At 63.1% G+C, this 57,671-nt stretch carries 44 protein-coding genes and 1 pseudogene (1 of these 45 running past the window's edge); 19 read left to right on the top strand and 26 right to left on the bottom strand.

The window, feature by feature from the left end:
- The 5 genes from ACY65G_RS25175 to ACY65G_RS25155 form a co-directional block, all read right to left on the bottom strand.
- Positions 1-569, bottom strand: partial view of a site-2 protease family protein gene (locus ACY65G_RS25175; protein ID WP_465000026.1) — the 5' portion only. The gene continues 106 nt to the left of window position 1, outside the view; 569 of the gene's 675 nt are visible here — the first part of the coding sequence; the start codon lies at positions 567-569; the stop codon falls past the left edge of the window.
- Between the two features lie 117 nt (positions 570-686).
- Positions 687-1,310: an L-threonylcarbamoyladenylate synthase gene (locus ACY65G_RS25170; RefSeq protein ID WP_131144438.1), complete on the bottom strand. Its 624-nt coding sequence runs from the start codon at positions 1,308-1,310 to the stop codon at positions 687-689.
- An 18-nt stretch (positions 1,311-1,328) separates the two neighbouring features.
- Entirely contained in the window at positions 1,329-2,198 is an 870-nt protein-coding gene (htpX, locus tag ACY65G_RS25165) for a protease HtpX (RefSeq protein WP_465000025.1), read from the bottom strand.
- Positions 2,199-2,310: 112 nt separating this feature from the next.
- Positions 2,311-3,144, bottom strand: a complete 834-nt coding sequence (locus ACY65G_RS25160; protein WP_465000024.1) for a 3',5'-nucleoside bisphosphate phosphatase — start codon at positions 3,142-3,144, stop codon at positions 2,311-2,313.
- A 168-nt stretch (positions 3,145-3,312) separates the two neighbouring features.
- Entirely contained in the window at positions 3,313-4,188 is an 876-nt protein-coding gene (locus ACY65G_RS25155; protein ID WP_465000023.1) for an alpha/beta fold hydrolase, read from the bottom strand.
- A gap of 181 nt (positions 4,189-4,369) precedes the next feature.
- Between ACY65G_RS25155 and ACY65G_RS25150 the strand changes: the two genes are divergently transcribed.
- From ACY65G_RS25150 to ACY65G_RS25120, 7 genes are all read left to right on the top strand, one after another.
- Complete coding sequence (locus ACY65G_RS25150) at positions 4,370-4,894, top strand: gamma carbonic anhydrase family protein (protein ID WP_465000022.1); 525 nt, start codon at positions 4,370-4,372, stop codon at positions 4,892-4,894.
- A 3-nt stretch (positions 4,895-4,897) separates the two neighbouring features.
- A complete protein-coding gene (hslO, locus tag ACY65G_RS25145; RefSeq protein ID WP_465000021.1) occupies positions 4,898-5,839 on the top strand; it encodes an Hsp33 family molecular chaperone HslO in 942 nt (313 codons plus the stop codon).
- 222 nt (positions 5,840-6,061) lie between these two features.
- Positions 6,062-8,458, top strand: a complete 2,397-nt coding sequence (locus ACY65G_RS25140) for a TonB-dependent receptor (RefSeq protein ID WP_465000020.1) — start codon at positions 6,062-6,064, stop codon at positions 8,456-8,458.
- The gene (locus ACY65G_RS25135; RefSeq protein WP_465000019.1) at positions 8,455-9,585 is read left to right on the top strand and encodes a glycerophosphodiester phosphodiesterase; all 1,131 of its coding nucleotides are present in this window, start codon (positions 8,455-8,457) and stop codon (positions 9,583-9,585) included. The genes ACY65G_RS25140 and ACY65G_RS25135 overlap by 4 nt, the downstream gene beginning before the upstream one ends.
- A gap of 101 nt (positions 9,586-9,686) precedes the next feature.
- Positions 9,687-10,751, top strand: coding sequence for an SDR family oxidoreductase (locus ACY65G_RS25130; RefSeq protein WP_465000018.1), 1,065 nt, complete (start codon positions 9,687-9,689; stop codon positions 10,749-10,751).
- Positions 10,752-11,213: 462 nt separating this feature from the next.
- Positions 11,214-13,409, top strand: coding sequence for a patatin-like phospholipase family protein (locus tag ACY65G_RS25125; RefSeq protein ID WP_465000017.1), 2,196 nt, complete (start codon positions 11,214-11,216; stop codon positions 13,407-13,409).
- Positions 13,410-13,694: 285 nt separating this feature from the next.
- Entirely contained in the window at positions 13,695-15,560 is a 1,866-nt protein-coding gene (locus ACY65G_RS25120) for an ATP-binding response regulator (protein ID WP_465000016.1), read from the top strand.
- Here the strand turns inward: ACY65G_RS25120 and ACY65G_RS25115 are convergent.
- On the bottom strand, positions 15,553-16,248 hold the full coding sequence (locus ACY65G_RS25115; protein ID WP_465000015.1) for a response regulator: 696 nt from the start codon (positions 16,246-16,248) through the stop codon (positions 15,553-15,555). The genes ACY65G_RS25120 and ACY65G_RS25115 overlap by 8 nt on opposite strands.
- A gap of 172 nt (positions 16,249-16,420) precedes the next feature.
- Between ACY65G_RS25115 and ACY65G_RS25110 the strand changes: the two genes are divergently transcribed.
- The 4 genes from ACY65G_RS25110 to ACY65G_RS25095 all read left to right on the top strand — a co-directional run bounded on the left by ACY65G_RS25110 (position 16,421) and on the right by ACY65G_RS25095 (position 20,457).
- The gene (locus ACY65G_RS25110) at positions 16,421-17,014 is read left to right on the top strand and encodes a hypothetical protein (protein WP_465000014.1); all 594 of its coding nucleotides are present in this window, start codon (positions 16,421-16,423) and stop codon (positions 17,012-17,014) included.
- Between the two features lie 148 nt (positions 17,015-17,162).
- The gene (locus ACY65G_RS25105) at positions 17,163-17,900 is read left to right on the top strand and encodes a hypothetical protein (protein ID WP_465000013.1); all 738 of its coding nucleotides are present in this window, start codon (positions 17,163-17,165) and stop codon (positions 17,898-17,900) included.
- A gap of 9 nt (positions 17,901-17,909) precedes the next feature.
- Positions 17,910-18,128 carry a hypothetical protein gene (locus ACY65G_RS25100; RefSeq protein ID WP_465000012.1) on the top strand — a complete coding sequence of 73 codons (219 nt, stop codon included), beginning with the start codon at positions 17,910-17,912 and terminating at the stop codon, positions 18,126-18,128.
- 280 nt (positions 18,129-18,408) lie between these two features.
- A complete protein-coding gene (locus ACY65G_RS25095) occupies positions 18,409-20,457 on the top strand; it encodes a S8 family serine peptidase (RefSeq protein ID WP_465000011.1) in 2,049 nt (682 codons plus the stop codon).
- A 362-nt stretch (positions 20,458-20,819) separates the two neighbouring features.
- On the opposite strand, the gene ACY65G_RS25090 is transcribed toward ACY65G_RS25095, so the two are convergent.
- From ACY65G_RS25090 to ACY65G_RS25060, 7 genes are all read right to left on the bottom strand, one after another.
- Positions 20,820-21,986: a hemin-degrading factor gene (locus tag ACY65G_RS25090; protein WP_465000010.1), complete on the bottom strand. Its 1,167-nt coding sequence runs from the start codon at positions 21,984-21,986 to the stop codon at positions 20,820-20,822.
- Positions 21,987-21,997: 11 nt separating this feature from the next.
- Complete coding sequence (locus tag ACY65G_RS25085; protein WP_465000009.1) at positions 21,998-24,304, bottom strand: TonB-dependent receptor domain-containing protein; 2,307 nt, start codon at positions 24,302-24,304, stop codon at positions 21,998-22,000.
- A 191-nt stretch (positions 24,305-24,495) separates the two neighbouring features.
- On the bottom strand, positions 24,496-25,701 hold the full coding sequence (locus ACY65G_RS25080) for an ammonium transporter (RefSeq protein WP_465000008.1): 1,206 nt from the start codon (positions 25,699-25,701) through the stop codon (positions 24,496-24,498).
- Positions 25,702-25,999: 298 nt separating this feature from the next.
- On the bottom strand, positions 26,000-26,341 hold the full coding sequence (ftsB, locus tag ACY65G_RS25075; protein ID WP_465000007.1) for a cell division protein FtsB: 342 nt from the start codon (positions 26,339-26,341) through the stop codon (positions 26,000-26,002).
- 103 nt (positions 26,342-26,444) lie between these two features.
- Complete coding sequence (eno, locus tag ACY65G_RS25070) at positions 26,445-27,728, bottom strand: phosphopyruvate hydratase (RefSeq protein ID WP_465000006.1); 1,284 nt, start codon at positions 27,726-27,728, stop codon at positions 26,445-26,447.
- Between the two features lie 214 nt (positions 27,729-27,942).
- The gene (gene kdsA / locus ACY65G_RS25065) at positions 27,943-28,797 is read right to left on the bottom strand and encodes a 3-deoxy-8-phosphooctulonate synthase (protein ID WP_130188065.1); all 855 of its coding nucleotides are present in this window, start codon (positions 28,795-28,797) and stop codon (positions 27,943-27,945) included.
- A complete protein-coding gene (locus tag ACY65G_RS25060; protein ID WP_465000005.1) occupies positions 28,794-30,452 on the bottom strand; it encodes a CTP synthase in 1,659 nt (552 codons plus the stop codon). Before ACY65G_RS25060 ends, kdsA begins: the two co-directional genes overlap by 4 nt.
- Positions 30,453-30,642: 190 nt before the next feature.
- On the opposite strand from ACY65G_RS25060, the gene ACY65G_RS25055 reads away from it, so the two are divergent.
- A complete protein-coding gene (locus ACY65G_RS25055) occupies positions 30,643-31,095 on the top strand; it encodes a PRC-barrel domain-containing protein (protein ID WP_465000004.1) in 453 nt (150 codons plus the stop codon).
- A gap of 120 nt (positions 31,096-31,215) precedes the next feature.
- Here the strand turns inward: ACY65G_RS25055 and ACY65G_RS25050 are convergent, their stop codons facing one another.
- The 4 genes from ACY65G_RS25050 to ACY65G_RS25035 all read right to left on the bottom strand — a co-directional run bounded on the left by ACY65G_RS25050 (position 31,216) and on the right by ACY65G_RS25035 (position 36,712).
- Positions 31,216-31,695, bottom strand: a complete 480-nt coding sequence (locus ACY65G_RS25050; RefSeq protein WP_465000003.1) for a GNAT family N-acetyltransferase — start codon at positions 31,693-31,695, stop codon at positions 31,216-31,218.
- 43 nt (positions 31,696-31,738) lie between these two features.
- Positions 31,739-32,899, bottom strand: a complete 1,161-nt coding sequence (locus tag ACY65G_RS25045) for a hypothetical protein (protein WP_465000002.1) — start codon at positions 32,897-32,899, stop codon at positions 31,739-31,741.
- 125 nt (positions 32,900-33,024) lie between these two features.
- A complete protein-coding gene (locus ACY65G_RS25040) occupies positions 33,025-33,468 on the bottom strand; it encodes a hypothetical protein (protein WP_465000001.1) in 444 nt (147 codons plus the stop codon).
- A gap of 55 nt (positions 33,469-33,523) precedes the next feature.
- Positions 33,524-36,712, bottom strand: a complete 3,189-nt coding sequence (locus tag ACY65G_RS25035) for an error-prone DNA polymerase (RefSeq protein ID WP_465000000.1) — start codon at positions 36,710-36,712, stop codon at positions 33,524-33,526.
- A gap of 264 nt (positions 36,713-36,976) precedes the next feature.
- Between ACY65G_RS25035 and ACY65G_RS25030 the strand changes: the two genes are divergently transcribed.
- Both ACY65G_RS25030 and ACY65G_RS25025 read left to right on the top strand, forming a co-directional pair.
- On the top strand, positions 36,977-39,382 hold the full coding sequence (locus ACY65G_RS25030) for a TonB-dependent receptor plug domain-containing protein (RefSeq protein ID WP_464999999.1): 2,406 nt from the start codon (positions 36,977-36,979) through the stop codon (positions 39,380-39,382).
- 149 nt (positions 39,383-39,531) lie between these two features.
- The gene (locus ACY65G_RS25025; RefSeq protein ID WP_464999998.1) at positions 39,532-40,233 is read left to right on the top strand and encodes a tetratricopeptide repeat protein; all 702 of its coding nucleotides are present in this window, start codon (positions 39,532-39,534) and stop codon (positions 40,231-40,233) included.
- A gap of 107 nt (positions 40,234-40,340) precedes the next feature.
- Here the strand turns inward: ACY65G_RS25025 and ACY65G_RS25020 are convergent, their stop codons facing one another.
- Positions 40,341-41,117, bottom strand: coding sequence for a class I SAM-dependent methyltransferase (locus tag ACY65G_RS25020; RefSeq protein WP_464999997.1), 777 nt, complete (start codon positions 41,115-41,117; stop codon positions 40,341-40,343).
- A gap of 91 nt (positions 41,118-41,208) precedes the next feature.
- On the opposite strand from ACY65G_RS25020, the gene ACY65G_RS25015 reads away from it, so the two are divergent.
- On the top strand, positions 41,209-41,976 hold the full coding sequence (locus ACY65G_RS25015; RefSeq protein ID WP_464999996.1) for a helix-turn-helix domain-containing protein: 768 nt from the start codon (positions 41,209-41,211) through the stop codon (positions 41,974-41,976).
- Between the two features lie 78 nt (positions 41,977-42,054).
- Here the strand turns inward: ACY65G_RS25015 and coaD are convergent, their stop codons facing one another.
- The 6 genes from coaD to ACY65G_RS24985 form a co-directional block, all read right to left on the bottom strand.
- A complete protein-coding gene (gene coaD, locus ACY65G_RS25010) occupies positions 42,055-43,176 on the bottom strand; it encodes a pantetheine-phosphate adenylyltransferase (protein WP_464999995.1) in 1,122 nt (373 codons plus the stop codon).
- Between the two features lie 49 nt (positions 43,177-43,225).
- Entirely contained in the window at positions 43,226-44,617 is a 1,392-nt protein-coding gene (locus tag ACY65G_RS25005) for an ATP-binding protein (RefSeq protein WP_464999994.1), read from the bottom strand.
- Positions 44,614-45,273, bottom strand: a complete 660-nt coding sequence (locus ACY65G_RS25000; RefSeq protein WP_464999993.1) for a response regulator — start codon at positions 45,271-45,273, stop codon at positions 44,614-44,616. Before ACY65G_RS25000 ends, ACY65G_RS25005 begins: the two co-directional genes overlap by 4 nt.
- 33 nt (positions 45,274-45,306) lie before the next feature.
- Entirely contained in the window at positions 45,307-46,782 is a 1,476-nt protein-coding gene (locus ACY65G_RS24995; RefSeq protein ID WP_464999992.1) for a Do family serine endopeptidase, read from the bottom strand.
- A gap of 540 nt (positions 46,783-47,322) precedes the next feature.
- Positions 47,323-47,775 (bottom strand): Hsp20 family protein, encoded by a 453-nt coding sequence (locus ACY65G_RS24990; RefSeq protein ID WP_464999991.1) that lies wholly within the window; start codon positions 47,773-47,775, stop codon positions 47,323-47,325.
- 143 nt (positions 47,776-47,918) lie between these two features.
- Entirely contained in the window at positions 47,919-48,374 is a 456-nt protein-coding gene (locus ACY65G_RS24985; RefSeq protein ID WP_464999990.1) for an Hsp20 family protein, read from the bottom strand.
- 215 nt (positions 48,375-48,589) lie between these two features.
- Between ACY65G_RS24985 and ACY65G_RS24980 the strand changes: the two genes are divergently transcribed.
- Positions 48,590-50,497, top strand: coding sequence for a M61 family metallopeptidase (locus tag ACY65G_RS24980; protein WP_464999989.1), 1,908 nt, complete (start codon positions 48,590-48,592; stop codon positions 50,495-50,497).
- Between the two features lie 94 nt (positions 50,498-50,591).
- Positions 50,592-51,233, top strand: coding sequence for a glutathione S-transferase family protein (locus ACY65G_RS24975; protein ID WP_464999988.1), 642 nt, complete (start codon positions 50,592-50,594; stop codon positions 51,231-51,233).
- A gap of 4 nt (positions 51,234-51,237) precedes the next feature.
- On the opposite strand, the gene ACY65G_RS24970 is transcribed toward ACY65G_RS24975, so the two are convergent.
- Together ACY65G_RS24970 and ACY65G_RS24965 are read right to left on the bottom strand one after the other, a co-directional pair.
- On the bottom strand, positions 51,238-51,999 hold the full coding sequence (locus tag ACY65G_RS24970) for an alpha/beta hydrolase family protein (RefSeq protein ID WP_464999987.1): 762 nt from the start codon (positions 51,997-51,999) through the stop codon (positions 51,238-51,240).
- A gap of 133 nt (positions 52,000-52,132) precedes the next feature.
- Positions 52,133-54,454: a TonB-dependent receptor domain-containing protein gene (locus tag ACY65G_RS24965; RefSeq protein ID WP_464999986.1), complete on the bottom strand. Its 2,322-nt coding sequence runs from the start codon at positions 54,452-54,454 to the stop codon at positions 52,133-52,135.
- Between the two features lie 317 nt (positions 54,455-54,771).
- Between ACY65G_RS24965 and ACY65G_RS24960 the strand changes: the two genes are divergently transcribed.
- Together ACY65G_RS24960 and ACY65G_RS24955 are read left to right on the top strand one after the other, a co-directional pair.
- Positions 54,772-55,506: a PEP-CTERM sorting domain-containing protein gene (locus ACY65G_RS24960; protein WP_464999985.1), complete on the top strand. Its 735-nt coding sequence runs from the start codon at positions 54,772-54,774 to the stop codon at positions 55,504-55,506.
- Between the two features lie 979 nt (positions 55,507-56,485).
- Positions 56,486-57,663, top strand: a pseudogene (locus tag ACY65G_RS24955) (IS3 family transposase).
- Positions 57,664-57,671 lie beyond the last annotated feature (8 nt).

The raw sequence follows: 57,671 nt of genomic DNA, 5'->3' as shown, positions 1-57,671 counted from the left end.
AGCGCCATCAGGCCGATGAAGATATACGGCGTGTACTGCTCGATGCGCGCATAACGGCGGGCCAGCCCGTTGGGCAGCAGCGCCGTCATGATGCGTCCGCCATCGAGCGGCGGCACGGGCAGCAGGTTGAACACGCACATGATCGCATTCACATTGACGCCGGCAACGGCCATCTTGACCAGGAACGGCTCGGAAACCTCCATGCCGCGCAGGATCACGAGCCAGACCATCCAGCCCAGGCCCATGGCGAAGTTCGCCATCGGCCCGGCCGCGGCCACGAAGCCCATCTGCTTCTTGGGATTGCGCAGCTGGCTGTAGTCGACCGGCACGGGTTTGGCGTAGCCGAACGGCATGTGGATCGTCAGGTACAGGATCAACGGCAGCAGCACGGTGCCGAACGGATCGATGTGACGGGTGGGATTCAGCGACAGCCGGCCCAGCTGGGCAGCGGTCGGGTCGCCGAAGTAACGCGCCACGTAGCCATGGGCCGCCTCGTGCAGCGAAATCGCGAACAGGACGGGGATCGCGTACACCGCAACGGTCTGGATGGCTTGACTGAATTCACTCATGGGTAAAATTTTACCAGACCGCAATCATGCGCCCGGCGGGTAGAAGGAGGATGGGAAGTAAAGAAGGGCAAAGACGCCGGCTGGGATTGGCCGGCGAAAGAGGTCACAGGCCGGCTTTCACAGGCCGACCATGGCTGGATCGCCGCGCCCGAGGCGCACCAGCTCCGGCTCGGAGCCGGTCAGGTCGACCACGGTGGTCATTTCCATGCTGCATGCGCCGCCATCGATGACGAGGTCGAGCTGCTTGCCGATGCGGGCATTGATTTCCTCGGGATCGTTGAGCGGCTCGGTTTCGTCCGGCAGGATCAGGGTCGAGGAAATCAGCGGCTGCCCCAGTTCGGCCATCAGCGCTTCGACGATCGGGGTTTCCGGCACGCGCAGGCCGATCGTCTTGCGCGACGGGTGCGACAGCCGGCGCGGCACCTCGCGCGTGGCTTCCAGGATGAACGTGAACGGCCCCGGCGTGGCTGCCTTCAGCAGGCGGAACTGCTTGTTGTCCACGCGCGCATAGACGCCAATCTCGGACAGGTCGCGGCACAGCAGCGCCAGGTGATGCTTTTCGTCGATGCCGCGGATGCGGCGCAGGCGCTCGACGGCCGCCTTGTCGTCCAGGTGGCAGACGAGCGCATAGCATGAGTCGGTGGGCACGGCCACCACGCCGCCGCCGTGGATGATCTGGGCGGCCTGCTTGATCAGGCGGCCCTGCGGGTTGACGGGATGGATTTCAAAGAATTGGCTCATGCTGTTGTGTTGGCAAGTTTATCGAAGCGCCTGCAAGGCCGCGATGCGTTCCTCGAACGGCGGGTGGGTGGAGAACAGCGCCGACCAGCCGCCACCGCCCGAGATACCGGAGGCGGCCATGTTCTGCGGCAGGCCGCCCGGCTCCATGCCGCCCAGGCGGGCCAGCGCATTCTGCATCGGCGCGGTGCTGCCCAGCAGGCGCGCCGAGCCGGCGTCGGCGCGGAATTCGCGCTTGCGCGAGAACCAGGCCACGATGATCGACGCCAGCAGGCCGAACACGATCTCGCAGGCGAACACGGTGATCATATAGCCGGGACCGCGGCCGTTCTCGTTGCGCAACAGGACCTTGTCGACGAAGAAGCCGACGATGCGGGCAAAGAACACGACGAAAGTGTTCACCACGCCCTGGATCAGCGTCAGCGTCACCATGTCGCCATTGGCGATGTGCGCCACCTCGTGGCCCAGCACCGCTTCCACTTCCTCGCGGTTCATCGATTGCAGCAGGCCAGTGGACACGGCCACCAGTGCCGAGTTCTTGAAGGCGCCCGTGGCGAACGCGTTCGGTTCGCCGTCATACACGGCCACTTCGGGCATGCCGATGCCGGCGCGCTGCGCCAGGCCCTGCACGGTGGACAGCAGCCACTGCTCGGTGGAATTCTGCGGCGCGTCGATCACGCGCGCGCCGGTCGTCCACTTCGCCATGGGCTTGGAAATGAGCAGCGAGATGATCGAGCCGGTGAAGCCGACCACCAGCGAAAACGCCAGCAGTCCGCCCATCTCCAGTTGCCCGCCCGCTCCAGGACGGCCGATGCCGAGCAGCGAGAGCACGATGGACAACACCAGCATCACGGCGAGGTTGGTGGCGATAAACAGTACGATGCGTTTCATGATCTATAGGTTTTCTGGATATGATCCGTGGGGTCATATAAGGTTACAACCATAGAATTACAAGGCGATTAAGCCGGGCGCGCGGCCACGTTGCAGCACCGCCGCACCGGCGTCAGAACCAGTCGTGCCAGACCGGTGTCACGCTGGCCGGCAGCGGCGGCAGCGCGGCGAAGTCGACGCGCGCCTCGCCCGGCGCATGGAAATCGGTGCCGCGCGAAGCGAGGAAGCCATAGGCATTGGCCAGCTGGGCATACACGGGGTACTGGTCGGGCGTGTGGCTGCCGGTCACCACCTCGATCGCGCTGCCGCCCAGCTCCTTGAATTCGTCGAACAGCACGCCCTGCTGCAACTGGTTGAAACGGTAGCGGCCCGGGTGGGCGATGACGGCCGTGCCGCCCGCGCCTCGGATCCAGCCAACGGCTTCTTCCAGGCTCGCCCAGCGATGCGGCACGTAGCCCGGCTTGCCTTCGGAAAGGTATTTGCGGAACACTTCCGGCGTGTTGGCGCAATAGCCCTGCTGCACCAGGAAGCGGGCAAAGTGCGTACGCGACATCAGCGCCGGGTTGTCGACGAATTCCAGCGCGCCTTCGTAGGCCCCCGGAATGCCCGCCTTGGCCAGCTGCTCGCCGATCTCGCGGCCGCGCGCATCGCGGCCCTCGCGCGTGGCGGCCAGGCCGCGCAAGAGCGCCGGGTCGTTCTCGTCGATGTTCAGCCCCACGATGTGCACCGTTTCGCCGCTCCACGTGATCGAGATTTCCACGCCGGCCACGAAGCGCATGCCCAGCTCGGCCGCCGCCACGCGCGCCGCCGCGATGCCGCCCACTTCATCGTGGTCGGTCAGCGCCCACGCGTCCACGCCGGCCTGGCGCGCATATTTCGCCACGGCGGCAGGCGCCAGGACGCCGTCGGAGACGTTGGAATGGCAGTGCAGGTCGACTTTCAGCATGGCGCGATTCGGTTCGGTGATGGATAAGCTTCAATGAGCGCGGCTTCAATGAACGCAGCTTCGATGAACGCAGCTTCGATGAACAAGGCTTCAATGAACGAGCATTGTACCGCCGCCTGCCGCACGGCGTGCCGGCGCTTCATTTATGCGAGGAATCACACGACGGGATCAGCCGAGAAAGCGCGCGATCATTCCCGCCAGCAGCGCTGGCTGGTCATGGTGCAGCATGTGGCCGGCGTCCGGCACCATTTCCGGCGTGACGTCGGCAATATGGGCCATGCGGCGGTCCACTTCGCGGCGCCCCTCCTCCGGGCCGCCCATCCACAGCCACATATTCGTGTCCGCCGCTTCCACCCACAGTACCGGCGCCGTGATGCGGCGCCAGCACGCCATGATGTCCTCGGCATGGTAAGGCAGCGGGCTGGCCTGCTTGTGCACCGGGTCGCCGAGGATTTCCCACTCGCCGGCGGCATTCTGCGCGGACCAGTGCTGCGCCAGGAACGCCGCCCGCTCGTCCGTCAGGCGCGGGTTGGTCTTCTGCAGGCGCGCCGCCACAGCGGCCTGCGTGGGATAACCCTTCATCACCGGCGGGTCGAGCAGCTCGTCGAGCCATTTCGCGTAGCGCTTCGGGGCGTCTTCCGGTTTGGCACCCGTCAGGCCGAACCCTTCCAGGTTGACGAAGCGGCGGATCCGTTCCGGCCGCACGCCCGCGTAGATGCCGGCGATATTGCCGCCCATGCTGTGGCCCACCAGGTTCACCTGCCCTGCCGGCTGGTAATGGCGCAGGATCGCGTCCAGGTCGGCGAGGTAGTCGGGGAACCAGTAGGTATCGGTGCCCGCACGCTCCGTCAGGCCGAAGCCGCGCCAGTCGGGCGCGATCACGTGCCAGTCGCCGCCCAGGTGGTCGACGACGAACTGGAACGACGCGCCCACGTCCATCCAGCCATGCAGCATGAAGATCTTCGGCGCGCCTTCGCGGCCCCAGTGGCGAACGTGGGTGCGCAGGCCGCGCACGGCGAGAAAGTCGGAACGGGAAGGTGTCATCGGTGTGGGCTTGAATTGAATGGAGTCGTCGCTATATGCGGACCTTCCTTTTGGGAAAGCCGCATGGAAGCCCATACTTTAGCACGATCGTGCTTATTAGGGACGTGAGGCGTATCCATGGTGAGTGCCGGAGCGCAAGGGCGTAAAATGGCGCCAATATTTCCCCTCGATAAAGCCAACGATGACGATTTACCAGCTGGGCGATGATGCCCCCGAGATCGACGCTACCGCCTTCGTGGCCGACAGCGCCACGGTGATCGGCAAGGTGACGCTGCAGGCGAACAGCTCCGTTTGGTACGGCGCCTCGCTGCGCGGCGACAACGAGCGGATCACCATCGGTGAAAACAGCAACGTGCAGGAAGGCACGGTGATGCATACCGACATGGGCTATCCGCTGACGATCGGCCGCGACGTGACGATCGGCCACCAGGCCATGCTGCATGGCTGCACGATCGGCGACGGTGCGCTGGTCGGCATCCAGGCCGTGATCCTGAATGGCGCGAAGATCGGCAAGGGGTGCCTGGTAGGTGCCGGGGCGCTCGTTACCGAAGGCAAGGAATTTCCCGACAACGTGCTGATCATCGGCTCCCCGGCCAAGGCCGTGCGCGAACTGACGGCGGACGACGTGGCGCGGCTGAAAGGCAGCGCCGACAGCTATGTGCAGCGCGCGCAGCTGTTCAAGACAAATTTGAAAAAGATTGGATAACGCATGACCCAGGATACGCTGCAAAAATTCATTTTCGAGAACGCCGCCGTGCGTGGCGAGCTGGTCGACATCTCGTCCACGTGGCGCGAGATCCAGGCCCGCCACCAGTACCCGGTGGCCGTGAAGCGGCTGCTGGGGCAAATGGTATCGGCCGCCGCGTTGCTGTCGGCCAACCTGAAATTCAACGGTTCGATCGTGATGCAGATCCATGGCGACGGCCCGGTGCGCCTGCTGGTCGTCGAATGCGATTCGCAGCTGCGCATGCGCGCCACCGCGAAGCTGAACGAAGACGCTGCGATCACCGACGATGCCAACCTGACGGCACTGCTGAACCAGACTGGCCGGGGCCGCTTTGTGATCACGCTCGACCCGGCCGAAAAGGTGCCGGGCCAGCAGCCGTACCAGGGCGTCGTGCCGCTGGACGGCGACGACGTGGCGACCGTCATCGAACATTACATGCTGCGCTCCGAGCAACTGGACACGCAACTGTGGCTGGCCGCCGACGACAACGTGGCACGCGGCCTGCTGCTGCAAAAGCTGCCGCTGCATGGCGGCAAGGCCGAAGCGAATCCCGTCTCGCCGGAAGAAGCGCTGGAAACGTGGAACCGCGCCGTAATGCTGGGCCGCACGCTGAAGGAAGAAGAGCTGCTGTCCACCGAAATCGACGTGCTGCAAAAACGCCTGTTCTGGGAAGAAACGATCCGCGTATTCGACCCCGTGCACCCGTCGTTCCACTGCAGTTGCACCCGCGACAAGGTCGGCAACATGCTCAAGATGCTGGGCCAGGCCGAAGTCGAGGATGCGCTGGCCGAACAGGGCAAGCTGGGCATCAATTGCGACTTCTGCGGCAAGCACTATGAATACGACGCCGTCGACTGCGCCCAGCTCTTCGCCAGCGACGCCCCTGCCGAAGCGCTGATCCACCCCACCGAAGCCAAGCACTAAGCCGCTTCGCGCTCCCCAAAGCCCGCCCTCCCCGGCGGGCTTTTTTTTGCCCAGAACCGGGGTCAGACCCCGATTTCCGGAAATATTTCTCGAAACCGGGGTCTGACCCCGGTTCTCGGAAACATTGTTTCACGGTAGTCATCACCTCGTCACATCGGCTGGCTACGCTGCGCGTCGTTGCGTTTTTATTACTTTCTTTACTAACTTAACGACGAGCTAACGATGAAGAAACAGATCAAGGCCGCCATGGTGGCGAGCCTGGCGCTGGCGCCGCTGGCGATGGCACAGCAGGTGGCAACGGCGGTGGCAGCGATGGAAAGTGCCGCGGTGGCCAATGCGGTGGATGCGAACGGCGAGGCGGCAGCGGCGGCGGCCGGGCCGGTCGCGACGGTGGAAGTGGCCACGCGCCGTACCCGTTCGTCGGTGGCGATGAAGGGCGACGAGATCCAGAAGATCCTGCCCGGCACCAACCCGCTGAAAGCGCTGCAGACGCTGCCCGGCGTCAGCTTCCAGACGGCCGACCCGTGGGGCAACAACGAGCAGAACCTGTCGCTGTTCGTGCACGGCTTCTCGGGGCAGCAACTGGGCTACACAATGGATGGCGTGCCGCTCGGCGACCAGCAATACGGCAACTACAACGGCCTGTCGCCGCAGCGCGCGGTGATCTCGGAAAACGTGCGCGGCGTCGTGCTGTCCTCCGGCGCCGGCGACCTGGCCACCGCGTCCACCAGCAATCTCGGCGGCACCATCGAGACGTTCTCGTCGGACCCGCTGGCCGAGCGCAATTTCGCCGTCCAGCAAACACTGGGCAGCCACGACACGTCGCGCACCTTCCTGCGCTACGACTCGGGAAAAATCGGCGACGCCAGCGTCTACGTCTCCGCCATGCACCACGAAGCGCGCGCCTGGGACTTCCACGGCCGCCAGGGCGGCGACCAGGTCAACGCCAAGTTCGTCAACGACAACGCCGCCGGCCGCCTGACGGTCTTCTTCAACTACAGCGACAAGATCGAGCCGAACGAGGACAGCACCGTCCACTCGGCCACCGAGAAATTCCAGCTGTACACGCGCCCGTTCCTGTACCCGGACTTCCAGGCCGCGCTGAACTACCTGTCGCCGACGGGCGCCACGCCGGCCGCCGATGGCAACAACTACCGCAACTACTACAGCGATGCGCAGCGCGAGGATTACCTCGGCTACGTGAAGTACGACTGGAACCTCTCCGACACCACCACCTGGTCGAACCAGGTGTATTACCACTACGACGATGGCGTGGGCGTCGTCGCCGGTCCGATCGGCGTGGCCGGCCTGCCCGCGCTGTTCGCCGTCTATTACCCGAACCAGAACCTGAAGCAGGTGTTCGGCAATTCCGGCTATGCCACGCGCACGACCGAGTACCAGATCAACCGTACCGGCTGGCTGTCGACCCTGCGCACCGAGATCGGCGACCATACGATCCAGGGCGGCCTGTGGTTCGAGAAAAACGCATCGCAAGCCTACCGCCGCTGGTATGCGCTGGACGTGAACAATCCCAGTTCGCCCTACGACCGCCCGGAAAACCCGCTGATCACGCAGTACGGCAGCGAGATCGACAACAAGGTGGTGCAACTGCACCTGCAGGATGAATGGCGCGTGCGCCCCGACCTGGTGCTGCAGGGCGGCTTCAAGTCGAGCCTGCAGTTCGCGCGCGGTACCATGCCGGTGCAGCCGAAGCTGGGCGCGATCGCCGGCGGCTCCACCGCGCTGCCGGAAGGCGATATCGACACGAAGAAATGGTTCCTGCCGCAACTGGGCGCGCGTTGGGATGTTACCGGCACCGAGCAGGCCTTCGTCAACGTGCAGAAGAACATGCGCCAGTTCGTCACCTATGGCGGTGGCGGCGCATCGCCGTGGAGTCTCGCCAGCCAGTCGGCGTTCGACCTGTTCAAGTCGACGGCGAAACCGGAAACTTCCGTCACGTTCGAGGCGGGCCTGCGCACCAGCCGCTCGTTCAGCGCCGGCCCGCTGACCGGCTTCGATGGCCAGGTCAACATCTACCACGTAAACTTCAAGGACCGCCTGCTGACGACGAGCCCCACCCCGGTGATCTCGGCGATCATCGGCGGCAATCCGGTGCTGGCCAACGTGGGCAGCGTGAAGACGGACGGCATCGACATGTCCGGCACGTTCCACTTCGGCCGCACGTTCTCGTTCTACGACGCGATCTCGTACAACCGCTCGAAGTACGAGGACAACTACCTGAACGGCGCCGCCACGGTGCCGACCGCCGGCAAGAAGATCCCGGGCAGCCCGGAATGGATGAACAAGTTCGTCGCCTCGCTGAACGTCGGCGGTACCGAGTTCCAGCTGAGCGGCGACTATGTCGGCAAGCGCTATGCCACCTATACGAACGACCTGTCGGTGAGCAGCTACTTCCTGCTGGGCCTCGGCATTTCGGGCAAGCTGCCGTTCCTCGACGGTGGCTGGGTGAAGAATGCGCGCTACCGCGTCAACGTGACGAACCTTGCCGACCGCCGGGGTGACCTGAACGTGGTCGTGGGCGCGGCCGACAAGACGTACAATACATTCCCGATTGCCCCGCGGCAGGGGTTCATCACCGTGATGGCGGACTTCAAATGACAAACTGGGTCAACAAGCGTTACCTGTCGCGCCGCGGCTTTATTACGGTCGGCGCGAAAACTGCGGTGGCCACCGCAGGTGCTCTTCTGCTGCCAGCCGCATTTGCGGCCAAGCCGGCACGGCCACTGGTCATCGCGCACCGCGGCGCCTCGGCACTGCGGCCCGAGCACACGCTGGCCGCCTATGCCAAGGCGATCGCCGACGGCGCCGATTTCATCGAGCCGGACCTCGTATCGACGAAGGATGGCGTGCTGGTCGCGCGCCACGAAGCCTTCCTCTCGGAGACCACCGACGTGGCAAAGCGCCCCGAGTTCGCCAGCCGCCACGCGCGCAAGACGATCGACGGTGTCACCCACGACGGCTGGTTCGTCGAGGATTTCACGCTGGCCGAATTGAAAACGCTGCGCACGGTCGAGCGCATCCCGCAATCGCGCCCGCGCAGCGCCAGGTATGACGGCATGTTCCAGGTACCCACGTTCGAGGAAGTGATCGACTTCGTGGCCGCGGAATCGGCCACGGTCGGCCGCACGATCGGCCTGGTGCCGGAGCTGAAACATTCCATGTATTTCGCCCGTCTCGGCCTGCCGCTGGAGGAGCGCGTCATCGCCACGCTCGGCGCCCACGAATACACACGCCGGGCGCCGGTCGAGATCCAGTCGTTCGAGGTGGCCAACCTGCGCATGCTGCGCGAAAAGCTGGGCAAGCGCGCCAACCTGCGGCTGGTGCAGCTGGTCGGCGTGGGCCCGGTGAAGCCGAGCGACGTGGCGGCGGCGGGCGGAGCGCTCACCTACGCGGAAATGGCGACACCGGCCGGCCTGCGCGCCATCGCCGAATACGCCGACGTGTTCGCCCCGCCGACCCGCGCACTGATTCCTTTGCGGAAGGATGGCCGGCTCGATGCGCCCACGCCGCTGGCGGCCGATGTCCGCGCCAGCGGGCTGCGCCTGGTCACGTGGACGTTCCGCCCCGAGAACCGCTTCATCGCCGCCGACTTCCGCGACGGCGGCGGCGACGATGCGCGCAACGAAGCCGGCTCCATTGCCGAGATGCGGCGCTACCTGGAGCTGGGCCTGGACGGCTTCTTCACCGACGATCCGGCGCTGGGCGTGAAGGCGCTGGCCGGCTGACACGGCCGGACGACAGCCGCCGGCAACGCACGGCTGCCGGCGGTGCCGCCGGTTCGCGCCGTTTCCCTGTAAAGTCCTGCTTTGTCCCAAAGGAGTAAAGCATGATCAACAAGGCTCTCATCATCGGCAGCAGTGGCGTCGTCGGCAGCGCGCTGGCCGAGCGGCTGCTGGCAGAAGGCTGGGAAGTGCATGGCGTTTCGCGCGGCCGCACGCCGGGCGTGCCGGGCGTGCGGCAGATCAGCGCGGATCTCACGTCGCCCGACGTGGCACAGGCGCTGGCTGGGGTCGACCCCAGCCATGTATTCGTTACCGCCTGGTCGCGGCAGGCGAACGAAGAGGAAAACATCCGCGTCAACGGCGCCATGGTGAAGAACGTGCTCGACGCGGTCGGCCCCGCCGGCAGCGTGCGCCACGTGGCGCTGGTGACGGGGCTGAAGCACTACCTCGGCCCGTTCGATGCGTACGGCAAGGGGGCGGTGCCGATCACGCCGTTCCGCGAGGAACAGGGCCGCCAGGATGTGCCGAACTTCTACTACGAGCAGGAAGACCGCCTGTTCGACGCGGCGCGCCAGTACGGCTTTACGTGGAGCGTGCACCGGCCGCACACGATCATCGGTTTCGCGGTCGGCAACGCGATGAACATGGGCCAGACGCTGGCGGTGTACGCCGCATTGTGCCGGCACACCGGCCAGCCCTTCGTGTTCCCCGGCAGCCGCCAGCAATGGGAAGGCCTGGTCGACATGACCGATGCGCGCCTGCTGGCCCGGCACCTGCAATGGGCATCGACCAGCACTGCCGGTGCGAACGAGGATTTCAACGTGGTCAACGGCGACGTGTTCCGCTGGCAGTGGCTGTGGCCGCGGCTGGCCGACTACTTCGGCGTGGAAGCCGCGCCGCTGCCGGCCGTCACCAGCCCGCTGGAATCGCGCATGCACGACGCGCCCGCGCTGTGGCGCGAGATCGCCGCACGGCACGGGCTCGCCGAGCCGGACGTCACGCGCCTGGCTTCATGGTGGCACACGGACGCCGACCTGGGCCGCCCGATGGAAGTCATCACCGACATGACGAAGAGCCGCAAGGCCGGGTTCCTGGATTACCAGGGGACGCCGGAGGCGTTCTTCGACCTGTTCGAGCGGCTGAAGCGGGAAAAGCTGATTCCGCTATAACGCCCTCCAACTCATCCTGAGGAAGCCTTGGTCCGCGAGCTGTCGCGGGCACGGCAACGGGAAAGTCAGCCATGAACTCGCAGGAGCGCTCCGTTCTCGACTGGATGAACGATTGGATGTCTTCGTATATCGATTCGTGCAACCGCCAGACTAGCATGGTGCATGGAACAAAAAGCAACACTGGCCGGACACATGGCAAGAAGATGAAGCTTTTTCCCATTAAGCTACGGTACGCTGGCTGACATGGCATGTTATCCGCCCCATCTGGTCATGGAGGCAACCCTTGAACCGGTTCTCCTGGTATCAACGCTGCTTCATCCCGGCTGACAGCTCCCCGGCGGTTACCGCCTTGGTAACCGCTGCTTTCTCACTGCCTGTCATCCAGCCACAGCGCAGCCGGCGCAGTCGACGCACGTTCCCTAGGTGTTTTTGTTTGACGCTCCCCTGGGTCTGGTGCCGAGCATGAAGGCGCCCATCCTCGATCACACGCTGATCCGCTCCAAGAGGCTGACGCGTATCGCCTTCCTGCTGCGCTGCATGAACTTGTGTTTTTACCCGCTGCTGACTGTTGTGCTGGGCAACTGGGTACTGATGGGATTGCCACAAGCGCGGGAGGCCTTGACCGCATTCACTACGTTCGAGGAAGGGGGCGCCAGTGCGCTATGGAAGTCGCCACAGTATTTCGCCTTTCTTTTTGCGGTGTTGTACTGGAGCTTTACTGCGTGGTACTGCGCAAGGATCATGCTCGGAAGGCGCTTTCCACGTGACGACCTGTGGCATTGTCACGACCGGCGTTTCGCATACTGGATCAACCGGCTATTGCCGCGCTTCCTGGGCGTTGTAAGTACGCTACCCACCACCTTCTACCTCATCCTGGTTGGCTCCGATACGTACTTGTGGGTGCCATTGGCCTTGCTCAACTGCCTGTTCCTGGCCTTTATTGTCTGGCGTCGCAAGTCCAGGCTGTTCGCCAGCATCACGCCAACGGCGGCTCATCGGCGATACGATCCATTTCCGGACCGCTTCGATGCTCTGGGGCGTTCTGGCAGCGCCGTGATATTGACCATCTTTACGATCTCGTTCGCAGTACTGGTGGCCTTGACTACGCATCCGGTATCCGCAGCCCGGCTGCTGGGCCCTGCTGCCCTGATTCTCCTTGCCCTTGGCTCCTGGACTGCTTTCGGCGCCATCATTGCCACGTACACTCCACGCCGCTTCGGATGGCCATCGCTGGCCTCTCTGCCTTTCCTGTTATTGTTTCTCGCCTCCTTTGTAAATGAAAACCATGTAATTGGCGCTTCCGAACGCCAGGTCGCCAAGATTGCCGAACGCCTGGGGCTACTGGACGATTTCACGAACTGGCTGGCAGCCCGGCCCCCGGAAGCCACAGACGATCCAATCTACCTGGTCGCTGCAACCGGGGGCGCGTCACGCGCTGCGTACTGGACCGGAATAGTCCTGCGTGACCTGGAAAACGAGGCACGGCGCAATCGGCGCCGCTTTGCCGAGAACATCTACGCCGTCAGTGGCGTATCCGGGGGCAGCCTGGGATTGGCCGCTTTCATTGGCGCGCTGAAGGCAGAGCATCGTCGAGAACCCGAGCTGCGGCCTGATCCGACAACTTTCCTCAAACAGGATTTTCTTTCCCCTCTTATCGGTGCAGGGCTGTACATCGATACAATCGCCCGTTTTCTGCCATTTCCGTGCTATGCATGTGATCGCTCACGCGCCATCGAAACTGCCTGGATCGAGGATTGGCACAGCCTGCTCGGCACTTCCGACGCGGCCAGCTTTTTCGCCGAGCCTTTCCTGGCCGCCAAGTCAGCGCGCTTGCCACGGATGCTTCTGAACACGACCGCGGTCGACGATGGCCGTCGCGTTGTGCAGGGGCAAGTTAAATTCGTGCCGCGCCAAGCTTACGACCTGTTCGCGCCCGAACTGCTCACACAGCATCTCAGCGTTGCCCAGGCGGTGCATAACAGCGCCCGCTTTGCCTACGTCAGCCCGGCCGTAAAGGTCACATGGAACGACGGTCGGCCGTGGGACTATCTGGTCGATGGCGGCTACTTCGAGAATTCGGGTGCCGCGACCGTCAACGCGTTGATCGATGAACTATTAAGTCCACGCATGAAAGCGAAGCTTGACGAACGCTTTCCGGACAATGGGGCAGCCCGCTTCCAGGCACTGCACAAGAAACTTGTCGTGATCTTGATCGAGAATGAACCAGTCGGCGACCGGCAATGGATCTGTCCCCGGACATCGCAGCCCAAAGAGGCCCCGGCACGACACTATTGGCCAGAGGTCACCATTCCCGCAGTAGCGCTGTATCAGACTCGCACGGCGCGCGCCCAGGCCGCCGTGGATGAGACGATCCGCCGGCTTAGTGATTGCGAGGGCTCCCCGGCGGTATTCGAGCTGCGCTATCCCAAACTGAAGCAAGTCAAGAACGAACCACCATTGAGCTGGTACCTGAATGACGGCACGCGCCGTGCCATGGAATCGGTAATGAGGCGTAGCGACCGCGACGAATCGCTGCGCCTGCTGAAAAAAAACTGGTCTGATCTCGTCGCACGCATGAAAGAGGACAGTGCCATTATCTCGTCGCCACGCCTTGACGGTCCGGAAAGACAAGTGCCGGCCCCGGAATCGATACGATGAAATTGTGCATCGTCCCTGCGTGACGGACAACCAAGTGCTGGCGCAACCTGGAATACAGGAATGCTACGTTTTGTCGTCGCTCCCTGGTTCCTGTCTATCCAAGCCTCTGCTCGGCGGCTGCATGCCACCGGACACCCAATACCTGAGCACTCGGCTTTTCATCGAACACAGCGCAGGCGCCTGAACTCGACATTAAGGTGGCGACTACTCGATTCAGAGGATGTCGGTATGGATGGCTTTCGAATAAACTGAATACAACATTTCGCCACTTCTCGGTTGGATATCATGGAACTCAGCAGGTTTGGCTACACTCGTCTGCTTTCGAGATTCACATTCCTGAGCCGAAGCGAAGCTTTGGATGTTGAGCTCAAGCAAATTGAAATGGCATTCGAAGCTACACCGAAAAACCTGATTGCTGGAATACTTGCAGTCGCATTGATTTGCACTGGCTTATGGACGATACCGTCTTCCGAATACAATGTTAACTTAAGACCTTTCATCCTGTTATGGGCTGCTCTGACTATTGCAGTTTTGTGTCGCGGAATATATTTAAGCCGAAATTTCCGGCAAATGCTTACTTCACATACGAAGATCCAGCATGGCAGGAAGCTTGCCACAAATGGCACTCTTGCTGGCCTGGCATGGGGAAGTTCCTCATTTCTTCTATTGCACCCTACGAATATAGAGCAATCGACATTCCTGACCTGCTCTATCGGCCTGGTGATCATGGGCGGCGCGGGAGCCCAAGCACAATATAAACGTCTGGTAATCCGGTTCGTCCCCTCTACAACCATCATGTTCATCTGCGGAATTCTAGCCAATCAAGCTTTGCCGAAATTGATGGCCGTAGGTTTCATATTGTACACGGTTGTTGCCCTTGAGTTTGCACGACAGCAACAGGCGTCCGTCAAGCAGGTTATCCAGCTGAATATGCAGAATGAGGCACTTCTGAAGCAAGCCAAGGAAAACCTGAAGGATCTGGAGAAAACCCGTGCCCAAGCTGAAAGTGCGAACGGTGCCAAGACAAGGTTTCTGGCCGCCGCCAGCCATGACTTGCGCCAGCCAATGCATGCGTTGATGCAATATGTCGATCACTTGCGGAGGATACGCAACAAGCAGGATCTCGAGAACACGCTCGATCGAATTGATTCGGCGACAAGCGCGATGAAAGACTTGCTCGATGCCGTGCTCGACTTATCCAGGATTAATCTTGGTGTAATACGGCCTGAAATCACGGCGATCAATCTCGGCGAGATATTGGATCGGGTGCGAATGCAACTCCTGCCGCAAGCAGAGGCTGCCGGGCTGGATCTGGAGATCGATTGTTTTTCCGGTTGTGTAAAGAGCGACCCCATACTCCTCGAGCGTATCATTCGAAATATAGCCTTGAATGCAATTCGCTATACGGAACATGGCAGGGTAAGTATCAAAGCGGATACAAAAGGATGCCATACGATCTTGCGGATTGTCGACACGGGAATCGGCATACCCAAATCTCATCGGGAGAAAATATTTGAGGAGTTTTATCAAATAAACAATTCCGCTCGGGATCGGCGGAAAGGTCTGGGACTGGGACTGGCAATTGTTTCTCAACTCGGCACCCTTCTATCGCATCCCATCAAGTTTCACTCCAAGGTCGGCAAGGGTACCATTTTTCGTATTGCACTGGAAAACTGCCCAAAAGAATTGCAACAAATCCCGGACAACACGGATATATGCAGGAACTACCTATATGGAAGTACGGTGCTAGTGATCGACGACGATCCGCTGATTTTGGAAAGCATGAAATGTACGTTACAGGATTTCGGGTGCCATGTTTTAACTGCGGCCAGCACGATGGAAGCGCTTGCCGTGGTGGGCGGGGAAGCGCGTGTTCCCGACCTGATTGTAAGCGACTACCATTTGCGATACACGGAAAACGGCATCGATGCGATCAAGATTTTACGAGACAATCTTCATGGTGAAGAGTCTCCGGAGGTACTGATTCCAGGGCTCATCATTTCGGGAGATACATCGCCGGAGGAACAGATCACGGTCTCCCATTACGGACTTGAAATGCTGTACAAACCGCTTTCGCCAACTACGCTGCGTGGCAAATTGAACGAAATGCTGGAACGATACCATCATGCCTTGCGCCATGACTCTATTTAAGGGGAAATTTTAACCCCAGGCGGCCAATTTCCGCGAGTACAGCGGTCTTCCCTTCGCCATGTATATTGAGTTTGTTGGCGATGTTTTTTATGTGAGTCTTGACGGTTAGTTCAGAAATATCCTTGTTACGATGCCTGGAGATAGCCAGAGCGATCCCCCCCAATGTAAGCCCCCGCACCAGAAAAGCTGCAATCAGCTGCTCGGTTTCAGTAAACAAGGGGTTTTTGAGCCCGGCATGGTCATCCATATGGTTCAATTCGGGCAATTTATTGACCCGTCTAGCCGACAGGTAGATTTCCGGTATATAAACTCCACCAGCCAGGGTCAGTGAAACCGCATTCTTGAAGATATCCGTTGCCACGCCTTTCGGTATGAATCCGGTAGCGTGTTCATTCAAGATCCCATCAATCATCCCGGCGTCTTCACTCCCCGAAACAATAACAATACGGGGAATGGAAAGCCGTCCGTCCAGATAACCGCGAACCCTCTTCAGCGTGTTGACTCCGGCACTGTCGGCGATACTCAGGTCCAGCAGTACCAACTGGATATCCGAATGAGTGGAAAATATCTTCTCCACTTGCTCCAGGGAATCTGCCTCGAGAATCTGGCAGTCGGGATTCAGATCGTGCAGAGCGAATCTAGCTCCATCCCGGACCATTGTATGGTCATCTACGATAAGAATCTTCATGTCATCTCCGCCAAATCGAGTAGTCGAAAAAAACTGTACTTACTACTCGGAACGTAGGAAGCGCAAAAAAACAAGGAAGTTCATCATGGATCCATCGCTTGAACACGGATCCATGGCAGTCAAAGCATTCGCGGATTAAGCGACCATTCTAAACCGATTTGAAGGAACAATCATGAAATCGATGGTTTTGAAGAAGCTCGTTGTGGCTTTCGCGATCGTAGCTGGTCCTTTTGTGACAGCACATGCAATGCAAATGCCGTCTCAGGTTGCTTGCCAGACGCCTTTGGGCATTTTTGCCATGCCGAATGGCATGCCTACCCCGGGAGCGCCGTGCGGTAACGGCAGGGATCATGGAATTACCGTTGTGTTCCCGGGTGCGGGACAAGTCCCCCACCTTCCCCCTCCAGTAGGAATGCCTTTTCCACCCCAAGGCCTGGGCCAGACGAATCCACAGGGGCCTGTTGGGTGGCGCGGTCAGGCGGCAGGCCTGCTGGGCGCGAACCGTGAAATGCAGTTGTCTGCGGAATGCTCCGCTGCAGGCCATCCCAAGGCAGTCGCCGCTTGTATCACCGCACGACTCACTGCGGAGGAATTGCAGAAATGCAGGAACGGTGTTGGATCCTCCAACGGCTGCTTCGGTCCCAACAATACGATTCGTTTTCACCTTGAAAATACTTTCAAGGACATTACCCAAGGTCCGGGTCCTGAAAATGACCTTGTGGGAGAAGAGGGTTTCGTCTGCAAGAACCTGGGATTGTGCCTTTGACCGCATGCCGGCAAGGCGCCAGCTCTACTGCTCACCGGTAGTTCCATGACCAATTACTGCAATGAGCTTTCCGCTAAACAGAAAAATGGCACGTTGAAACCGATCCTGGCTTGCGGCCGGGACAATTCGACAATCCAAGGGGGGTAACATGTTTCGATTATCAGATACAAGAATCGCCAGTACTGCTTTTATTGCGGTGCTTCTCACCGGATGCAGCAATCTCATTTCCCAAAAACGCGGTGATGTCGTGCTTCAGGATGCGGACGCATTGAAAGGCAAGTTGATGACTCAGCCGGCCCAGTTGCGCAATGTCTACATCAAGAACCCCACGGCTGACAAGGAACTTCCCTCTTATATTTCCTGTGCAGAGCCCGCACCCGATGCTGCGCTGTCCGATACGTTCAAGCTGATCGCAGGTGTGTCCAAAGGAGTGGAGACAGATGCTTCCACGGCAGCTATGGCTGCCAAGGCCGGCAAGAACCTGGCAATTAATACTGATTTCCAGACGAGTACGACTGTCCTGGAGTTAGCGGGCCGTACCCAGTTGGTACTGCTGGCCAGGGAATTGCTTTTCAGAACCTGCGAATCTGCGGCCAACAAGTGGATGGACGGACCACAGGTTTCCGCCGCGCATGATCGAGTCGTTCTGGCTCTGGAAACGATGACGGCGAATGCAGGGAAAGAAGCCGATGCAAAAATCAAGAATGCCGAGACGGCAGCAAAAGCGTTGAGGCTGGATGCCAAGATCATCGGTTCCAGTGCTGCACATGCGGACACTTTCTTCCGCCAGCAGTGTATTGCTGAATATGATGACTGTATGACCAGAACAGCCGGCGATTCGGCCAAGGAAAAGACCTGCAAGGCTGCGGTAGCAAACTGCTATTAGGAGATTAACATGAGCGGATTTATTGACTTTCTTAAGGAAAAGAAAGACAAAGGTGAAGAAGAATATTTCTTCCTGGGCGGCCATATTATGAAGGGAAAAATTATCCACGCAGCGACCGATATGATCAAGTTTATCGTCACCGATGGCAAGGATAAAGGCGCAGCCTTTGTTCTTCATTACACGCAGATCGGCTCCGTTGTGGGAGCACCTGTGGCAGCGGATGACTGACCCGCCGGCTTGTCGCAATCCTTACCGGGGCTTTGCGTGACTGGCTCCGGCATATGTCGGCGTCGTCTCGAAGTAGTGAATCGAAAGCAGGATGGCGCTACCACAGTGGTGTAAAGCAGAGTCTGGCAAGACAGGTTGGCACGCCGCGTTGAAATGGAAAAACAGAAGATTTTCGACATTTGGAAGCAGTATCGCACCTGTTTTACAGGAAAATTATAGAAGAGATTTTCTGGATGTTCTTGATATTAATATTTTATATTCATATGGATAGGAGGCTGCGATGGACGAGACCAATTATTTCTGGCAAGGCGGACGCAGGATCGAAGTGCGTAAGGATGAATCGGCCATCACGATCCAGGCCACTGACGAGGCGGAGGTCATGCACGCTGCCGGAAAGGCGGGCGTGGCACTGGCCGAAACAGCGCCTGTCAGCTCCGGGCTTTACCGCGCCACAGTCGTTGACGATCGCGAAGAGGCCGTAAACCGGTTGCGCGCGAGCGAGCAGATCGTGCACCACGTTTATCGCGACCGTCAGACAGGAGAAAGCGAATATCTCATTACTGAAAGCTTCTTTATCAAGTTCAAGCCGGAAACACCAGAAGACCGCATCCTCGAGTACGTGGCTACCGAGAATCTCGTTGTCGAGAAACCCATGGGAAACAAGACATTCCTAGTCCGCGTTTCCAACGCCACCGGCCGAAATCCAATCCGCACCGCGAATGCGGCAAGGGACCGGGACGACGTCGAATACGCGGAGCCGAACCTGGTCAGACAGTTGACCAGATTCGCCTTCATTCCTCCCGATAGCCTGTTTTCGAAGCAATGGCACCTGCACGCACCAGCAATTCAGCCTGAACTCGAACCCGGCGCCGGGATCTTTGCACCCGAGGCATGGGACATTACCCGCGGCAGGCGGGACATCGTGATTGCAGTGGCCGACGATGGCTTCGACCTTGCCCATCCGGATTTCCAGGGCGTGGGGAAAGTAGTCATCGGGTTAAATGCCATATTGCGCGATGTTCAAAATAACGCTGCCATTGAATGGAATGAGGACGTATCGCCTCGGCCTGGCGACTATCACGGTACACCTTGTCTTGGGGTCGCGGCGGCCGAAGGCAACGGTACTGGTGTCGTCGGCGTCGCGCCGGGTTGCTCGATCCTGCCCGTACGTTTCCCGCTGTCGACAATGAACGATGCGCATTTCATCGTCATGTTCGAAAAGATTTCCGCGCTGGCAGATGTCGTTTCGTGCTCATGGGGCTACGGCCCGGCCGATGCACCGATGAGCACCCCCTTGAAGAACGCGATTGCCACGCTGGCCAGGACAGGCGGCCGGCGGGGCAAGGGCCTGGTCTTCTGCATCGCCGCCGGCAATAACAACTGCCCGGTCCAGGACTTCGAGAATACGCAGATCTATCGCTACCGCAATCAGTCAGGTCTCATCCGCAGCTATAGCGGGCGGATCGATCGCTGGATTGCTGCGCATCCGGACGTCATCACGGTCAGTGCCAGCACTTCGCGTAAGACGCGTGCGGCCTATTCTTCCTGGGGTAAGCAGATCAGCGTCTGCGCCCCATCTGATAATTGGGACGATCTCGGCCAATTCTCGCCCGCGGGCCTGGGAATTACGACAACGGATAACGAAGGGTTCGGCCTCAATACTGATTTCACGTCGGGCTCGCGCTTCACCGACCGGTTCGGCGGCACGTCCAGCGCGACGCCGACAGCTGCGGGCGTCTGCGGATTGATGCTGTCCGTGAATCCGATGCTGACGGCGAAGGAGATCAAGGAAAAACTGCAGCAAACGGCGGACAAGGACATGTCCTTCGTGACCGATTCCCCGGTCAACAAGCCAGGCGACTTCGACGCGGAAGGGTTCAGCCTCTGGTTTGGATACGGCAAGGTCAACGCATTGCGCGCCGTGCAGGCTGCGGCGTCCGGCATCGTGGAGGAAAAGCCGGTCGATGTCAGACAGACCGCGTCAAAGCTCATTCCCGACAACGGTACGCCTGTCTTTAGTTCCATCGATTTCAATGAGAGCGGCAAAATCACCGAATTCCGCATTCAGGTGAATATTCGCCACACGTATATTGGCGACCTGCGAGTCGACCTGCTCACTCCGGATGGGAGTGCAGTGGTGTTACATAACAACGCCGGCGGCTCGGGAGACAACTTGATCCGAACGTATTCCGCTCTAGATACGCCAGCGCTCCGGCCACTTCTCGACAAGCCGATTCGTGGTACATGGCAGTTGCGCGTCAAGGATACCGCCCGGTTGGACGTTGGCGAAATCAATGGGTGGCGAATCGCCGCGCGGGTGACAGCATAACCCCCAGTGTTCGTTACCTTGTTCGATCGTCGCGTCGAGCTTGAAGATCGCCCCGTACGGTTTCTCTCCGATACCGCGCGGGGCTGATTCAAAAGAACAGGCCGGCGATGCGAACGGCATACTGCCGAGTGGTACTGGAGTCGTTCAACGCTAATGGGTCACCGAGCAGTCGCCGACGGCCATTTTTCGAGGGACAAACTCGGGAATCAACGCCCCGGTGGCGTCCATGGTTCATGACCGCCTCTTGCATCCGCCATAGCATGCGGACCATGGCTTCCCTGGTCCGCTCGTGTCAGCGCCTGTCGATAACGGTCCCGATACCGGGGCGGTATCCGGCACATCCTCATCCCCGCTTGCCTGGCTTACGCCTTCGGCAGCGCCGCGGCCAGGTCCAGCCACGGCTGCGGCTGCGGCTTGCCCCGCTCGCGCACGCCGAAGAACGTGACCACGAGTTCGCCCCTGTCGTCGTAGAACTCCACCGATGTCACGCCGGCACGCTGTAGCACGTAGCCCGCCTTGAGCGACTTGTCGCGCAGGTGCAGGTTGAAGTCCGGGTCGAGCACGTTGAAGTAGCCGCCTGCTTCCTGTACCTTGTTCACCTTGCCGCTGTAGATCTGCGTGACGGCGCCGTTGCCGACGAAGGCCATGATCGGCACCTCTTTCGACGCGGCCTGTTCCAGCAGTTGCCGCACCGCCTGCGGCGCCACCTTCGTCACCACGCCGGCCGGCGCCAGGCGCAGCGCCTGCTCGCGCGACAGTTTGAATTCCGCGACGATGCGGTTGAACTGGTGCACGTCCGACATATCCTTCCACGCCTGCTGGAATTCCTTGACGTCGACCGCGGCATCCGGCTTCTCGGCCGCTTTCGGCGCGGCAGCCACGATGCCCAGCTTGCCGTCCTGCTGCGGGTGGCGGAAGTCGGCCACCAGTTTGTCGAAGACCGCGACCTTGCCCTCATCCTTCAGGTACACCTTGTGGACAGCCGTGCCGTTCTCGTCGAAGAACTGCAGGCTGCGCGACACGTTCCCATCCTTGCCCGGCTGGACGACGGCGAACGCATGCTTCCATTTCGGGAACTGGAAGCGCAGGTCGATCGGGCCGCCCAGGTAGCCGCCGGCGATGTTCAGTTCGCGCGCTGCGCGTTCCGCATCCTTCGCACCCGCATTTATCTCATCCTCACCTTGTTTGGCGATGCGCGTGGCCTCGCCCGTGACTTCGATGACGGCGTTCTCGTTGCGGGTGAGCGCCATCACCTTGCCCAGGTCCAGCGCGCGGCGCATGATCTCGCGCGGTGCGTGGCTGGTGTCGGCCAGGCGCGTGACGGTGTTGCCGATGCCGGACGCCAGCAGTTCGGCCTCGGAAACGTTCAGCTGTTTCGCGGCGTCGCGGATGCCCAGTTTCGGCTGCTCGGTGCGCAGCGTGGTCCAGCGCTCGGCCAGCGTGGCGGCGCCGGCGTGGCTGGCGGCCATGCCGAAGACCAGGGCGCCGGACAGTGCCAGCAGGCCGGTATAACGACGGGGGGTTTTCATGCTTTTTCTCCTCAGTAAATCACTTTGAGCGTGACGGCGCCGTAGCGGCCGGGGCGTGCCTGGCGTTCGATGTCGCCCAGCGTGGCGGCCGTGGTGCCGGCGGCCAGGCTGCGCGACGATGCGTAGTCCCAGTATTTTCTATCGGCCAGGTTGTAGATGCCGGCCGTGATGGCTGCATGCTTGCCGATGTTCCAGTAGGCGGTCAGGTCCGCGACCGTGGCGCCGGGCACGGCGAAGCGCGCGCCGGTGACATTCGAGATCACGTCCGCGCCGGCCTGCCTGCCGCGCACGTTGAAGACCGACAGTGCCGCCCCGCCCCGCCTGGCCGGATCGTCCCATGCGAACGTGGTGCTGACCTTGCGCGGCAAGGTGGAAGCCAGCTCGCCTTCGGCGCCCGTGATCGTGTTGCGTGCCTTGCTGTGCTGGACGCCGGCGCCCACGGTCACGCTGGCGCCATCCAGTGCGGCGTTCCACTGGCCCAGTGCGAAACTGGTGGAGATCTCGGCGCCCCACGTTTTCGCTTCGCCCACGTTCTCCGGCCGGAACAGGCCCTGCGTGATGGTCGGGAAGTTGACCGGGTCGGCCGGCTGCGTGGCGTATTCGATGAAGTTCTCGTACTTCGTGTGGAATACCGAGGCATCGAACGTCACGCCGCGCGCCGGCTGGCCGGAAAGGCCCAGTTCGAACGCATTGCTGGTTTCCTTTTTCAGGTCGGCGTTGCCCAGCACCGCGTAACCGTTGCCGCTGCCCGTATAGGCGAACGAGTCGTAGGTGCCGGTCAGTTCCGCCGCCGTGGGCAGGCGCGTGCCGCGCGTCCAGCTCGCATAGGCCATCAGCTCGGGAAGGAACTTCCAGCTCAGCTTCAGGCTCGGCGTGAAGTAGTCGTCCTTCCGCTCGCGCAGTTCTTCCCGCGCGGCGGGCACCGCCACCACGTAGTCCTCGATATTCTTCGGCTTCAGTTCGCGCCAGTCGTAGCGCAGGCCGGGCAACAGGGTCAGGCCTTCGGCCAGCACGATGTCGGCATTGGCGAAGACCGCCAGCTTCGTCGAGTCCGTATCGACTATGCGGTTCTTGCTGGTGATCTGGTGTGCGCCCGTGGCCAGCACCGTACGGTCTTCGCGCCACGGGCGGCGCGTGTCGACGGTTTCCGCGCTGATGCCGTACGCCAGTTCATGCGCGCCGAGCGCCTTCACGGCATGGCTGGCCAGGCCGCGGCTCTTGTTGAAGTAGCCCGTCTCGATCGAGCGGTCGTAGCGCTGGCCCTGGGAGACGTAAGGGCCCGTCGTGTGGTCGTCGACTTCGGCGTTCTGCGCGTAGATGCGCGATTCCAGCCTGTCAAACAGCGTGGTCCTGGCGGCGAATTCATGGTCGAGCGAGAAGCGGTTGCGCCGCGTTTCCGATTGCTGGTCCACGCCGGCCGGATACAGCGTGCTGGTCTTGTTGACGTAGGCGCGCGTGTGGCTGGCCTGGTAGGCGTCGATGGTGGCGGTGAGCTTGTGGCCGGCGAACGGCGACCACACGAGCTTGGCCAGCAGCGCATCGGACGTCCAGTCGTCCGGGTTCGTCACGGCACTGCCCTCGGATTCGTACTCCTTGCCGTCGCGGTGCACGAGCAGTGCCAGGACCTGCAGGTCGCCGGCCTGCGCGGCGCCCGTGATCGCATGCATGCGCATGTTGTTCGACCCGTCGTAGCCGAATTTGTAGTCGGCATGGATGGGACGATCCGCGCTCAGGTAATCCTCGGGCGCCTTCGTGGTGAACTGCACGGAGCCGCCCAGGCCGGGCGTGCCAAGGCCGGTGCCGGTGCTGCCGGTGGTACCGGATACGATGTTTACTTCACGGAACGTTTCGGGGTCGAAGTAGTCGCGGCCGATGCCGAAGCTGTTCAGCGTGGAGCCGTCGGGCTTCGGTGCCGCGTCGGGCAGCGCAATGCCATCGAGGTCCATGCTCACGCGGTTGCCGTCGATGCCGCGGATGTTGAAGCCCGTGTTGCCGCTGCTGTCCCACACGCTGCCCGAGCCGCTCGCCGCGTTCGGCACGCTGACCAGCGGTGCGTAGCGGGCGATGTTCTGCATGTTCTGCGCCGCCTGGCGCGTCAGGTCGTCGGCCGTGACTGTCGTCGTGGTGCCGGCCTTGGCCGGCTGCGCGTCGCGGTCGGCGGTCACGGTGATCTCGCCGAGGGCGGAGGTGGACGAGGCGGTGGCTGAGGTGGTTGCGGAGGGAGTAGAGGCGGCGGTGGTTTGGGCGTGGGCCAGCGGCGCCAGCGCGGACATCAACAACGCCGGCAGCAGGCGCCGGCGCGCGGTAAGTGCATCCATGGTGTTCCAGTGTGGGAGTCAGTCGGAAGCTGGCGCCTGGCGTGGAACAGGTGGCTGGCAAAGACCGCCATCTTAATGCGAATGATTCTTATTTTCAAGCGAAGAAATGTTGCGGAGTCTTATCAGTCACTTCCCTTGCGGTACGTTCAGAACATACCGCGCGGGTGTGACCGATCCGCGACGCCGTGGCGTCAGCCGGCGCTCGTTTCCCGCTCCGGCGTGGCGCCGATCTTGTGGATCGACAGGTCGGCACCGTTGAATTCCTGCTCGGGGTCGAGCCGCAAGCCCACGGTCAGCTTCAGCACGCCGTACACGAGCGCGCCGCCGGCGCTGGCGATAACGATCCCGAGTACCGTGCCCGCGATCTGCGACAGCAGCGACACGCCGCCCAACCCGCCCAGCGCCTGGCTGCCGAAGATGCCGGCGGCGATGCCGCCCCAGGCGCCGCACAGGCCGTGCAGGGGCCATACGCCCAGCACGTCGTCGATCTTCCAGCGGTTTTGCGCCAGCGTGAACATGATCACGAAGATCGCACCCGCCACTGCCCCGGTGGCCAGTGCGCCGAGCGGGTGCATCAGGTCGGACCCGGCGCAGACGGCCACCAGCCCGGCCAGCGGGCCGTTGTGGACGAAGCCGGGGTCGTTCTTGCCCAGCACCAGCGCGGCCAGCGTGCCGCCCACCAGCGCCATCAGGGAGTTCACGGCAACGAGGCCGTTGATCTTGTCGAGCGTCTGCGCGCTCATCACGTTGAAGCCGAACCAGCCGACCGCGAGGATCCACGCGCCCAGCGCGAGGAACGGGATGTTCGATGGCGGGTGTGCCGCGATGCGGCCATCCTTGCCATAGCGCCCGCGCCGCGCGCCCAGCAGCAGCACGGCCGGCAGCGCGGCCCAGCCGCCGACGGCATGCACGACGATCGAGCCGGCAAAGTCATGGAATGGCGCGCCGAACGCCGATTCCAGCGCCGCCTGGAGTCCGAAGTTGCCGTTCCAGGCGATGCCTTCGAAGAAGGGATAGATGAAACCGACCAGCAGGGCCGTGGCGATCATCTGTGGATAGAACCTGGCCCGCTCGGCAATGCCGCCGGAAATGATCGCGGGAATGGCCGCGGCGAACGTCAGCAGGAAGAAGAACTTCACGAGGGCATACCCGTTGTTCGCCACCAGCGTATCGGTCGGCCCGAAGAAATGCACGCCGTACGCGATGCCGTAACCCACCGTGAAATACACGATGGCCGACACGGAAAAATCGACGAGGATCTTCACCAGCGCATTGACCTGGCTTTTCTTGCGCACCGTTCCCAGCTCGAGGAACGCGAATCCGGCATGCATCGCCAGCACCATGATGCCGCCCAACAGGACAAACAAGGCATCGGCACCGCTCTTGAACGACTCCATTGACCACTACTCCCCGGTTAAGTGCAAAAGCACGCAAGGAGTGCAAGAACCATGCCGCTTACGGAAGCGATGCGCGTAACTGGTGCGGAATATCGAACAAAGATATTTCGCACCGATCTCGATAGCTCTACAGCACCGCATTGGTGCAGCCTGCGCCAAATTGGGCCGCGACAAATCCGGGGACGTACCCCTGTTTCCAGGAAATGATTTGCTGGATAGTGTCTGGAACGCCGGCCATCCGTGCGGAATGATGCCAAAGTTTCCTCGAAACAGGGGTCCGTCCCCTGTTTTCAGGCAACTAGCGCGCTGGTTTGGCAGGCACGTCGGGCGGTGGCGGGGCCGGCGTGGCGCCGTCGCCGGGGATCTGGCCTTTGCGCAGGATTTGCACGTAGATTTCGTTCTGCTTGATCATCGACAGCTCGTAGCGCGCGCGTTCCTCGACCGCGCCGGTGCCGTCCTTCAGGTCGCGCACTTCGGAGTCGAGCTTGGCGTTGCGGCGCCGCAGTTCCTCGTTCTTCGCGTGGGCGGCATCGACCTTCTCTTCGAGGTCCTGCACCTTGAGCCAACCGCCCTTCCCCAGCCATAACGGATATTGAATCAGCAGCAGCAGCGCTGCCAGGGCGAGGGTAATCAGACGCATAAAAATAAAGCACCGGCCGGGAAGCCCGGCCGGTGTCATAGTGGTGAAGGATGCCGTGTTACTTCAGGCGCATTCTACTCGAGACGGATTTATCTCAAGCGTATTACTTCAGATTGTAGAATGCGTCGCGGCCCGGATAGGAAGCGATGTCGCCCAGGTCTTCTTCGATGCGCAGCAGCTGGTTGTACTTGGCCATGCGGTCCGAACGGGACATGGAACCGGTCTTGATCTGCAGGGCGTTCAGGCCCACGGCGATGTCGGCGATCGTCGAATCTTCCGTTTCGCCCGAGCGGTGCGAGATCACGGCGGTGTAGCCGGCGCGCTTGGCCATCTCGATGGCGGCGAACGTTTCGGTCAGCGTGCCGATCTGGTTGATCTTGATGAGGATCGAGTTGGCGATGCCCTTCTGGATGCCTTCCTTCAGGATCTTGGTGTTGGTGACGAACAGGTCGTCGCCCACCAGCTGTACTTTCTTGCCCAGCGCTTCGGTCAGGATGCCCCAGCCTTCCCAGTCGCCTTCGTGCATTGCGTCCTCGATCGAGATGATCGGGTACTTGTCGGCCCATGTCGACAGCAGGTTGGTGAACTCGGTGGCCGTCAGCGACAGGCCTTCGCCTTCCAGCTCGTACTTGCCGTTCTTGTAGAACTCGGAAGCGGCGCAGTCCAGGCCCAGCGCGATCTGCGTGCCCGGCTCGTAGCCGGCTTCTTCGATGGCCTGGATGATCAGCTTGATGGCTTCCTCATGGTTGGCCAGCGAAGGAGCGAAGCCGCCTTCGTCGCCGACCGCCGTGTTCAGGCCTTTCTTGTGCAGGATCTTCTTCAGCGTGTGGAACACTTCGGCGCCGTAGCGGATCGCTTCCTTGAAGGTCGGTGCGCCGACCGGGATGATCATGAATTCCTGGATGTCCAGGTTGTTGTCGGCGTGCGCGCCGCCGTTGATCACGTTCATCATCGGCACCGGCAGCTGCATCGAGCCCGAACCGCCGAAGTAGCGGTACAGCGGCAGGCCGGCTTCTTCGGCGGCGGCCTTGGCGACAGCCATCGACACGGCCAGCATCGCGTTGGCGCCCAGGCGCGACTTGTTCTCGGTGCCGTCCAGGTCGATCAGCGTGCGGTCCAGGAAGGCCTGTTCGTTCGCGTCCAGACCCATGATCGCTTCGGAGATCTCGGTGTTGATGTTCTCGCATGCCTGCAGCACGCCCTTGCCGAAGTAGCGCTTCGGATCGCCGTCACGCAGCTCGATCGCTTCGCGCGAACCGGTCGACGCGCCCGAAGGCACGGCCGCACGGCCCATCACGCCCGACTCCAGCAACACGTCGCATTCGACGGTCGGGTTGCCGCGCGAGTCAAGAATCTCGCGGCCGATGATATCTACGATTGCACTCATGTGTAGTCTCCAAGGTGGTGGAAAGCAGGTGGCAGCGACGCGGGCGTGTTGCGTAAATCTTCTTCAACATTATCCGCGCGCAAAAATTGCAGCAAGCGTAACAGAGGATGGCCTTGTAGGGAAGCGCGGCGGCTTACTACACAATGCGACACGCCATGCAAAACGGGCCCGGCAACCATGGTTGCCGGGCCCGTCCAAGGCTTTCAAAAACCGTTTACTCGAAGCTGTTCTCGAGGAAGCCCGACTTCTTGGTGATGCGATCGAGTTCGATCAGCGTGGACAGCAATTCCTTCATGCGGCCCAGCGGCACGGCGTTCGGGCCGTCCGACAGCGCGGTGGCCGGCGTGGGGTGCGTTTCCATGAACAGGCCGGCCACGCCCACGGCGACGGCCGCGCGCGACAGCACCGGCACCATGTCGCGCATGCCGCCCGACGACGTGCCGTTCCCGCCCGGCAGCTGCACCGAGTGCGTGGCATCGAACACCACCGGCGCGCCGGTTTCGCGCATGATCGCCAGCGAGCGCATGTCCGATACCAGGTTGTTGTAGCCGAACGAGGCGCCCCGTTCGCAGGCCATGAAGTTGTCCTCGTTCAGGCCCTTGGCCCTGGCAGCGGCACGGGCCTTGTCGATGACGTTCTTCATGTCGTGCGGTGCCAGGAACTGGCCCTTCTTGATGTTCACCGGCAGCCCGGACTGCGCGCAGGCGTTGATGAAATCGGTCTGGCGGCACAGGAAGGCCGGCGTCTGCAGCACGTCCACCACGGACGACACGATCTCGATCTCCTCGATCGAGTGCACGTCGGTCAGCACCGGCACGCCCAGCTCGCGCTTCACGTCGCCCAGGATTTCCAGGCCCTTTTCCATGCCGGGGCCGCGGTACGACGTGCCGGAGGAACGGTTCGCCTTGTCGAACGACGATTTGTAGATGTAAGGGATACCCAGTTCGGCCGTCATTTCCTTCATCGCACCGGCGACGTCGAATGCCATCTGGCGCGATTCGATCACGCAGGTGCCGGCGATCAGGAAGAACGGCTTGTCGAGGCCGATGTCGAAGTTACAGAGCTTCATACACTCTCCTTCAGTTCAGGCGCCTTGCCGGCGGCCTTGTGATCCAGCGCGGCGCGGATGTACGACGTGAACAGCGGGTGGCCATCGCGCGGCGTGGACTTGAACTCGGGGTGGTACTGCACGCCCATGTACCACGGGTGCACGTCGCGCGGCAGTTCCATGATCTCGCACAGGTCTTCGGTCGGCGTGCGCGCCGCTACCACCAGGCCCGCTTCTTCGACGCGGGACAGGTAATGGTTGTTCGCTTCGTAGCGATGGCGGTGGCGCTCGGTGACCACGCCGCCGTAGATGTCGTGCGCCAGCGTGCCCGGCTTCACGGCGCAGGCTTGCGCGCCCAGGCGCATCGTGCCGCCCAGGTCGGAATTCACGTCGCGCTTTTCCACCTTGCCGTCCTGGTTCTGCCACTCGTCGATCAGCGCCACCACCGGCTGGTCGGTCTGCGGTTCGAACTCGGTCGAGTTGGCGTTCACCAGGCCCGCCTTGTGGCGCGCGTATTCGATCAGCGCCACCTGCATGCCCAGGCAGATGCCCAGGTAGGGGATGCCGTTCTCGCGGGCATACTGCGCCGCGCGAATCTTGCCTTCCACGCCGCGCTTGCCGAAGCCGCCCGGCACCAGGATCGCATCGTATTTCGCCAGCGCGCCGGTACCCTTGGCTTCGATCTCTTCCGAGTCGATGTACTCGATGTTGACGCGGCTCTCGGTGTGGATGCCGGCGTGGCGCAGCGCCTCGGTCAGCGACTTGTACGACTCGGTCAGTTCGACATACTTGCCCACCATGCCGATCGACACTTCTGCTTTCGGGTGCTCCAGCGCATGAATCAGCTTTGTCCACACCGACAGGTCGGCCGGGGCCGGGTCGATGTCCAGCGCTTCGCAGATGATCGCGTCCAGGCCCTGGTCGTGCAGCATCTGCGGCACTTTATAGATGGTGTCCACGTCCCACACGGAGATCACGGCCTGCTCCTCGATGTTCGAGAACAGCGAGATCTTGGCGCGTTCGTCTTCCGGAATGGCGCGGTCGGCACGGCACAGCAACGCGTTCGGCGAAATGCCGATCTCGCGCAGCTTCTGCACCGAGTGCTGGGTGGGCTTGGTCTTCAGTTCGCCCGCCGAAGCGATGTACGGCACCAGGGTGAGGTGCACGAAGGCGGAATTCTTGCGGCCCGCGCGCAGGCTCAGCTGGCGAGCCGCTTCCAGGAACGGCAGCGATTCGATGTCGCCCACGGTGCCGCCGATCTCGCACAGCGCCACGTCGTAGCCTTCCGCGCCGCGGCGGATGTAGTCCTGGATTTCGTTCGTGATGTGCGGGATCACCTGGACGGTCTTGCCCAGGTATTCGCCGCGGCGTTCCTTGCGGATCACGGATTCGTAGATCTGGCCCGTGGTGAAGTTGTTCACCTTGCGCATGCGGGTGCTGATGAAGCGCTCGTAGTGGCCGAGGTCCAGGTCGGTTTCGGCGCCGTCATCGGTAACGAAGACTTCACCGTGCTGCATGGGGCTCATCGTGCCCGGGTCCACGTTGATGTACGGGTCCAGCTTGAGCATGGTGACTTTGAGGCCGCGCGATTCGAGAATCGCGGCGAGGGAGGCGGCGGCAATCCCCTTACCAAGGGACGACACAACGCCACCAGTGACGAAGACAAATTTGGTCATTGCGAGATCGGGCGCCGGAAAGGCGCGATGCGGGAAATTGAAATTATAGCCTAATTCGGCGGCTTCATCATCCGCAGCCACCCTGTCTGCCGCCTTCGGCGCCCCTGTCGAGTCCGTCCAATTGTGCGCGAACGAACAGACCGCGGACCTGCCCGGGCGGAAAATATCTTTATTTCAACAGGAGGCGACCATGAGTTACGAACGCGATGGATACGGCAACTACGTCGACCAGGGAAACCAGGGTCCGGGGCCGCGCCTGATGGGCGCCGATACGCTGATCGGCGACCACGTGCACAACATGCAGGACGAGCACCTGGGCACCGTGAAGGAAATCATGCTCGACATGCAGAGCGGCCAGGTCGCCTATGTGGTGATGGCTTCCGGCGGCGTGCTGACGATCGGCGAAAAGCTGTTTGCGGTTCCCTGGGAAGCGCTGGCGCTGGACACGGCCAATCACCAGCTGCGCCTGAACATCGACAAGGACCGCATCGAGAACGCGCCCGGCTTCGACAAGGATCGCTGGCCGGACATGGCCAATTCGGCCTGGCAATCGGAAATCCACAGTTACTACGGTACCAGCGCTACCGGCAGCCGCTCCACCGGCAGCTCGCCGCTCGGGCACGATTCGGGCCGCGTGCTGTGATGGCATGACGGGCCGGCCACGCTGACCCGTCATCTCCCTTGCCGGTTGTGTCCTGCGCGGGCCGCCGGCTTCGGCCATAACCCGGCCGCAACGCGTGCTCCTTCGGGAGCACGCGTCTTTTTATGCGTCGCCAGTCCCTGATTCCCACCGCATCGGCACGTCGACGATGCCATCGTGCTCGATCGGCTCACCCGCCGGCAAGAAGCCGAGACGCAGGTAGAGGCCCGTGGCGCGCCCCGCCGAATTGACCGTAAAACTGCCGGGATTGCCCCTGGCCATGGCATCGTCGCGGGCCAGCTCCCACAGGCGCCGCCCCAGGCCCCGGCGGTGCGCCGCTTCCTTGATGAACAGGTGGAACAGGTGCGTGTTGTCGCGCACGGCGACGACGCCCAGCAGTTCGTCGCCTTGCAGCGCCACGTGGTAGCGGAAGCTTTCTTGCCCGAGATAGCGCCGCTGGGCATCGATGCCGACATTGGCGATGAACTTCTCCGCACCCAGCCCTTGCGGATGCACGGTCAGGTAAGGCAGCAGGTCCATGACAAGGGAGCCGATCGCGGGCGCATCGGCGACGGTGGCGGGGCGTATTGTCAGATTGTCCATCGGCCCATTCTGCCAGCAAAGGCCGATGGAGAAAATACCCCGCTCAGTTTACCCACAGCAGGCGGCGCAGGAAGCGCATGCCCGCCCCGCCATTGTTCTCGACGGCCTCGGCATATTTCGTGATGAAGGCAAACAGGCCCGATGCCGGATGCGCCGCATCGATCTTGCGGCAGTAGAGCTGCGGGTCGGGGCGGTTGAAGAATTCCAGCGGATACTTCGGCGGATTCTGGAAGAACGCCTGCAGGCTGATGCCCTTGCCGGCCGGGCACAGGCTGCCCAGCGAACCCAGCACCCCGCCTTGCCCGGTGGCCGGCGCCAGCAGGGTCTTGCCCTGGAACAGCGGCATCAGGTGCCCCATCAATTCGCCCCAGATGCGGAAATCCGCGTCGTCCAGCGGCACGGGAAAGGCGCTGCTGGCCTGGCGGGGATTGCCCAGCCATTCCATGTCGTCGTCGGTTTCGGCCATGGCCGACAGGCGCATTTTTTCCGATGTCCTCAGGCCGCTGACGATCAGCTCGCGGGCCCGGCGCATGTTCTCGGGATGGGCCAGCCGGATCGCCTGGTCCGAACTCGTTTCCGCATCGCGCTGGTACTGGTACGACAGCAGCACCTCGACGATGGCTTCCACGTAGTAGTGGTAACTGAGTCCCCACAGGATATCGGTCTGGTCGATGCGGACCGTGGCATTCAGGTTGTACTCGCGGCCATAGTAATCCTCGTCCTCGGAAGGCATCTGGACTGCCAGGCTGCCATCCTTGCGGGCGGGGATCGCAAAGAAATAGCGTTCGGAGGTGCTGACCGTGCCGTTGCCGTCCAGGTCCCGCACCCAGGTGGCGGGCGCGATCAGCAGGCCGTCCTTTGCCGAGGTGATGCGGATTTTCTCCAGCATGGCGCGGCTCTTGCGCAACTGTTCGCGCATGGTGGTCAACTGCTGCCGGATCGCCAGGGCCAGCGCCTCTTCCGACCGTTGCCGCTGGTATTTCACCATGCCTTGCTCGATGAACGTGCGGGTCTGCTGCACCAGTGCCACGTCGTTGCAGATGACCCAGGCCTGCCGCTCCTGCACCGTGGCGGGAGTGCGGGCCTGGATGCCCGCGCAGGTGTTCTCGAACGCCGCGGTGTTGGTCAGGTCGGGTTGCGCGGCCAGGGCCTGGCCGCCGAACAGCATGGATGACAGCAGTGAAGCAAGCAGCATCTTGCGCATGATATCTCCGTGACAATGAAAGTCTGCGGAGTGTAGCGAAACCGCCCCCGGGAAACCATGGCGCAAGGCAGCGTAGCCCTGGATTAGTGCCTTTACTCGATTAGTGCCCTTGCTCGATTAGTGCCTTACTCGACTACGGTCCAGTCGGCCACGCCCTGTCCCGCATCCTTGACCTGGCCGAGCGCTTCGACGAGCCGTGCCAGCGCGGCATCGGGCACGAGCGCGCGCCCGGTTACCGGCTGGTAGCCGCCGTCGCCGGAGGGAAACGCAAACGTGCAGTAGAACAGGAAATTCGGGCTGACATAGTCGTCGAATCCCAGGATGACGCGGGGCTCGTCCGGCAGGCCGAACGGCAGGGCGCCGGCAGCGGGCGACGCATGCGTGGCGATCTTGCCGAACACTTCGTGGAGGTTTTCCAGTTCGCCGGCGCGCAGGGAGACCGGGGCTGTCAGCGATTCGCCGTTTTCGTCCACCATCGTAAACCGCGTGCTGCGGGCATCTTCCGGAAACGGGTCGACTTCGATGCGCAACGCGGTCAGTATGTGCTCGTCCGGCAATGGCTGGTTCATGGCTTTCCTCCTTGAGGGTGGTTTCGATGTGCCGTCATGCTACCCCAATATGCGCTCAACAGAAGTCACGGCTGGTCGTCGGCAAACGGCCCAGCATCGGCGACAGGTCGACCAGCCGCTTGGCGACCAGGTGCCGCACGATGCCCTCCTGCTGCCACACGCCATACACGCCGAGAAGCGAGGCGCCCAGCACCTCGCGCCGGAACCGGTCCACGAGGTCGGGCCAGACGATCACGTTGACGTTGCCGGTTTCATCCTCGATCGTGATGAACAGCACGCCCTTCGCCGTGCCGGGCCGCTGGCGCACGGTGACGATGCCGGCGCCGCGCGCCAGCTGGCCATCGGCGAACGTGTTCAGCACGTCCGCCGGCAGGAAGCGCTTTTCCAGCAGTTGCGGGCGCAGCAGCGCCAGCGGGTGCCGGCCCAGCGTGAGGCCGTGCGAACGGTAGTCGCCGATGATGTCGTCGCCTTCGCTGGGCGCGCGCAGTGCCGGGGTTTCTTCGACAGGCTGGGTGGGCCGCAGCAGGTCCCGGTCCGGCACCGCGCCCACCGCTTCCCACAGCGCCTGCCGGCGGTTGCCCGCCAGGCTGCGCAAGGCATTGGCGCCGGCCAGCACCTGCAGGTCGTGGCGGTCCAGCCCGGCGCGGCGCGCCATGTCCGCCACGTCGGCGAACGGGCGCAGCGCGCGCGCCTGCTCGATGCGTTCCGCCGCCTCGGCGCGCATGCCGCGCAGCAGGGAGAGGCCCAACCGCACGGCGGGCTGTGTGCCGTGCGTTGCTTGGTTATGCACGGCCGGCTGGCCGCCCTCCTTTTTTTCCTCGAGCGTGGAATCCCAGCCGCTGACGGTGATATCGATGGGCCGCACTTCCACGCCGTGGCGCCTGGCGTCCTGCACCAGTTGCGAGGGCCCATAGAAGCCCATCGGCTGGCTGTTCAGCAGCGCGCACAGGAACGCGGCCGGCTCGTGGCACTTGATCCACGAACTCACATAGGTCAGCAGCGCGAAGCTGGCCGCGTGCGATTCGGGAAAGCCGTATTCGCCGAAGCCCTGGATCTGTTCGCAGATGCGTTCGGCGAATTCCACGTCGTAACCCCGGTCGGTCATGCCCTGGATGATGCGGCCGCGGTACTTGTCCATGCCGCCCTTGCGCTTCCACGCCGCCATGGCGCGGCGCAGCTGGTCCGCCTCGCCCGCCGTGAAGCCGGCCGCGATCATGGCCACCTGCATCACCTGTTCCTGGAAGATGGGCACGCCCAGCGTGCGCTCCAGCGCTTCGTGCAAGCCTTCCGGGTAATCGATCAGCGAGGGGTCGAGGCGGCGCTGCAGGTAGGGGTGCACCATGCCGCCCTGGATCGGGCCGGGGCGCACCAGCGCCACCTCGATCACCAGGTCGTAGAAGCGGCGCGGGCGCAGCCGCGGCAGCATCGTCATCTGCGCGCGCGACTCGATCTGGAACACGCCCACCGTGTCGGCCTCGCACATCATGTCGTAGGTGGCGGCGTCGTCGCGCGGCACGTCCTGCATGCGGAACTGCTCGCCGCGGCGCTGCCCGATCAGGTCCAGCGCGCGCCGCAGCGCCGACAGCATGCCCAGCGCCAGCACGTCCACCTTCAGCAGGCCCAGTTCCTCCAGGTCGTCCTTGTCCCACTGGATCACGCTGCGGTCCTTCATCGTGGCATTCTCGATCGGCACCAGGCGCGAGAGCTTGTCCTGGGCGATGACGAAGCCGCCCACGTGCTGCGACAGGTGGCGCGGAAAGCCCAGCATCTTCTGCGCCAGGCTGGCCCACTGGTTGGCCAGCGGCGTGCCGGGATCGAGGCCGCACTCGGCAAAGCGGTTCAGCAGTTCGTGCTTGCTGTCGAACCAGTGGTGCGACTTGGCCACTTTTTCCACGATGGCGAGATCGACGCCGAGCGCCTTGCCGGCATCGCGCAGCGCGCTCTTGGGGCGGTAGCAGATCACGGTGGCGGCCAGCGCGGCGCGGTGCCGCCCGTATTTCGCGTAGATGTACTGGATCACCTCCTCGCGGCGCTGGTGCTCGAAGTCCACGTCGATGTCGGGCGGCTCGTCGCGCTCGCGCGAGATGAAGCGCCCCATCAGCAGCGTGCTCTCGGCCGGATTGACTTCGGTGATGCCGAGGCAGTAGCACACGGCGCTGTTCGCCGCCGAGCCGCGCCCCTGGCACAGGATCTCCTGCGAGCGGGCAAAGCGCACGATGTCGTACACGGTGAGGAAAAAATATTCGTATTTCAGTTCGGCGATCAGCGCCAGCTCTTCTTCCACCTGCTGCTGCACCTTCGCCGGGATGCCGCCGGGGTAGCGCCCGTGCGCACTCACGTACGTTTCCTGGCGCAGGTAGGACGAGGGGGTATGCCCCGGCGGTATCAGCTCGCTCGGGTATTCATAGCGCAGCTCGTCCAGCGAGAACGTGCACATGCGCGCGATGCGCACCGTTTCGTGCAGCGCTTCCGGCGTATAGACGTTGGCCAGCCGCAGGCGCGAGCGCAAATGCTGCTCGGCGTTCTGCGCCAGCGCGTAGCCGCATTCGGCCACGGGCTTGCCGAGGCGGATCGCGGACAGCGTGTCGTGCAGTGGCTTGCGCGAGCGCACGTGCATGCATACCTGCCCGGTCGCCACGACGGGCAGCCGGTGCTGCGCCGCCACTTCCTCGATGCTCTGCCGGTGGCCTTCGTCGAATGCGCGCTGCAGCAGTGTGAGGCCGAGCCAGGCACGCGCGCCGAACGTGGCGGCCATCCATGCCGCCTGCGCATGCAGCCGGTCCACGTGCGCCGGCTCCCACACGGGATACGACGGCAGCAGTACCAGCAGGCAATCGGGCAGGCCGCGCAGGTGCGCACGCTCTGGCGGCGGGGCCGCGAAGTCTTCCGGATGCAGCAGGTATTCGCCCTTGGCGGCACGGGTGCGGCCAAGCGTGATCATTTCCGACAGGTTGCCGTAGCCATTGCGGTTTTGCGCGATGGCCAGCAGCGACAGGGCTCCGGCCCCCTCCTTGCCCTCCTTGCCCTCCTTGCCCTCCTTGCCCTCCTTGTCCACCAGGCGGAACCAGCTGCCGACCAGCAGCCTGTCATGCCATCCGGCCGCCTTGGCTTCGCCATGCGCGCGCACTACGCCGGCCAGCGAGCACTCGTCGGTGATCGCCAGCGCCGTGTAGTCGAGCGCGATGGCGCGGGCCACCAGTTCCTCGGCATGCGAGGCGCCCTGCAGGAACGAGAAATTCGTCATGCAGAAGAGCTCCGCATAGGGCGGCAGGCGAAACGGTGGCGTGGCGGCAGGCATGAGGATGTTGATACTGTATAAACATACAGTATTATAACCCTGTGGCCCGCTTGGCCCTGCGCTTGCACAGCCGTGCGCCATACCAGAAATTCGCGGAAACGCGGCACTAAACCGCGTGCCATTTGCAAAATAGTCACACTTGGGAAAGTGCTCATAGTTGATTTGCCGACAGGCCGATAGAATCGCCCCTTTACCTGTTCGGAGAAGCCCTTGTCCACGCTACGCCTTGCCGTTCTGTCCGCCCTGTACGGATCTTCCGCCCTTGTCTTCTCCCATACCGCGCTGGCGCAGGACACACAGGGACAAATGGCAGCCCCCCAGCAGCCGATGCAGACCGTGAGCGTGGTCGGTTCGCGTCGCGCCACCACGTCGGCCACCGATACCGTGGTGCCGATCGACGTGATCCCGATGACGGCCGCCGCCGAGAAAGGCGGCCAGTTCGACCTGTCGCAGACGCTGACCAATATCTCGCCATCGTTCAACTCCACGCGCCAGTCGGGCGCCGACGGTGCCGACCTGGTCGACTCCGCCGCGCTGCGCGGCCTGGGCTCTGACCAGACGCTGGTGCTGGTGAACGGCAAGCGCCGCCACACGTCGTCGCTGGTGAACCTGTTCGGCGCGCGCAACCGCGGCAACACGGGCACCGACCTGAACGCGATCCCGATGCTGGCGATCCGCGACGTGCAGGTGCTGCGCGACGGCGCCGCCGCCCAATACGGTTCCGATGCGATCGCCGGCGTGATGGACATCGGCCTGAAGAAAAGCCTCGGCTGCGAAGCGGTGACGGGCTACGGCCAGTACTCGGCCGGCGACGGCGAGAACTGGCTCGCGTCGGCCTACTGCGGCATCGCCGTGGGCGGCGGCGTGGTGGGCATCACGGCCGAATACCTGGACCGCGGCCGCTCCGACCGCTCCGAGCCGGACAATCCGCGCATCATCGGCGATTCGAAGACCGAGAACCAGACGCTGTACGTGAACGGCGAGATCCCGACCGGGGTGGCGAACGGCACCGGCAAGTTCTACTTCACGGGCGGCCTGCAGAAGCGCGACGCATCGTCCGCCGCCTTCGGCCGCGGCGGCATCGGTACCGACGACATCCCGAGCCGCAACTCGGCCGCCATGTACCCGGAAGGCTTCGTACCGTTCATCAACGGCGACATGGATGACCGCTACGCGATCGTCGGCCACCACGCCCGCCTGGGCGAATGGAATGCCGACCTGTCGCAGACCTACGGCTACAACCGCCTGATGTACGACATCGGCAACACGCTGAACGCCTCGATCGCCAACGCCGACCTGCTGGGTGGCGGCCAGGGCATCAGTCCCGATCACTTCGATGCCGGCGGCTTCTCGTTCGAACAGTGGACCACGAACGCGGACTTCTCCCGCTATTACGACGGCGTGCTGGGCAAGGGCCTGAACGTGGCGTTCGGCGGCGAGTACCGCGTCGAGAAATACAAGATCTTCGCCGGCGAACAGGGTTCCTACGTGGACGCCGACGGCGTGGGCAACGGCGGCAATGCCGGCAGCCAGGGCTTCCCCGGCTTCCAGCCCGGCGACGTGACGAACGCGCGCCGCCACAGCACCGCGCTGTACCTGGACATGGAAGCGGACCTCACCGACGCGGCCAAGGTGCAGGGCGCCGTGCGCTGGGAAAAATACAGCGACTTCGGCTCCACCGTGACCGGCAAGCTGGCCGGCAGCTACCGCGTGGCGCCGACCGCCCTGCTGCGCGCCTCGGCCAGCACGGGCTTCCGCGCGCCGTCGCTGCAACAGGCGTACTTCTCGTCGACGTTCACCGACTTCATCGGCGGCGTGCCGACCGACGTGGTACTGGCGCCGAACGGCGGCGCCGTCGCCACGCTGGCCGGCATCCCGAAACTGAAGGAAGAAAAATCGACCAGCTTCACGCTGGGCACCACGTGGACGCCGACCCCGGCGATTTCCATCACGGCCGACCTGTACCACATCAAGATCAAGGACCGTATCGTGCTGTCCGGCCGCTTCGACGCCGACAACTACCCTGAACTGGCGGCGCGGCTGTCCACGCTGGGCGTGGGCCAGGCGCAGTTCTTCGTCAACTCGGTGGACACGAAGACGCAGGGCCTGGACCTGACCGCATCGCACCGCGGCACGCTGTTCGGCAACCGCCTGACCACTTTCCTGGCCGCGAACTTCTCGAAGACGACGGTGGAAGACATCCACGCACCGAGTTCGCTGGCCGGCTACGAGGACGTGCTGCTGTCCGAGCGCGAGCGCCTGTTCATCGAACAGGGCGGCCCGCGCCGCAAGGCCACGCTGGGCTTCAGCTACGCGACCGGCCCGCTGGACACGGACTTCAAGATCATCCACTTCGGCCCGCAGACGCTGGGCACGTTCAGCGGCACCGCCGCCGGCGTTCCCAACCTGTACTACGAAGCAAAGACGTCCGCCGACCTGTCGTTCTCGTACAGCGTGACCCCGAACATCAAGTTCTCGGCCGGTGCCAACAACATCTTCGGCGCCAAGCCGACCGCGCAGAACGCCGACGAAACCGACAATGGCTTCAAGTACGACAGCGTGCAGTTCGGCCTGAACGGCACGTCGTACTTCGCGCGGCTGCATGTGAAGTTCTGACGTAATTGCTGCTCAACAAAACTGGGGACGTACCCTGGTTTCTGGGAAATTTCCTCGAAACCAGGGTACGTCCCCAGTTTTCCATTCTGTCATGTTCGCGTCACATCGTGTGGCTACAGTCGCGTTTTGTTCCTGTCCGGGGGGGAAACGTGAAAACAATCATCACGACGCTGGCGGTACTGGTGACGGCCGGCATGGCGGGTTGCAGCCGCGAGCTGCCGCCCGATGCCACGCAAATCGAAGCGCTGGCGATGGCGGTGGCGCAGCGCGGCGCGATCGGGGCGGAACACGCGTTGCACCAGCTTGCCGAACGCGGCAGCGCGGTGGCGCAGCGCGAGCTGGGCATCCTGTACCGCGCACGCCCGGACCGCCGCGGCGAGGCGATGACGCTGCTGCGCAACGCCGCGCTGGCCAACGATGCGCACGCAGCATTCCACCTGGGCGAACTGTATCGCACGTCACACGACAATGCCGCCGGCCCGGCAGCCGCCTGGCCGTGGTACCAGCGCGCCGCCGAAGGTGGCCAGGCAAAGGCCGCGCTGCAGCTGGGAATAATGGCCCGCAACGGCGAAGGCGTGCCGCGCGACACCGCTACCGCCGCACGCTGGCTGCAACTGGCCAGCGACCTGGGCAACCCGCATGCGATGTTCCTGCTGTCATACGCCTACCGCGACGGTGACGGCGTGCCCGCCGACCCGCAGCGTGCACGCGTGCTGCTGGAAGAATCCGCGGAACGCGAATACCCGCCGGCACTGCAGGAACTGGCACTGACGGTGGACGACCCGCAACGCGCCAGCCACCTGATGAAGCAAGCCACCGGCCACCGGCACAATGACTGGAACCGGTTTTGAAACCCCGGAGGCAGAACCTGGGATCAGATCCAGCGGGTCTGATCCAGCTCCTGCCGTTGGGGTCGAAGCATGCACTATCGGACCTCACTAAACGGCATTAAAGCCCATCAGCGTCTTTCACAGGCGATCAGCATCGTATCCACCGTAAAACTGCCATCTTCCTCGATGGCAAAATATTCTCTCACTTCGGGCCCGGCACGCCGCTGCAGCGAACGGATGGCCGCCACATGCGCCTCCGGCGTCTTCATCCGTTCGACCCACGAAGCGAATTCCAGCCGCAGGCGATAGGTCGTCACCTCGCCCACCGCGAATCCGGCCGCGGCCAACGCAGTGCGCCATTCGTCCAGCGAGGCATTGCGCACATGGGACGGGTCGCGCAGCAATTCCAGGCCCTGCAGCCATGTATCGAGCAAGGGCACGCCGGGCGAGACCACATCCATGAAGATGGCCATGCCGCCGGGCTTCACTACCCGGTGCATCTGCGCGAGGCCGGCGGGAACGTCGCGCCAGTGATGCGCGCTGTACCGGGTCACGGCCACGTCGAAGGAGCCGGAGGGACAGGACAGCGTCTCCGCCGCGTTGCACTTCGTGACCACATTGCCGAACCCGCGGCGCTCCGCTTCACCGGCCACCACGCGCAGCATCGGTTCCGAAAGATCGCACGCCACGACCTTGCCGGCCAGCGGAGCGAGGCGGAACGTGACGTGGCCGCCCCCACACCCCATGTCCAGCGCGACAGCCCCGGGCCGCCTGCCCACCAGGCTCGCCATCCGCTCCAGGTCTTCGCCGCGCGCATGGACGGCGCTGGCGAGATAGGCATGCGCCTGCGGGCTGAACTGGCTGTTGACGATATCGTTATGGCTGCTGTGACTGTCGGCGCTCATGCGCGTCTCCTGGAGAATGGGTTGAAAGTCCATTGTGTCCACCTCTCCAAACTGGTACAAGATGGCTATTTATCCTGGTATAAAAACCGCCATGCACCAGCCGGATTCCCGCCGCCTCCTTGGAGCCTTCATTCGCGCCCACCGCGAGCGCCTGCCGCCGTCAGGCAGGGCCGGCAGGCGCCGCACACCCGGCTTGCGGCGCGAGGAACTGGCCGACGCGGCCGGTGTCAGCGTTACCTGGGTCACGTGGCTGGAACAGGGGCGCGATGTCGCGGCCTCCGCCGCCGCGCTGGCCCGCCTGGCGGAGGCATTGCGGCTCACCCCGGCCGAACGCGCATCGATGTTCGACCTGGCGCAGCGGCGTGATCCGATCCCGGCAAAGTCCCAGCCCGAGCTGCCTGGCGACCTTCTCGCCCTGCCCTCGCTGCTGACCGTTCCGGCCTACCTGCTCGACCGGACCTGGAATGCGAGAGCATGGAACCTTCCCGCAGCCCGGCTGTTCGGCGGCTGGCTCGATGACGACACCGCGGACCGCAACCTGATGCGCTTTGTCTTTCTTTCACCCCTTGCGCGGGTGCTGATCGCCCACTGGCAGGAACGCTGCCGGCGCCTGGTGGCCGAGTTCCGGGCCGATTACAGCCGCTGCCCGCACGATGCGGCATTCCTGGGATTGATCGAAGAACTGTCGGCGGGAAGTGACGTCTTCTCGGCCAGCTGGAAGGAACAGGCCGTGTTGCATCGCGAAGGCGGCGAACGCCTGTTCGCACATCCGCAGGATGGCTTGCTGCGCTTCCAGCAGACGACACTGCTGGTCGCCGCGCAACAGGAGTGCAAGCTGGTTTGCCTAGCGCCGGCATGAAGGCCAGCAGCCTCGTTCGTTCCGGTCACTGGCTTCGTGTTGTTTTCTTTTCCTGGGGTGTCAGGAAGCGTTTCATGATCACCCCAGCGCCGCCAGCTCCCGCGTCATGTTGACGATCGCCGGCTCGTTGTACTGCTCGGCGAACCAAGGGTCGGCGAACAGCGTGCCTGCACAGGCCTTGCCGCGCAGGTGTTCGAGCACGCGGGCGCGCTGCTCGCCGTAGCGGTCGTCGGGCACGTGGCCGTATTCGGCGCGGATACCGCGCGCATAGTGGTCGTACACCTCCTCGTCCTGCCCCAGGATCGCCAGGTCCACGCCCAGCAGGATGTCCTTCAGCGGATGGGCCACGTGGCCGCCCTGCAGGTGGTCGGTGGCGCGGATCAGCGTGGCCACTTCGGCGGCGCGGCCGGCATCCGGTTCCAGGCCGCTGCCGAGCCACAGCCGCGCGCTGGCTTCCTCGTTCGAGACGGACGATGGCTCGTGGCCGTAATACGCGTCGTGGAACCAGAATGCGGCGCGCACCAGGGCGGCATCCTGCGCCGAGGCGCCCGTGTTGGCGGCCCAGGCGCGGATCTCGGCCAGGCCATGCACCAGGTGATCGAGGTTGTGGTAGTGGCGCGTGGCGCCGCCGTAGCCATCGGCGCCCGTCAGCCTGGCGAACCACTGCGCGGCCGGCGCACCGGGGAACGACGCCTGCCATTCCTTGTGCAACCAGCTGGTGATCCATGCGCGGTAGGCCGGCGCGGGCACGAATTTCTTCGTCGTCCAGTTCCAGCCGACCGGGCCTTCCAGCGCCTTCACGAAGCTGGAGCTCACGGAACCCAGGTCGCGCGGCGGCATCACGAACAGCGTCTTGGCGCCGCCGATCACTTCCACATTGGTCTGCTGGATCAGGTTTTCGTAGTCGAAATCGGCGGTGGTGCGGATGCCGCGGATCAGGTAGTCCACGCCGTGCTTGCGCGCCACGCGCGCCGTGTAGTCGCTCTTCACGACGAGCACCTGCACGTTGTCCCATTGCCGTTCGGCGCAGCTCTCCAGCACGATGGCGCGCCGTTCCTCGGCCGAGAAGCGGGGCTGCTTGGTGGAGTTCTCCGACAGGAAGACGATCACCTCGTCCGCGATCGAGCGGGCTTCGCCGATCACCCACATGTGGCCGTTGGTGATCGGGTCCAGCGTGCCCGAGAAACCGATTCTTTTCATGCCCCGCCCTGTTGGCTGTCTGTCATGACGGGCATTCTAGCGCACGGGGTCAGGCAGCGGACTTTGCCAGCGGCACTTTCGTTGTCGCGGTTTTCGTGCCGGCGCCGGCGCCGGGGAATGTCACCCGCACCAGCAGGCCGCCCAGCCGTTCGGAAGCATCGAGCGCCAGCGTGGCGCCGTGCCGCTCGGCGATGGCCTTGATGATCGCGAGCCCCAGGCCGCTGCCCGTGGCCGTGCTGCCGGGCACGCGGTAGAAGCGGCTGAACACGCGCTCGCGTTCTTCCGGCGAGATGCCGGGGCCGCTGTCCTCGACGACCAGTTCGGCGCCCTTTCCGGTATGCCGCACCGACACGTCGACGGTACCGCCAGCGGGCGTGTACTTGATGGCGTTGTCGACCAGGTTGCGCAGCAGCACGCGCAACGCGTCGGCCTGGCCCTGGATGGTTTCGGCCGTCGCTTCATGCATGCCCAGGTCGATCTGGCGCGCCTGCGCGGCGCCCACCATGTCGCCCAGCGTGCGCCGGGCCAGTTCGGCCAGGTCCACGGGGTCCAGCTTCGGCTCGGCCGCTTCCTGCCGCGCCAGCACCAGCAGCTGTTCCACGAGGCGCGTCGCGCGTTCGATGCCGGCCGTCAGCCGCCCGACCGCCACCTTGCGCGCCTCCGCGTCCTCGGCGCGGTCCAGGCTGAGCACCTGCAGCTTCAGCGCGGCCAGCGGCGAGCGCAGCTCGTGCGCGGCATCGGCCACGAAGTGCTGCTGCGCGTCGAACGCCGTGCGCACGCGGCCGAACAGCAGGTTCAGCTCGTGCACCAGCGGCTTCACTTCGTCCGGCAGGTCGGCCTCGGAAACGGGCGACAAATCGTCTGCCTGGCGCGACGCCACCTGGCGGCGCACGCGCGCCACGGGTGCCAGCGAGCCGCTCACGACCCACCACACCACCAGCATCAGCATGGGCGCCATCAGCGCGATCGGGCCCACGGTGCGCAGCGCCAGCGCGCCGGCCATGCGCTTCCTGACCGACATGTCCTGCGCGATCTGCACGGTCTGGTTACTGGTCTGCACCGAGAACACGCGGTACGTGGTGCCCTTCGCCTTCACGTTGGAAAAGCCCAGCACCGCGCGCTGCGGCAGCTCGGCGCGGGAGATCGAGCGGAACACCTGGATGCCGTCCGGCGTCCACACCTGCACCACCATGTCGTCGTTGCCGGGGTCGGCGCTGGGGCTGCTGTGCGAATTGGCCAGCGGCGCGCCGGAGCGCAGCGCCAGCGCCATCTGCTGCATGTGGTAGTCGAAGATCTGGTCCGCGTCGTGCAGCGCGCTGCGGTAGGCGATCATGGCCTGCGCCAGCGCGGCCATGGTGATCGCCGCCAGCAGGAACCACAGCAGGCGGCCACGCAGCGAGTGCGTGTTCACCTTGACGCGGTAGACCTTCGGCACCTTCATGCTTTCGGCACCATGTAGCCGAGGCCGCGCACGTTCTGGATCAGTTCCGCGCCCAGCTTCTTGCGCAGGCCGTGGATGTAGACCTCGACGGCATTGCTGTTGACTTCATCCTTCCAGCTGTACAGCTTTTCCTCGAGCTGGGCGCGCGACAGCACGATGCCGGGCCGCGCGATCAGCGCCTCCAGCACGGCCCATTCGCGGGCAGACAGGTTGACCTGTACGCCACCGGCGATCACCTCGCGCGTCTGCGGATTGATCGACACGCCCTTGTGCTCGAACACGGGTTCGGCGCGGCCGGCCGAACGGCGCAGCAGCGCGCGGATGCGGGCCAGCAGCTCGTCGAGGTCGTAGGGCTTGAGCACGTAATCGTCGGCGCCGGCATCGAGGCCGGCGATGCGCTGCTCGACGGCGTCGCGCGCCGTGGCCACCAGCACCGGCGTCAGCTCCTTGCGCAGACGCATCGAGCGCAGCACCTCGAGCCCGTCCTTGCGCGGCAGGCCCAGGTCCAGCAGCACCAGGTCGTAGGTCTGGGTCTGCAGCGCGGTGTCGGCCATGTCGCCGTCCTTTACCCAGTCGACCGCATAGTGCTCGGCGCGCAGCAGGTCGAGCACCACCTCGCCGATCATCACATCATCTTCCACGAGCAGCAGTCGCATGTCGTTATCCTTTTCTGGTTCAAGCGGCGCAGTTTATCCCAATCGCACGGGAATAAAAATGCGTTCCTCGCCGCGCTGGATCAGCAGCGCCACGGACTTCGACGATTTCGCCACCACGTCGCGCACCTGCTCGACCGAGTTGACCGGCCGGCCGTTCACGGACAGCAGCACGTCGCCCGGCTGCAGGCCGGCGTTGGCGGCCGCGCCACCGGCCCGTTCGATGACCAGGCCGGCGGCCAGCCCGACCGCCTGCTTTTCCAGCGGGTCGAGCGGGCGCAGGGCCAGGCCCAGGCGCGATTTCGCCGCCGGTTCGTCGTCGTTCACGGTGGCCAGCGAACGCTCGCTGGCATTGCCCAGCTTGCCCGCCAGCGCAACGGCCTTGCCCTCGCGCCAGACATCGAGCGCCACCTTGTCGCCCGGCTTGGCCAGCGCCACATAGGCCGACAGTTCGCCGGAACCGACGATCTTCTGGCCGTTGATCGAACGCACCACGTCGCCCGGCTTCAGGCCCGCCTGCTCGGCGGCACTGCCCTTTTCCACGTTGACGATCAGCGCGCCTTCCGGCGACGGCAGATCGAAGGAATCGGCAAAGCTCTGGTCCACTTCCTGCGCCACCACGCCCAGCTTCGCGTGCACGACCTTGCCGGTGGTGACGATCTGCTCCTGGATGCGCTGCGCCACGTCGATCGGGATCGCGAACGACAGGCCCTGGTAGCCGCCGGTCTGGCTGTAGATCTGCGAATTGATGCCGACCACTTCGCCCTTCGTGTTGAACAGCGGGCCGCCCGAATTGCCGGGGTTGACCGCCACGTCGGTCTGGATGAACGGCACGCTGCCATCGTCCAGCGCGCGGCCCTTGGCGCTGACCACGCCTGCCGTCACGGTATTTTCCAGGCCGAACGGCGAGCCGATCGCCAGCACCCATTCGCCCACCTTCGTGTCCATCGACCGGCCCAGCGGCACCACGGGCAGGTTCTTCGCGTCGATCTTCAGCACGGCCACGTCGGTTTTCGGGTCGGAGCCGAGCACCTTGGCGCGGAATTCGCGGCGGTCCGTCAGCTTCACGGTCACTTCGCTGGCATCGCGCACCACGTGGGCGTTGGTGAGGATCAGGCCATCGCTGCTGACGATGAAGCCGGAGCCCACGCCATGGCTCGGCGCCTCGCGCCCGCCGCGCTGCGGGCCTTGCGGGCCCTGGAAGCGGCGGAAGAATTCAAAGAACGGATCGTCGGCGAACGGTTCGCCGCGGTTGTCGTAGGCCGCCTTCACGCTGCCGGTCGTGCTGATATTGACGACGGCCGGGCCATTGCGCGACGCGATCACCGAAAAATCGGGCAGCGCGATCATTGGCGCCGGCGTCGGCGCCGGGGCGCCCGCGGCGGCATTGGCCGGCACGGCGGGTGCCGGCGTGGCGGCGACGACCGGTGATTCATGGTTTCCCTGCACTGCGATGGCCGCGCCTGCGCCCAGTACGCCCACCGCGCACAGGGCCAGGACCAGGCGTTTCATGTTCAGAACCTTGTCCTTGCTCATGTCTGTACTCCCTGCTGTATTAAATTCGATGATAGCAATATGAGGTCAACAGCTTATACGCTCCTTAACCAAGCCACCAGGAGGCGCTCATGGCTGCGTTGCGGCGCCTTGCCGTGCGGAAGAGCACTGTCTGCGGCGCCGCGCCTTGCCCTGAGCGCTCCTGATGGCTTGGCGACGGTGGCGCTCATACAAAAGCAACGAGGCGGCCATGGCTGCGTTGCGGCGCCTTGCCCTGGCCACTCCTGATGGCCTGGCGACCGTGGCGCTCACGCTGTCAGGGGACTGACCCCGGTTTTGTTGATATGTCGACTGCGCAGGCGAAAAACCGGGGTCAGTCCCCTCGATACGATCACGACAGAGCGTCGCGCCAACACTTACCGGGGACAGACCCCTGCGACGCTGCCGCCATTTGCAACCTCATCTGTCTGCGGCGCCGCGAACGCAAAAAGGCCGGGTCGCCCCGGCCTTTGTACCACTCGGAAGCGGGCCGGGGCCCGCGCATGCTATGCCAATGCCTTACGCGGCGTCGCGCTTCTGTTCCAGCGCGGTGACGTTATTGGTCACGCCGTCGATCGCGATCTTGCGCGGCCGGAACGCTTCCGGCACTTCACGGACCAGGTCGATCGTCAGCATGCCGTTGTCGAACCCGGCGCCGGTGACCTTCACATGGTCGGCCAGCTGGAAGCGCTGCTCGAAATCGCGGGCCGCGATACCGCGGTGCAGGAAGGTGCGCTCCACGGCGTCCTTCTGCTTGCGGCCGGTGATCACCAGCGAATCGCGCTCGGTATTGATGTCCAGCTCGGAGCGGTCGAAACCGGCCAGCGCCATCACGATGCGGTATTTGTCTTCGGCCACCAGTTCCACGTTATACGGCGGATAGGTGGGGGCCTCGGCGGCGTTCAGCTGATTGGCCAGGCGGTCGATGCCGATGGCGGTACGGTACAGGGGGGTCAGGTCAAAAGTACGCATGATGTATCCTTTCAATAAGCGATATCGGTGCGGTCCCCAGAGGGCAACCGCGGTACATGATTGAATGATTCGGTTCAACAATTCGTTATGTGGCGGGCTGCTGCCTGCCAGGGCCCGCCGGGTAGCGGGCCCGAGCCGGGTGCTTAAGCCGCGGCGCGCGATTGCTCGATCGCGGGGGCACTCTCGGTGCTGCTGCCGATCTCGATCTTGCGGGGCTTCAGCGCCTCGGGCACTTCACGCACCAGGTCGATCGTCAGCATGCCGTTCTGGAACGACGCGCCGGTGACCTTCACGTGGTTGGCCAGCTGGAAGCGCTGCTCGAAGTCGCGGGCGGCAATGCCACGGTGCAGGAACGTGCGTTCCACCGTGTCTTTCTGCTTGCGGCCAGTGATGTGCAGCGTGTCGCGCTCGCTGGTGATGTCGATTTCCGAACGGTCGAAACCGGCCAGCGCCATCACGATGCGGTACTGGTCCTCGGACACGAGCTCGATGTTATACGGGGGATAGCTGGGCTGGGATTCAGCGCTGTTCAGCATCTGGGCCAGGCGGTCGAAGCCGATGGCGGTACGGTACAGCGGAGTCAGGTCAAAAGTACGCATGATGGATATCCTTTCAAAGTTAAGCGATATCGAGCTGTCCTTCGTGGTCAGCTCTTCGTCGGCCCCCTGCTGGGCAACCGATGTACCCAATATACGGCGGGCCACAAAGGTTTCAAGGGGGCTTTTTTGAAAATTTTTGGTTTTACATTCTGAAACAATTCAAATTTCCCACGTGCTACACTCGACCGCTTGGACCAACCCCTGACCATGAGCCGATGACCCTGACATTGCCCCTGCGCGCAGCGATCCTGCCAGCGCTGTTTGCTTCAACCTTGTTCGTCAACTCCGCCAGCGCCGATCCGCTGCCCGCCTCGCTGGACCAGCCCTACCCCGGCACGATCCAGATGAAGATCGATGCCTCCGATACCGCCCGCAACATCTTCCGCATCCAGCAGTCGATCCCCGTGAAACCGGGCAAGCTGACCTTGCTGTATCCGCAATGGGTGACGGCCCAGCATGGCCCCACGGGCGCGCTGCACCAGCTCGCCGGCCTGAAGGTCTCGGCGAACGGCAAGCCGGTGCCGTGGAAGCGCGATCCGCTGAACGTGTTCGCCTTCCAGGTGGACGTGCCGCAGGGCGCGAAGACCCTCGACGTGGAATACCAGCACCTGTCGCCGAACGAAACCGGCCAGGGCCGCATCGCGGTGACGCAGGACATCCTCGGCATCCAGTGGCAATCGATGACGATGTACCCGGCCGGCTACCACGTGCGCCGCATCCCGATCCAGACCACGCTGACCCTGCCCGCCGGCTGGCAATACGGCACGGCGCTGGAAACGGCCTCGCGCCAGGGCGACGAAGTGAAGTTCAAGACGACCGATCTGGAAACGTTCATCGATTCGCCGCTGTTCGCCGGCCGCCACTTCAAGCAGATCGACCTGGACCCGGGCGCGAAACTGCCGGTGCGCCTGAACATCGTGGCCGACACGCCGGAAGCGCTGGAAGCGAAGCCTGAACAGATCGCCCCGCACCGCGAGATGGTAAAGCAGGCCTACAAACTGTTCGATTCGCAGCACTACGCGCACTACGATTTCCTGTTCGCGCTGTCGGACGAATTCGGCGGCGTGGGCCGCGAGCACCACCAGTCCAGCGAGAACGGCGTGAAGGCCAATTACTTCACCGAGTGGAACAAGACGGAAGCCGTGCGCACCCTGCTGCCGCATGAATTCACGCACTCGTGGAACGGCAAGTTCCGCCGCCCGAAAGGCCAGGACGTGCCGAACTTCAATACCCCGCTGGACAACAACCTGCTGTGGGTCTACGAAGGCCAGACGCAGTACTGGGGCCAGGTACTCACCGCCCGTTCCGGCCTGGCGCAGCAGGCCAGCGTGCGCGACATGATCGCCAACATGGCGGCCACGTATTCGAACGTGCAGGGCCGCAGCTGGCGCCCGGTGGTGGACACGACGAACGACCCGATCATCAGCCAGCGCCGCCCGCAGGTATGGCCGAACTGGCAGCGCAGCGAGGACTACTACTCCGAAGGCGCGCTGATCTGGCTGGACGTCGACACGAAGATCCGCGAACTGTCGGGCGAAAAACGCTCGCTGGACGATTTCGCCCGCGTGTTCTTCGGCGTGGACAACGGCGTGATCCAGGCGAAGCACTACACGTTCGACGATGTGGTCAAGGCGCTGAACGGCGTGCAGGCGTTCGACTGGGCACCGTTCCTCAAGAAACGCGTCGAGGAAACCGGCCCTGCCCCGCTGGACGGCCTGGCGCGCGCCGGCTGGAAGCTCGTCTACGCCGACAAGCAGACCGACTTCCTGAAGGGCGTGGAAGACATGAGCAAGACCGCGAACTTCCAGTACTCGCTGGGCTTCTCGGTGGGCAGCGACGGCAAGATCGTCGCCATCGTGTGGGATGGCCCGGGCTTCAAGGCGGGCCTGTCCGGCAATACCACGCTGGTGGCCGTGAACGGCCGCGCCTACAAGCCGGAACTGCTGCGCACTGCCGTCACGGCGGCCACGAAGGACAGCAAGCCGATCGACCTGCTGGTCAAGCGCGGCAACGACTACCGCACCGTCTCGCTCGACTACCACGGCGGCCTGAAGTACCCGCGCCTGGAGCGCATCGAGGGCACGCCGGACCGCCTGCAATCGATCCTGCAGCCGCGCAAATAAGCCGGGCCATGGCACGAGCGGGCGCACCTCCTTCGCGGGATGTGCGCCCGTTTTTTTTCAGTCACGCTACAGTGTTTTTCTATTGGAGACGCCGATGATCACACTGCATACCTGGACCACCCCGAACGGCCGCAAGCCCCTCATCCTGCTGGAAGAACTGGGCGTGCCCTATGAAACCGTGCCTGTCGATATCGGCAATGGCCAGCAGTTCGAGCCCGGGTTCCTGAAGATCGCGCCGAACAACAAGATTCCCGCGATGGTTGACGACAATGCGGACGATGACGCCGATGGCGGCCCGCTGTCGCTGTTCGAAAGCGGCGCGATCCTCACCTACCTGGCGGACAAGCACGGCAAGTTCCTGGCCCCATCCGGCGCGGCGCGCTGGCAGGCGACGCAATGGCTGCACTGGCAGATCGGCGGCCTGGGCCCGATGCTGGGCCAGCTGGGTTTCTTTTCGAAGCAGGACGACGCGTTCGCGCTGGATCGCTTCATCAAGGAAGCGGAGCGGCTGCTGACCGTGCTCGACACGCAACTGGCCGCATCGCAATATGTGGCCGGCGACGAGTACACGATCGCCGACATCGCCTGCTACCCGTGGATCATGGCGGCGAGCGAGCGCCTGCAGGAGCCGCTGGCCGGCGCGCTGGGCAAGCCGAACCTGCAGCGCTGGCTCGGGCTGGTTGGTGCGCGGCCGGCCGTGCAGGCGGGCATGAAATGGAAGCCGCGCGGCGCGTGAGCTGTCAATCTCTCAGGTAGCGTTCGCTCCAGGCGGCGATCAGGTTGGCCACGTAGACCGCATCGTCGCGTTTCGTCAGCAGGTGGTCGGCCGTGTCGAGCGAAATATAGCTTTTCGGATGCTTCGCCGCCACGAAGATGTTCATCGCGTTCTCGATGCCGACAGTCGTGTCGCCCGGCGCATGCATCACCAGCAGCGCCTTGCGCAGTGCGCCGATCTTGTCCTTCAGCCTGTGTTCGGCCACGTCGTCGAGGAACTGCTTGCGGATGCGGAACGGCCGCCCGGCCAGCTGCACTTCGGCCTCCCCTTCCGCCGTGATCGTATCGATGTGATCGCGGAACAGGTGCACCACGTGCGATGGATCGCTGGGCGCGGCGATCGTTACCACCGCCTGCGCTTCCGGCACCAGCCCTGCCACCGCCAGCGTGGCCGCGCCCCCCAGGCTATGGCCGATCAGCAGGCGCGGCGCCGCGAACTGCTCGCGCAGGTAGCTCGCAGCGGCCAATAAATCTTCCACGTTCGACGAGAAATTGGTGTTGGCGAACTCCCCTTCGCTGGCGCCCAGGCCCGTGAAGTCGAAGCGCAGCACGGCGATGCCGTGGTCGGTCAGCGCCTGGGCGATGCGGCTGGCCGCGAAGACGTCCTTGCCGCACGTGAAGCAGTGGGCGAACAGCGCATAGGCGCGGGCCGGGCCGTCCGGCGCGTCGAGGCGGGCTGCCAGGCTGTTGCCGTTGGCGCCCGGGAAATCGAGTCGTTGTGCGCGCATGAGGGTCTCCGCAGCTGATCGTGGTGTCGATGCCGCTACTGTGCACGTGAAGCCCCGGCCGGACAAGGCTTGCCACCTCTCTCCTTTGACAGAGGTGGCATGCAATGGCCTGCCCGATGGGCGCTATCGATCGTCAGAACACATGCCGCACGCCAAAGGCGATGCTGCGCCCCCGCAGCGGCGTCTGGTTCTTCACGAAAGAGGTGTGGACGAAGGCCAGTTCGTCCGTGAGGTTATTGCCTCGCGCGTAGAGTTCCACCGACTTGCGCGAGCCCATGTCGAACCGGTAGGCCACGGTCGCATTGACCATGTTGTAGCCTGCCGTTTCGGTTTCATAGGTGGCGATGCGGCTCTGGCCGAACGTGCGCGACACTTCGAGGTCGGCCGAGAGCGGCCCCCAGCTGCGCTCGTAGCGTGCGCCGAGACGGCCGCGGGGAATACGCGGCAGGTGATCGTCCCCGCGCTTCATCCGGGCATGGACATGGTCGCCGAACACGGTGATGCGCGAAGCGGGCGTGACCTGGTAGCCGACCTGCCCATCGATGCCGGCGAAGCGCACATCGGCTGCCGTGTACGCCAGGAAGTTGTGCGCAATACCGCTTTCCTTTTCGGTCTCGATCCATTTTGCAAACACGTAGTCGCCGACATCCTGGTAGAACACGCCGACCTCGAATTCGAGCGGACCGCCTTTCTTGCGCAATGTCAGGTCGATCGAATCGGTGGACTCGAGCACCTCCCCGGCGGAGCGCCTGCTTTCCTTGAAGACCGGGTTATCCACCGCAAGCCCGATTTCATAGCTGTTGGTCGCGAGATTGTTACCACGGGCGTAGAGTTCGCGTACGTTCGGCGCGCGCTCGGTATGGCCGAGCGAAAGCCCCACCGAGTACCCTTGCCCCATGTTCCAGGTACCGCCCAGCGAAGCCGAGAAGGGATTGTGCTTCGTGGCGGGATTTCTCGTTCGGTAATTGTCGACGTAGTCGGACTCGATGATGCGCCGCCAGTCGCTCCCATACCACTCCGTATACATCGCTTCATACTCGGGCGTCATGGTAGTCAGGAACCGGGGCGCCGGCGCGCGCATGTCGCGCCAATCCTTGCGCACCGCGAATTCGAACTCCACCGCACCGAAGGAACGGCGCTCGCTCAGGAACAGGCCGACATTCCTGGTGAGGTGATGGTAAGGCGGGACAAATCCATAGGCATTTTCCGGAAACGGCACATGCAGGTCTTCGACATTGATGCCACTGAAGGTGCCATCCGTATAGTGCGCGCCCAACGTGCCGGTGAAGCCCAGCACGGGCCGGTGGGTCAGCTCGAGACGTCCATCCGAGACTTTATTGGTATAGCGCGTGAACAGCATGGCGCCATCGATCTCGTCATGCGCATAGTTCGTATGGGACAGGCGCAAGCGTGCATGGGAAAAACCCGGCAGCGGATCGGCATGATCCGCGCGGATATCGACCCGGTCGCTGCGCAGCCTGATATACGCGGTATGGCTGTCGGGGGAGCCGAATGGATCGTCGAACCCGCCGTGGGCCATGCAATGCAGGTCCAGGCCATGCGTATGGCACACGCCGTTCAGGTGGCTGTGGCCCGGTAGCCCATAGTTGCTTTTCATGCGCGTGAAGGCGGCGCCGATGTAACCCTTCGGCGTGATCCAGGACGCGCCGAAGGAATAGCTCGTATTCTCGGCAAAGGAATCGGGCAACGCATCCGCGCCATAGGCGCCCGGCACATCGTAATTGCCGGCATGTCGGCGCACACCTTCGGCATGGATCGCGAACCGGCCCATGCTGGCGGTAACGCGACCAACGGCCGTCTTCTCGTTGTCGCCGGTGCCGTAGCGCACTTCGGTCGCACCGGCCAGTCCGCCGGTTGGCAGCCTGGTCGGCACTTTGCTGTCGATCAGGTTGACCGCGCCATTGACCGCGTTCCCGCCATAGCGGATAGCGGCCGGGCCACGGATGACCTCGATCGCGTCGAGCAGCAGCGGGTCGGTCGTCACCGCGTGATCCGGAGACACCGAGGAAACGTCGAACAGGGTCGCGCCATCGCTCAGGATCTCGACGCGCGGCAGGGTCTGCCCACGGATGACGGGGCGCGACGCGCCGCCGCCAAAGTTATCCAGGTGAATGCCCGGCAAGCCGGCAAGCGTCTCGCCAAGCCCGCCTTGCCGACGATGCACCAGCTCGTCGCCGGACAACGTCTGCGAAGGCGTGATCGCCGGCCAGCCTTCCATGCCCCGGCTTGCGGTGATGGTGACCGTGTTGCCGATGCCACCCGGTGCGACTTGCGCATCGGTCTCCATTGCCTGGGCCCACAGGACAGTCGGCATCACTGCAAGAACAGCGGCGGCGTCCCTCATCGCGGGTCTCTTCTTCATATTTTTTCCTGTTTTTGATTGATCGATGCCATGGCGAGTGCGGTATCGGCACGACGCTGGATTCCCCAGCATGGCTCACTTATAGTAATGATAAATCATTATCAATAGAAAATGTAGCGCTGGCAAGGGCGTATCAGACGATTGCTGGTGGTGGCATCAGGCATGCCGCGTCGCTGGTGTTATTGCCTTGGAATGTCCAAATTCCACACGGCACTTTGTTACAAAACAGTCATCGAACGTCTTTGACACGAAGTAACACGCCGTCGAGAATGACCGGCGTATCCCTTAAGTAAAAATTAAGTGTCGGCGCCTTGCCCGAGCGCCGGCTGGCCGCGCTTACCCTGCGCCGGCGCAGCGATACGAGGTCCATTCAACGCACAAGGACGACCATGAAGAAGACTTTGACGATGTTGTTGTTGGCCACGCTCCAGGCCACCGCCGCTGCCGCCGGCAGCACGGTGACCTTCTCGAACGGCGAGGAAGGCTGGTATGGCCTGCAACCGCTGGACGGCAATGGCGGTTCCGCCATCGATCCCTCGCTCGGCAATGGCGCACCGGCGCTGCGCACCCAGATGGAAAATTTCGGCGTGGCCTGGACTACCCGCAGCAACACGGACTTCGTGCGCGACTATACGCAGATGGGCAGCGTGACCTTCGGCATCGACGTATCGGCGCAAAGCGTCTACTTCTTCAACCGCGAAGTCACGCGCGACCTGGTGCTGGAACTGCGCGACTACGACAACATGACCAACGGCCTGCCCTATACGAGCGTCTGGGTCAAGGTCGGCACGCTCGATGCCAGCCAGCCCGGCTGGCAGCACCTGTCGGTCACCATCGACGACACGTCGGCCACCGCGCTGCCGGCCGGCTGGGGCGGCTACGGTGCGGAAGACAGCACCGGCATGCCCTACCTGCCTTCGAACCGCACCTTCGCCAGCGTGCTGGCCGGTGTCGACGAAGTGGCGTTCACCACCTATGTGCCGGGCATGGTGTTCGGCTATACCTATTTCGACGTTGCCGTCGACAATATCTCGATCAGTGCGGTGCCGGAGCCGGGACAGGGCGTGATGCTGCTGGCTGGACTGGCTGGCATCGGCGCCCTGGCGCGCCGCCGGCGCCGCTGACGGCAGCGGTGGCGAACCTGCGATAGTTTCGACAGCCAATGAAAATGGCGCCCGTTGTAACGGGCGCCATTTTGCAAGAGAGCAGATAAAAAACACTCTAATCGGTCGATTTGTATCCGTCCTTGGGGGCGCGTTGTTTTCCGATCTCTACCCCCGGGGCATGCATCGAAAATGCACTTCGGCCGACGCATAGGTCCCGAGCCCAGAGTCTTGACCGGTGCTACTGACCGGGGCCATGGCTCGGTTCTTCTCTGCACCGAACTTTCCAGCCTCCTGATACAGACGGGCCTTGACCGCGCTTCCGGAAAAGTCGGTGAATTTCCCGAGGCTGCCGATCATGTATTGGTCTGGCCCAATCTGCACACCTCCCTCTGTACCGGTAGTTGCACACCCGCTAAACGCGAGTATCGTTACAACGCCACACAAGCCGAAACTCTTCACGCTAATATCCGCCCTGGTAAATGGTTTATATCGCTTTTCAAATAATCGTGTTCACCAAGCGCCGCAATGGTTTTCTTTACTGGCCAGACACAGTATTCGACCTTGTCAAAGTGCACCAGACCCAGCGTGCGCGCCTTAGGTGCTGCGGTGTTTACCGTCCATCGCTACGCGATCAAGTATGCAAAACTGGGAGTAAGCGCTACAGGGCCAGACGGCCCCTCCGACTGACCTTCGATATCGCAATCCTTTCTTGGGCAAGCGGCGACGGCGCGACCTTTGTCACTAAGACCAACCTGTGTAATATCGAGACCATGTACAGGGCACCGGCCTTCCTCCAACCGCTTAAACCGGTCATCCTTATTCTGCTTTTTCATCATTGTTTTGAGGTAGCCCCCTGAATCGCCGGACATGGTCTATGCGCTATTCTTACGACTAGGAATAGGTCTATGCATATGACTAACAAGAACAAGCAAGTTGTAGTGGTCTAATGTCCCCGGACACCTCGATAGGTGGATAATTCACCTTCGAAGGAGTTTACATGATCAGGCAGCGCCGCAATTTCGATCCCAGCTTCAAGCTGGAGGTCGTCCGAATGATCACAGAACAAGGCCTTAGCATTTCGCACGTCAGCCAGACGATGGACATTGGCGTGAGTTCGATCCGTCGGTGGATGGAGCAATACGGTGCCGAGCAAAATGGCCAGCCAGGTATCGGCAAGCCATTGACGGCTGAGCAGCAGCGTATTCGTCAGCTGGAGCAGGAAAACCGTCAGCTTCGTAGCGATGTAGACGTTTTAAAAAAGGCATCGGCCTTCTTTGCCCGCGAGCTCAAGTGAGCTACCGGCTCGTCGACGAGCTGCAAACGAAGGCCGTACCTGTTGCACAAACATGCCGTCTACTGGGCGTGAGCCGGGCCGGATTTTATGAAGCCAAGCGCCGCGCCGTTGCACCGATCTTTTGCCAAGCGAGCGTGCATCTGCGTGCCGCGTTCATGGGCAGCGGTCAAAGTTACGGCAGCCGCCGCCTGGTTACGGCGCTGGCAAATAGCGGCCTGCAGATCGGGCGTTACAAGGTACGCCGGCTGATGCAAGAAGCCAGCCTGAAGCCAGTCTGGAAGCGCAAGTTCGTGCACACGACCGATAGCAAGCATGCCTTGCCGATTGCGCCGAACGTGCTTGCCAGGCAGTTCAACCCGCCAGCGCCGAATCTGGCTTATGTGTCCGATATCACGTATATCCGCACTGGCGCCGGCTGGCTGTACTTGGCTATCGTGCTCGACCTATTCTCGCGCAGAGTCGTGGGCTGGGCGATGGCGCCGAGCATGCCGGCTACCTTGGTCTGCGATGCCTTACGCATGGCGATCCAGGCACGCCGGCCAGTTTAGGGATTAATCGTTCATTCAGACCGCGGCAGCCAATATGCGAGTGAGCAGTACCAGACCCTGCTGAGTGCACATAGCTTCGTCTGCAGCATGAGCCGTAAGGGCAATTGCTGGGATAACGCGGTTGCTGAACGATTTTTCCTGAACCTGAAGATGGAGCGCGTCTGGCAGCGCAATTACGCGAACCATGCAGAGGCCAAGCTTGACGTGGCTGATTACATTGCCGGCTTTTATAACAGCGAGCGCCTGAATTCTGTATTGGGCAATCTGCCGCCCAGCGTCTACGAACGCAAAATGGCAGAGAAAGAACTTATCGTCGTGTCCGGGATTACTTGACCACTACA

It is taken from the genome of Pseudoduganella sp. jia 12, from assembly GCF_055502675.1.
Note: the sequence above shows the minus strand (reverse complement) of the source record. Positions and strands in the feature narration are given on the sequence as shown.

Excerpts from the sequence above, each read along its gene's own strand:
- ACY65G_RS24970 (WP_464999987.1), bottom strand. The coding sequence starts at position 51,999 with ATGCGCGCACAACGACTCGATTTCCCGGGCGCCAACGGCAACAGCCTG.
- ACY65G_RS25045 (WP_465000002.1), bottom strand. The coding sequence starts at position 32,899 with ATGCGCAAGATGCTGCTTGCTTCACTGCTGTCATCCATGCTGTTCGGC.
- ACY65G_RS24995 (WP_464999992.1), bottom strand. The coding sequence starts at position 46,782 with ATGAAACGCCTGGTCCTGGCCCTGTGCGCGGTGGGCGTACTGGGCGCA.
- ACY65G_RS25005 (WP_464999994.1), bottom strand. The coding sequence starts at position 44,617 with ATGAAGGTGCCGAAGGTCTACCGCGTCAAGGTGAACACGCACTCGCTG.
- hslO (WP_465000021.1), top strand. The coding sequence starts at position 4,898 with ATGACCCAGGATACGCTGCAAAAATTCATTTTCGAGAACGCCGCCGTG.
- ACY65G_RS25140 (WP_465000020.1), top strand. The coding sequence starts at position 6,062 with ATGAAGAAACAGATCAAGGCCGCCATGGTGGCGAGCCTGGCGCTGGCG.
- coaD (WP_464999995.1), bottom strand. The coding sequence starts at position 43,176 with ATGAAAAGAATCGGTTTCTCGGGCACGCTGGACCCGATCACCAACGGC.
- ACY65G_RS24960 (WP_464999985.1), top strand. The coding sequence starts at position 54,772 with ATGAAGAAGACTTTGACGATGTTGTTGTTGGCCACGCTCCAGGCCACC.
- kdsA (WP_130188065.1), bottom strand. The coding sequence starts at position 28,797 with ATGAAGCTCTGTAACTTCGACATCGGCCTCGACAAGCCGTTCTTCCTG.
- ACY65G_RS25110 (WP_465000014.1), top strand. The coding sequence starts at position 16,421 with ATGAAATCGATGGTTTTGAAGAAGCTCGTTGTGGCTTTCGCGATCGTA.
- ACY65G_RS25125 (WP_465000017.1), top strand. The coding sequence starts at position 11,214 with ATGAAGGCGCCCATCCTCGATCACACGCTGATCCGCTCCAAGAGGCTG.
- ACY65G_RS25155 (WP_465000023.1), bottom strand. The coding sequence starts at position 4,188 with ATGACACCTTCCCGTTCCGACTTTCTCGCCGTGCGCGGCCTGCGCACC.
- ACY65G_RS24965 (WP_464999986.1), bottom strand. The coding sequence starts at position 54,454 with ATGCTGGGGAATCCAGCGTCGTGCCGATACCGCACTCGCCATGGCATC.
- ACY65G_RS24985 (WP_464999990.1), bottom strand. The coding sequence starts at position 48,374 with ATGCGTACTTTTGACCTGACTCCGCTGTACCGTACCGCCATCGGCTTC.
- ACY65G_RS25055 (WP_465000004.1), top strand. The coding sequence starts at position 30,643 with ATGAGTTACGAACGCGATGGATACGGCAACTACGTCGACCAGGGAAAC.
- ACY65G_RS25020 (WP_464999997.1), bottom strand. The coding sequence starts at position 41,117 with ATGAGCGCCGACAGTCACAGCAGCCATAACGATATCGTCAACAGCCAG.
- eno (WP_465000006.1), bottom strand. The coding sequence starts at position 27,728 with ATGAGTGCAATCGTAGATATCATCGGCCGCGAGATTCTTGACTCGCGC.
- ACY65G_RS25120 (WP_465000016.1), top strand. The coding sequence starts at position 13,695 with ATGGAACTCAGCAGGTTTGGCTACACTCGTCTGCTTTCGAGATTCACA.
- ACY65G_RS25135 (WP_465000019.1), top strand. The coding sequence starts at position 8,455 with ATGACAAACTGGGTCAACAAGCGTTACCTGTCGCGCCGCGGCTTTATT.
- htpX (WP_465000025.1), bottom strand. The coding sequence starts at position 2,198 with ATGAAACGCATCGTACTGTTTATCGCCACCAACCTCGCCGTGATGCTG.
- ACY65G_RS24975 (WP_464999988.1), top strand. The coding sequence starts at position 50,592 with ATGATCACACTGCATACCTGGACCACCCCGAACGGCCGCAAGCCCCTC.
- ACY65G_RS25015 (WP_464999996.1), top strand. The coding sequence starts at position 41,209 with ATGCACCAGCCGGATTCCCGCCGCCTCCTTGGAGCCTTCATTCGCGCC.
- ACY65G_RS25160 (WP_465000024.1), bottom strand. The coding sequence starts at position 3,144 with ATGCTGAAAGTCGACCTGCACTGCCATTCCAACGTCTCCGACGGCGTC.
- ACY65G_RS25100 (WP_465000012.1), top strand. The coding sequence starts at position 17,910 with ATGAGCGGATTTATTGACTTTCTTAAGGAAAAGAAAGACAAAGGTGAA.
- ftsB (WP_465000007.1), bottom strand. The coding sequence starts at position 26,341 with ATGCGTCTGATTACCCTCGCCCTGGCAGCGCTGCTGCTGCTGATTCAA.
- ACY65G_RS25040 (WP_465000001.1), bottom strand. The coding sequence starts at position 33,468 with ATGAACCAGCCATTGCCGGACGAGCACATACTGACCGCGTTGCGCATC.
- ACY65G_RS25130 (WP_465000018.1), top strand. The coding sequence starts at position 9,687 with ATGATCAACAAGGCTCTCATCATCGGCAGCAGTGGCGTCGTCGGCAGC.
- ACY65G_RS25035 (WP_465000000.1), bottom strand. The coding sequence starts at position 36,712 with ATGACGAATTTCTCGTTCCTGCAGGGCGCCTCGCATGCCGAGGAACTG.
- ACY65G_RS25080 (WP_465000008.1), bottom strand. The coding sequence starts at position 25,701 with ATGGAGTCGTTCAAGAGCGGTGCCGATGCCTTGTTTGTCCTGTTGGGC.
- ACY65G_RS25085 (WP_465000009.1), bottom strand. The coding sequence starts at position 24,304 with ATGGATGCACTTACCGCGCGCCGGCGCCTGCTGCCGGCGTTGTTGATG.
- ACY65G_RS24980 (WP_464999989.1), top strand. The coding sequence starts at position 48,590 with ATGACCCTGACATTGCCCCTGCGCGCAGCGATCCTGCCAGCGCTGTTT.
- ACY65G_RS25050 (WP_465000003.1), bottom strand. The coding sequence starts at position 31,695 with ATGGACAATCTGACAATACGCCCCGCCACCGTCGCCGATGCGCCCGCG.
- ACY65G_RS25095 (WP_465000011.1), top strand. The coding sequence starts at position 18,409 with ATGGACGAGACCAATTATTTCTGGCAAGGCGGACGCAGGATCGAAGTG.
- ACY65G_RS25090 (WP_465000010.1), bottom strand. The coding sequence starts at position 21,986 with ATGAAAACCCCCCGTCGTTATACCGGCCTGCTGGCACTGTCCGGCGCC.
- ACY65G_RS24990 (WP_464999991.1), bottom strand. The coding sequence starts at position 47,775 with ATGCGTACTTTTGACCTGACCCCCCTGTACCGTACCGCCATCGGCATC.
- ACY65G_RS25060 (WP_465000005.1), bottom strand. The coding sequence starts at position 30,452 with ATGACCAAATTTGTCTTCGTCACTGGTGGCGTTGTGTCGTCCCTTGGT.
- ACY65G_RS25150 (WP_465000022.1), top strand. The coding sequence starts at position 4,370 with ATGACGATTTACCAGCTGGGCGATGATGCCCCCGAGATCGACGCTACC.
- ACY65G_RS25000 (WP_464999993.1), bottom strand. The coding sequence starts at position 45,273 with ATGCGACTGCTGCTCGTGGAAGATGATGTGATGATCGGCGAGGTGGTG.
- ACY65G_RS25170 (WP_131144438.1), bottom strand. The coding sequence starts at position 1,310 with ATGAGCCAATTCTTTGAAATCCATCCCGTCAACCCGCAGGGCCGCCTG.
- ACY65G_RS25105 (WP_465000013.1), top strand. The coding sequence starts at position 17,163 with ATGTTTCGATTATCAGATACAAGAATCGCCAGTACTGCTTTTATTGCG.
- ACY65G_RS25115 (WP_465000015.1), bottom strand. The coding sequence starts at position 16,248 with ATGAAGATTCTTATCGTAGATGACCATACAATGGTCCGGGATGGAGCT.